The organism is Flavobacterium antarcticum DSM 19726 (genome assembly GCF_000419685.1).
Classification (GTDB): domain Bacteria; phylum Bacteroidota; class Bacteroidia; order Flavobacteriales; family Flavobacteriaceae; genus Flavobacterium; species Flavobacterium antarcticum.
The window spans coordinates 115344-173014 of sequence record NZ_ATTM01000004.1; the positions used below are offsets into that span (position 1 = coordinate 115344).

Here is a 57671-nt window from a genome sequence, read left to right on the forward strand (position 1 = left end):
TTTATTTGATGATTTTATGAAGAATGCTATTTTTGAGCGTCATTTCCATTTAGAAACGGGAAAAGAAATCAGTAAAATATGGGTCGAAAAAACCGGTATTAGTGTTTTTAATAAAAATACTTGGCCTGAAATCTTCGTCTTTTTCAACGAAAAGATGGATGCTTTTGAGCGGTTTTTTGAAGAATATAAAGACTACATCGAGGATTTAGAGCTAAATGTTTAGAAGAATATTATCTTTTACAATCGAAGTCGTTTTAAAATCACTTTGCAACTTTATCTTTTCCCAACCAATTTACCGTAATATCTCTCAAAACGCCGTCTTCTTTTAACTTTAGTAGTGAAATATTAAAACCAGAAACGCGGTCCGAGTGCAACGGAAATGCAAAACCATACCCTTGCTTTAAATAATCTGCTACGGAAATAGTCAACTCTTTATCTTCATTTTCCTTTAGAAAATATTCTAATTGTGGTCGGTCGTACACCACGCCTTGCACACTATTGCCTTTTAAAAGCTTATAAGCTTCGTCGATGTTGTCAACAGGAACTACTTTTCCATCGTATTCTTTAACAAAATCAACACTTGGAGAATTGTTCAAAACAGCAATTTTCTTATTTTTAAATTCCTCTGCAGAAGAAATTGTGTTTTTACCAAGTCCAGAAAGAGTCAAAGAACTCGCGATTCCAGCAACCATTGTAGTGGCGAATAAAATGGAAACCACCATCCAAGTTCCGGCAACGATTCTTCCCATTAATGTTACAGGAGCGATATCACCATAACCTGTGGTAGACATCGTGACAATGGCACACCACATTCCATTCGCAATCCCTTTTAAAGGTTCATGCGGAAATTGTTCTGGAGAAGCTTTACGTTCAGCTAACCATAATAAAGTTCCTACAATAGAAAGTATAAATAGGAAAATAAATAAAGCATACAGCAAATTAATGGTAAATAATGGTGCGATGCGGTCCAAAAATGACGGGTCATCAGCTCGCGATAAAATGGCAAGACTGGATTGAAAATACGGTTGACTAAACTCTACTAATTCCGCACGATCTGAGGTAATACTTGTTGGACCAACAACGGCATCTAATTTACCCTCGTTTAAATCCTTTAAAGCGTCTGCAACATTATTGTACGACTTTACTTTATAGTCAACTCCATTTTCTCGAGCTAGTAAATCCCAGATTTCTACAGAAATACCTTCCCACTTGCCATCATCATTCACGATAAAAGGCTGAGAACCTGCGTAACCAACGTTAAAATTTTCGGCTTCTTTACCTTTAATGGTGTCGTAAGGACTTTGAGCAGAAAGAACAGAAAAACTGAATAAAATGAGTAATGTAAGTATTGATTTTGAAAATAAAGACAAATTAATTAATTTTTGAATTAGTACTGAATATCCCAAATATACAAAAATCCAAAAAAATAAAAAAGTATTGATTCTAGAAAAGTGTTTTATTATCTCAATTTGGGTAAAAAATTTTTACTTTTATTGATCTATTTTGAATGCTAATATCACACTATTGAGTTACAGATTTGTTGCAGTTGTGGTCAGATATATTGTTTACTTTTCTTTTAAATTTGTAAGATAATAAACTCCGTAGTTTGATTTGAAACGCTTTTACATTTCAATATTTATTCATAGATTTCTAATTTAAACGCAAAGCAAATGTCAATTTCAAAAACAGTACTCCGAAGTTATAAATCTGAAGATAAGGAAGCCGTCCTAAATTTGATTGATTTGAATATTCCCAACTATTTTGCTCCAAGTGAAAAATTTGATTTTCAAAATTACTTAGAGAAAGAGATCGAGCTTTATTACGTTTTGCTTTACGAAGATAAAATTATCGGATGTGGCGGGATAAATTTCGAAGAAGGAAAAAAAGTTGGAATCATCAGTTGGGACATGATTCATCCTGAATTTCACGGAAAGTCATTTGGAACACAATTACTACAACACCGACTTTCTGAACTTATTTCAATGAAAACGATTAAAAAAGTTATTGTGAGAACTTCTCAAATCACCTATAAATTCTACGAAAAACAAGGATTTGTTTTAAAAAAAATGATTCCGAATTATTGGGCTGATGGATTTGATTTGTATTTTATGGAATACCAAAATTTAGAGCATTAGAGTCTAAAAATTACTATTTAAGCTACACTTGTAATCAATTTGTATAATCAAATGTTTACTTTTGAAAATTGTAAACGAAGTAAAAGTAAATCAATTACGATCTGACTTTACTGTAATTAAAATTAACAATGTTAAAGACTAAACTTCGCTCCATAATTGAAGACAACACTACTCGAAAAGGAAAGATTTTTGACTACTCCATTCAAGTTTTAATATTATTTTCTCTCGTCTCCTTTTCCTTTGAAACGTTACCAGACAATTCACCTAGTACAACTAAACTTCTTAGCATATTTGAATTTATTTGTGTAATTATCTTTAGCATTGAATATGTGCTGCGAATTTACGTTGCCGAAAAACCACTCAAATACATGTTCAGCTTTTATGGATTAATTGACTTATTGTCCATTCTACCGTTCTATTTAACTTCTACAATTGATTTACGAGCATTCCGAATATTTAGAATTTTTCGAATATTCAGGGCATTCAAGTTAATCAGATACAATAAAGCTTTACGAAGATTTAGCGTCGCATTTACAATCATCAAAGAAGAAGTAATCTTGTTCTTTATGGTCACTTTAATTTTAGTTTTTCTATCCGCATCTGGTATTTATTTTTTCGAAAATGAAGCACAACCGGAAGAATTTAGTTCGTTATTTGCGAGTTTATGGTGGGCAATCGTAACGTTAACAACTGTAGGTTATGGCGACGTTTTTCCAATTACTGTAGGCGGAAAAATATTCACCTTTTTTATCCTAATACTTGGAATTGGTATTGTTACTATTCCAGCTGGTTTAGTCGCAACGGCATTGACAAAAGCACGGACTTTAGAGGAAAAAGAAGATGAAAATGAACAACAAAAAGAAGTGTAAGTAAATTTTGACAAGTAAAAAAAATGAGCCCAATTGGACTCATTTTTATATATAATTGTAATAACTTTATTCTTTATTCTAAAGAAGCCAAATAACGTTCCGCATCTAAAGCAGCCATACAACCTGTTCCAGCAGCAGTAATTGCTTGACGGTACACGTGATCAGCAGCGTCTCCACCAACGAAAACTCCTTTTACATTTGTTTTAGAAGTTCCAGGAATACTAACGATATATCCTTTTTCATCTAATTCGATATAGTCTTTGAAAATATCTGTATTTGGTTTGTGGCCAATTGCAACGAAAAATCCAGTCGCAGGAATTATTAATTCTTCGTTTGTAGTTTTGTTTAAAACCTTAGCACCAGTAACACCTTGACCGTCTCCTAAAACTTCTAACGTTTCAGTATTCAACATGATTTCGATGTTTTCTGTTTTTCTTACGCGTTCTTCCATGATTTTAGAAGCTCTAAAATTTTCTGTACGCACTAACATTGTAATTTTCTTACATAATTTAGAAAGATAATGTGCTTCTTCACAAGCAGAATCTCCCGCTCCTACGATAACAACTTCTTGATTTCTGTAGAAAAATCCGTCGCAAATTGCACAAGCAGAAACACCACCACCCATTTGTAAATAATGTTGTTCTGATGGCAATCCCAAGTATTTCGCTGCAGCTCCTGTAGAAATAATCACCGTTTCACAGTGAATTTCTTTCTCATCATTCACCCAAACTTTATGAATTGGACCTGAAAAATCAACTTTAGAAACCCAACCATTACGAATATCAGCACCAAAACGTTCCGCTTGTGCTTGTAAGTTAACCATCATTTCTGGACCTGTAATTCCTTCTGGATTTCCTGGCCAGTTTTCTACTTCATTCGTAGTAGTCAATTGACCGCCTGGTTGTGAACCTTGGTATAAAACCGGAAACATATTTGCTCTAGAAGCATAAATTGCTGCAGTATATCCTGCAGGACCTGAACCAATGATCAGACACTTTACTTTTTCAATTGTAGTTGACATATTATTTTAGGATTCTGTTAATGAGTGCAAATGTAGCCTAATTTTAAAAATTTGTCTAGACATTGTAATAACTTTTAGCTATCGCGAAATAATATTTTAAAAAATTAATAATCGGTTGTGAAAGTAGAATATTTGTTTATCTTTGCACCCGCTATCGGGGTGTAGCGTAGCCCGGTTATCGCGCCTGCTTTGGGAGCAGGAGGTCGCAGGTTCGAATCCTGCCACCCCGACTAAAAAATCCTTTCTGACTTCAGAAGGGATTTTTTGTTTTATTTAAAATCAAAGTTAAGCAATTAACATTTTATCTAAGACAAAAAATAACGACTGAAAAAACGGTCAAAGATTTTTTTTTATAATTCAATTGTTATTCTTCATTGGTACAGTAAATTGTTTGCTTTTTTATTTAAGATTTTACAAAAGAAGGTAATCTCAGTATTCTAAGATTTGATTACCCTATTTTAAATCTTCATGCTTTCTAATTTTCCTAAAGTACATTCTTAAAATCATCTAAGATTCACCTTAAAAAAATTTTTATTAACAATTAGTGACGCACTATTAGTTGAGAAGTTAGCTGTTATTTAACTTTTTTATTTAGATATTTTTTTGTCTATTAGCTGACAAGGTAATCTAGAGGAATGATTTTTGCAAAACTAATTGTAAAAGCATTAAATTTATAGAACCAAACTAATAATTATGGATGACAATTTTTCACCAAGAGTAAAAGATGTAATCACTTACAGTAAAGAAGAAGCCTTACGTTTAGGTCACGACTTCATTGGAACGGAACATCTGATGTTAGGTATCTTACGAGACGGAAACGGTAAAGCCATTAATATATTGAATAACTTGTCGGTAGATTTGGAGCATCTTCGAAAGAGAGTGGAGATATTAAGTCCTGCTAACCCTAACACACAAGCGAATAACGACAAACGCAACTTGCAACTAACTATTCAAGCAGAACGTGCTTTAAAAACCACTTTTCTTGAAGCTAAAGTATTCAAAAGCGTATCAGTAAGTACTGCACATTTACTGTTGTGTATTTTAAGAAATGAAAACGACCCTACAACCAAGCTACTTAATAAACTTAAAATAGATTATGATATAGCTAAAGAACAGTATTTAAATATGACGCCAACTAATGATGATTTTTTAGAAAACTTGCCCAAAAATGAAGCTTTTAACGAAGATTCAGGACAAGATGACAGTTTTAAAGAGGGTTCGTTTAATAATCCCGCCAATAAGTCCAACAAAAAATCAAAGACTCCGGTCCTAGACAATTTTGGTAGAGATTTAACAGAAATGGCGGAAGACGGAAAGTTAGACCCTATTGTAGGTCGTGAAAAAGAAATTGAACGCGTTTCTCAAATTTTGAGTCGACGTAAAAAGAACAATCCTTTATTGATTGGTGAACCTGGAGTGGGTAAATCAGCCATTGCAGAAGGATTGGCTTTGCGAATTATTCAAAAGAAATGTTCTCGAATTCTTTTTGGAAAACGAGTAGTAACCCTTGATTTGGCTAGTTTAGTTGCAGGTACAAAATACCGTGGTCAATTTGAAGAGCGAATGAAAGCGGTAATGAACGAACTCGAGAAAAATGATGATATCATTTTGTTTATCGACGAAATTCATACCATAGTTGGAGCTGGTGGTGCGACTGGATCGCTTGACGCTGCAAATATGTTTAAACCCGCTTTAGCAAGAGGAGAAATTCAATGTATTGGTGCGACAACATTAGACGAATACCGTCAGTATATTGAGAAAGATGGCGCTTTAGAACGTCGTTTCCAAAAGGTAATTGTAGAACCAACATCAGTTGAAGAAACAATTACAATATTACACAACATTAAAAACAAATACGAAGACCACCACAACGTAACGTATTCAGACGATGCAATTGAAGCTTGCGTGAAATTAACGGACCGTTACATGGCTGATCGTTTTTTACCGGACAAAGCCATTGATGCATTAGATGAAGCGGGTTCAAGAGTGCATATCACAAATATTGAGGTTCCAAAACAGATTTTGGAATTAGAACGTCAATTAGAAGAAGTAAAAGAACTTAAAACAAGTGTTGTAAAAAGACAGAAATACGAAGAAGCAGCACGTCTTCGCGATGATGAGAAACGCATCGAAAAAGATTTGGCTATAGCTCAAGAACAATGGGAAGAAGATTCTAAAAATAACAGAATTGAGGTTTCAGAAGACAACGTTGCCGATGTAGTTTCTATGATGTCGGGAATTCCTGTTAATCGTATTGCGCAAACGGAAAGCAACAAATTAGCTAAACTTCCAGAGCTTATACAAGGCAAAGTAATTGGCCAAAACGAAGCTGTTTTAAAAATTGCTCGTTCGATCCAAAGAAATCGCGCTGGATTGAAAGATCCGAACCGACCAATTGGTTCGTTTATTTTCTTGGGTCAAACCGGTGTCGGTAAAACACAATTGGCGAAAGTGATTGCGAAAGAATTGTTTGATTCAGAGGATGCTTTGATTCGTATTGACATGAGTGAATACATGGAGAAATTTGCAATCTCTCGTTTAGTTGGAGCACCTCCAGGATACGTGGGTTACGAAGAAGGTGGACAATTGACCGAAAAAGTGCGACGCAAACCTTATTCTGTTGTACTTTTAGATGAAATTGAAAAAGCGCATCCAGACGTATTTAATATGATGCTTCAAGTCTTAGACGACGGTTACTTAACGGATAGTTTAGGACGAAAAGTAGATTTCAAAAACACGATTATCATTATGACTTCTAATATTGGTGCACGCCAATTGAAAGATTTCGGTCAAGGTGTTGGTTTTGGAACGGCTGCGAAAACTGCTCAAAGCGACGAACATTCGAAAAGTGTTATTGAAAATGCGTTGAAAAAAGCGTTTGCACCAGAATTTTTAAATAGAATTGACGACGTAATTGTCTTTAATCCGCTAGAAAAAGAGCATATTGATTTGATTATCGAAATCGAATTAGAGAAATTATACGCTCGAATTAAAGATTTAGGATATAAATTAAACTTATCTGCTGCAGCCAAAGCATACATTGCCGAAAAAGGTTTCGACAAGCAATTTGGAGCGCGTCCATTAAAAAGAGCGATTCAAAAATACGTCGAAGATACTTTGGCAGAAGAGATTATCACTACAAAAATTAGTGTAGGCGACGAGATTTTCATGGATTATAAAGAAGGTGAAACAGAATTGAGTGTTGAAGTACACAAAATGAAAGAGCCAACCAAGTAATTTCATTTCTAAATAGTTACTAGCCCGCCTGTTCTTCAGTGCGGGTTTTTTAATTTTTTCCCAATACCAACCTTGTTTTACAAAACAAATTTCTACATTTGATAAACTCAAATTTCAAAAAATAAACGCATGTTACAAGAAAAAGTTATCGTCGGAAGTGAAGAATGGTGTTCCTTTCCAGAACTCGGAATTCCTACAATTAAAGCAAGAGTAGATTCTGGCGCGAAAACCTCTGCGTTACATGCTATCAATATTGCTCCATTTATTAAAGATGGAGAAAATTGGGTAAAATTTGATATCAACCCGATCCAAAATAACGTGAAAACAGTTATTCATTGTGAGTCGAAGTTAGTAGACAAACGTGTGGTAAAAAGTTCAAGCGGTTTTCGCGAACAACGTTATGTTATTGGTGCTGAATTGGAAATTGGTGGCCAACATTGGTCGGTTGAAATAACATTAACCAACCGAGATTCAATGGGTTTCCGAATGCTTTTAGGTCGTGAAGCCATGAGTGGTCGTGTTTTAGTTGATCCATCTCAAAAATATTTGTTAGGCCAACCTTCTACTGACAAACTAAAAGAATTATACAAAACGTCTGAACAAGCAAAAACAGGTTTGAGAATTGGTGTCTTAGCCAGTAATCCCGAATTATATTCGAATAAAAGAATCATGGAAGCGGGCGAAATGCGGGGTCATGAAATGCATTTCTTGAACATCAAAGAATGTTACATGAAACTCGATGCGACAAATCCTGAAATCCATTACCGCGGTGGAAAAATCTTAGATAAATTCGACGCTGTAATTCCAAGAATTCGTCCAAGCATCACTTTTTACGGTTGTGCTTTGACAAGGCAGTTTGAGGCTTTGAAAGTATACACTTTAAACTCGGCTTCAGCAATTACTCAATCACGAGATAAATTATATTCATTACAACTTTTGCTAAATCATGGCGTTGATATTCCAACCACAGGATTTGCAAATTCTCCTTTGGACACGAATGATTTGATTAAAATGGTTGGTGGTTCGCCATTAATAGTAAAATTATTAGAAGGAACTCAAGGAAAAGGAGTTGTTTTAGCTGAAACTAAAAAAGCGGCGGAAAGTGTGATTAATGCGTTTAAAAGTTTAAATGCAAATATTTTAGTACAGGAATTCATTAAAGAAGCCAACGGTAAAGATATTCGTTGTTTCGTTATTGACGGCAAAGTTGTTGCTGCAATTCAGCGTGAAGCTTTGCCAGGAGAATTTAGAGCAAATATCCATTTAGGCGGAACCGCTTCTATCATTAAAGTGACTGCTGAAGAACGTAGAATTGCAATCAAAGCAGCAAAAGCTATGGACTTGAAAGTAGCTGGTGTTGATATTATTCGTTCGTCAAAAGGACCGCTTTTATTGGAAGTGAACTCATCTCCAGGTTTGGAAGGTATTGAAGGAGCAACAAATAAAGATATTGCTGGTGAAATGATTAAGGCAATTGAAAAGAATTTTAGACACAGACAATAAACATTAAATTTCAATTATAAAACTCACTATTATCCCAATTACTGTAAATCGAACTATCTAACTTTCAGTCTATATAAATCTAATAATGATTTCTCTCAATTTCAAATATATTTTTCAAAATGCTTTTGATACCTACAAAGTTTTTGATACTATTCCTTTTGAGATAAGTGGTACTTTGATTGAGGGGCAATCTAAAACTATTTGGCAAACGTTAAATCATTTAATAATTTGGAGGGAATTTCAATTCCGACAACTTAAAGACATTGAAACTGACTTTAACTTTGTTGAATCTGATTCTTGGATTGACTCCATAAAACCAGTTGACAAACTAGAGTGGTCGTTGAAAATAGATGAATTTAAAACTCAATCAGAAACAATTCAAAATTTAATTCAAAACCTTGATTCTACAGATTCCTTATTAGAAAAAAAACTTAAGATAATTCAGGATTCAAGTACACATTTAGCTTTTCATTTGGGGGAAATAATATTAATTGCAAGAGTCAAAAAAATGTATCCTACTCCGGAACAAATGAGTTTATTTCTCAAAAAATAAAACATCTACTATTTTTAGTAAACTATTAATCGGTTACGTAGATTAGTCTGAGAAGTGCAAAATCTATATCCTTATTAGACAATTTTCTCTATAAAACATAAAAAAAAGAGAGTTCTTTTACTAAAAAAAGAACTCTCAATTTAATTTTATTAATTTATTATCCTACAGTTAACGTTGACAGCACTTCGAGGTTAACAATTTAAATAATAGCAACGCTACCAAATTCTCATTTAAATAAATTAATATTCTAAGATAATAAAAATTTTAATTAAATGATTGATATAAGGCATTTTAATTAATATTTAACTGTTTTATTTGGGTAAAATTCTTCAATTTCCAAAAAAGCCTTTCCTAAATATTCAATAATTGTAGAAGCCGTAAAAGCGTGCGTACCTGTTTGCGGTCGAGCCAAATCTGCAGTTAACCCATGAATGTAAACGCCTAAAATAGCTGCTTCTTCTGCCGAATAATTTTGCGCAAGTAGACTTGTTATGATTCCCGTTAAAACATCACCGCTTCCTGCAGTTGCCAAAGCTGGGTTTCCTGATGAATTTTCAAAACACGTTCCTTTTGAAAAAATATAAGTTGGAGCTCCTTTCATAACAACAATACAGTCGACATTTTTAGAAAATGCTGCCGCTTTTTCAAATTTTTCTTCTTCAGAATTCCATGTTCCTATGAGTCGTTCCAATTCTTTTACATGAGGAGTCAGAATGGTTTGCGGTTTTAATTTATTCAACAAATCTGGATTTGCAGATAAGATATTTAAACCATCTGCGTCAATAACTAATGGAACTTCATTAATGTCTAAAAACGCCTTGAAAGCACTGCAAGTTTCTAGCTCCTGCCCCATTCCAATGCCAATCCCTATTCCTTGTGGTTGAATTGAAAATTCGATATGTGAAATGAAATTATCATTCGTATCAGTCAAAACCATCACTTCTGGAATTGCAGTTTGAATAATTGAATAACCAATTTTGGGAACAAAAGCTGTCACTAAACCACAACCGGAATGCAAGGCTGCTTTTGAAGACAAAAGTGGCGCACCAATCTTTCCATAGCTTCCGCCAATAATTAATGCGTGTCCTTGAATTCCTTTGTGGGTATCGTTTTGGACAGGTCGGTAGATTTCTGCAATTGTTGCTTTAGAGACTTTGTTGATTTTCATTTTATAATTAAGATAGCTCACTAATTTCTATTAATGTAATTTTTATAGAAGTCTCGCAAAGGCGCCAAGACGCAAAGCTAAATACTAAAACTTTGCGTCTTTGCGTCTTTGCGAGATTATTTTTTTTTTAATTATATAAAATCTAAAAAAATGTTGCGAGATAATTACTTAAAAAATATCAATATCCCCTTTTCCTTCTCTCACAACTACAGGTTCTGGTCCGGATAAATCGATAATAGTCGACGGTTGATTGTCTCCATAACCTCCATCAATCACTAAATCAACTAAATTCTGCCACTTCTCGAAAATCAATTCCGGGTCAGTCGTGTATTCAATCACATCATCTTCATCATAAATTGAAGTCGAGACAATTGGATTTCCAAGCATTTTTACAATTTCTAAGGCAATCGCATTATCAGGAACTCGAATACCAACAGTAGTTTTCTTCTTAAATTCTTTCGGAAGGTTATTATTTCCAGGCAAAATAAAAGTATAAGCCCCTGGAAGTGCTTTTTTTAAAAGTTTAAAAGTACTCGTATCAATCTGCCGAACGTAATCAGAAATATTACTCAAATCTGAACATACAAAGGAGAAGTTCGCTTTTTCCAACTTGATTCCTTTGATTTTCGCAATGCGTTCCAACGCTTTTGTATTCGTAATATCACAACCCAATCCGTAAACGGTGTCGGTTGGATAAATTACTAATCCGCCGTCTTTCAAAACTTTAACCACTTTTGCAATCGCTGCTTCGTTCGGTTTGTCTTCGTATATTTTTATAAACTGTGCCATTTTTTTGTTGTCGGTTATCAGTTTCTAGTTATCAGTCGCAGTAATTGCAATTGTTACTACCTAAAAACTTTAGAATTAAACAAATTTTGCTCAAGAATGTCTCATTTACAAAATTCATCCTTAAGTTAAGCAAAAATAGTTAAAATTCAGACTACAAAATAGTTATTTAAGATACATAAAAGGATTGACTAACTCATATTTTGGACTTCGTTTCATAAACTCATTAAAAAAAGCGGTGTGTGCTCCACCCATAATTATAAAAACACGATCAGTAGGTTTTAAATCAATTTGATTCAGATTCGAATACATTCTTAAATTTCTTTGGTAAAATTTAGCCGCTTCATCAGCGCCTTCAAATTTTCCTTCTGTTGAAACGTAAGTCAACATATCAGCGTTTACATTGATTAAAAAGTCTAAATATTGTTGGTTATTCTCCACTTTAAATTTCTTTAATAAACTCAAATTGTCGTAATTCAATTTTGTTTCTTCTGTATCTATTTGTGTTGCGTATTTTTCATACGTCTTATCGTTTACTTTGGTAGATGCCAATTGATAACCGATTCCATAATTATATCCCATTTTATGGTCAATACCAAAAATCTTCAGTGTTTTTGCCAAACGACCTAATTCAAAAGCCAATAATTCAATTTCATTTGGGTCTTTGATTTCCATTTTGGGATTATCTAGATACGCTTGATACGATTTTTGCAAAGTTGGATTATAAGATGGTGGTGTTTCTACGATTATTACTGTTGGTTTGAATTCTGATAAAAGTTTCGCAATCTTATGTGCATCGGCGACATTTTTCGCATCATTTTCGTCAAATTCAGTTGAATTTGCATCATTGGTGTAACCCATATGAAAGGTTGCAAAGTTGAGAACTTTAATAGTTTGGTCAAATTTGTCTTTGAAAATTGGAGCTTGAGCTGTAACTTTTTGCATTACAACTAACAAAATAAAAATAAGTAACTTGTTCATGATTCTAGATTTTTAAGGTTCGATACAAATGTGTGAAATAAATCTGCATTCAAAAGAAACTTTTCGGTGAACACCCTTTAAATTTCGGCGAACGCTTTTTGCCATTGAACATTGCCGTTGTATCTTCACCAAATCAAATAAAGTACTATGAAATTATTTTCAACGCAGAAAGAAATCGCACTCCATTTCCTCTTTTGGATCATTTATTTGTTGGGCTATTTCGTTACTTTAAATCCCGATAGCAAAATATTATATCAAGTTGAAACTGTTGATTTATTTTCGGTAACTTTTCTAATCGCAACAATTTCTACCTTTTATGTCAACTACTTTTTAGTGCTCAAAAAGAGTTTTAAAAGCCATAAACTGCTTCCAATTTTAGTTGGTTTTATTTTAATATTTTTCTACTTCATATTTTGTCGCTATTTACTTGAAGAAGTTGTTGCACTTCAATTTTTTGGAACAAGCAATTATTTTAAAGGAACGAGTTTGCCTTACTATATATTAGATAACATTCATTGGGCTTCAACGCCAATTTTAGCAAGTAGTATTTTATGGATTATAATTAATTTCATTCGAACTTTGCAGAACCAAGTGGTTATTACAGAAGAGAAAAAACAAGCTGAAATTCAGTTTTTAAAGTCGCAAATCAATCCGCATTTTATTTTTAATACGTTGAATAATATTTACTCATTGGTAGTTTCAAAATCGGAAAAATCTTTGAATGCGATTGAAAAATTGAGCGATATTATGCGATTCACCACGTATGAAACCCAAAAAGAACTAATTAATATTGAAGAAGAAATCAGCTACATCAAAAGCTTGATTGATTTGGAAGCCATTCGAATGTCAAAACCAATTCAGATTCAAGTTGAAATTTCAATTGATAACGAAAACCAAGAAATTCCACCTTATATAATTTTGCCTTTCGTCGAAAACTGCATTAAACACGGAGTTATTGATTCTGCTGAAAAGCCAGCTTTAATTTCGATTGATTGCAATAAAAATGTTTTGACTATTTTAGCGGAAAACAAAATCAATTCGAAGCTAAAAGATGCACATTCTGGAATTGGATTTGAAAATTTAAAGAAGCGTTTGGACTATTATTTTCCAAATAAATATCAGTGGAATATTGATAAAAATGCAACTCATTTCAAAAGCATATTAATCATTCAACTATGAAGAAAGTAAGCTGTATCATACTTGACGACGAGCCATTAGCAGTAGAGTTATTGAAAAACTATGCTTCGAAATTGCAACGTTTAGATGTTGTTTTAGCAACTACAGATGTTTATGAAGTCATCGCTTTTATGCAAAGCAATAAAGTAGATTTGTTTTTTATTGACATCCAAATGCCGGAATTATCGGGTATTCAAATGATGGAATTGTTCAATAAAGACAGTCATTTCATCATCACTTCTGCTTATGAAAATTACGCGTTGAAAAGTTATGAATTCAGAGTGGTCGATTATTTATTGAAACCCATTTCATTTGATAAATTTCACAAAGCAATTACCAAGTTTTTAGATTATTCAAAAGAACCAAACGAACCTTCAGAATCCGTACTTTTTGTAAAAGTTGATGGCAAACAAGTTCGCATTCAAACCGATGAAATCTATTATGTTGAGGGATTAAGCGATTATATTAAAATTCATCTTAAAGACGAACGACTTGTTGTTCACGACACTTTGAGAGATTTTATCACCAAATTACCGGAACATCATTTTATGCGAATTCATCGTTCGTATATCATCAATTTGCACAAAATTAAATCAGTTGATGGAAATGCAATTCACCATGAACTAGGCTTCATTCCCATTGGTGAAACCTACAAAAACGAAATCAAAATCTGGATTGAAAATCAGTCAATTAATCGATAATTTCTAATTTTGCAAATCGCAATAAAAGTTTCTTAATTCCGCCCACTTCAAAGTTGATTTCGGCTTTTTTATCGCCGCCAACACCTTCTAAATTGACCACTTCTCCTCTACCGAATCGCTCGTGCATAACTTTTGTTCCTTGTTGCAAAGGGCCGTCAAATAAATTAGGACCTGAAGAAACCGTTTTCGTTGGATTCGCTAACGGTTTCAATTTCCGAATTCCTGATGAAGCTGCTGAATCATTGTTGTTAAAATATTTTGGAGGAGTTGCCGCAGCTGGTTTAAACTGACGTAATTTTGACTTATCAACATCCCCAAATATATCCGAATCAATCATCGGTTTATACTTGTAATTGGTTTCTGGTGGCGAAATATATTCTAAATATTGTTCGTCAATTTCATTTATAAATCGCGACGGTTCGCTATCTGTTAATTTTCCCCAACGGTAACGCGATTGTGCATAAGTCAAATACGCTTGGTGTTCAGCTCTAGTTAAGGCTACGTAAAACAATCGGCGTTCCTCTTCTAGTTCGCTTCTTGTACTCATCGACATCGCGCTTGGAAACAAATCTTCTTCCATTCCGACTACAAAAACGTAAGGAAATTCAAGTCCTTTTGCCAAGTGAATTGTCATCAACGCGACTCGATCATCATCGCCGGTATCTTTATCTAAATCAGTCGCTAAAGCCACATCCTGCATAAATTCAGAAAGTGCACCTCTCGCTCCATCAATTTCTCTTTGACCTTCGATGAAATCTTTAATACCGTTTAATAACTCCTCTATATTTTCAATCTTGGCAATTCCTTCTGGCGTGGCATCTTTTTTTAATTCTTGTACTAAACCTGTTTTTTTGGCAACATGTTCCGCAAGGAAAAAAGCATCTTGATTTTCGTTTATGACTTGAAAACTCTGAATCATGGTTACAAAATCTTGCAATTTAGCTTTTGTTCCCGCATTCAGTTTCAAGTCGATTTTATCAATGTTTTGCATGATTTCAAAGATCGAACGCTTGTAGTGATTGGCGGCAATTGTTAGTTTTTCAACAGTTGTATCGCCAATTCCTCGCGTTGGATAATTAATCACACGAATCAATGCTTCTTCGTCTTTTGGATTGATCACCAATCTCAAATAACACAAGACATCTTTAATTTCTTTTCTTTGGTAAAAAGACAATCCGCCGTAAATTCTATACGGAATATCACGCTTTCGCAACGCATCTTCCATCGCTCTGGATTGTGCGTTGGTTCGGTATAAAATGGCAAATTGACCGTTTGTCAACTGGTTTTGCATCTTTTGTTCCCAAATGGTTGACGCTACAAAACGTCCTTCTTCTCCATCGGTAATACTTCGCTGCACTTTAATTTTGGCACCCAAATCATTTGCAGTCCAAACGATTTTGTCCAGCTTTGTCTTATTTTTTTCAATAATTGAATTTGCCGCTTCTACTATATTTTTTGTCGAACGGTAATTCTGTTCTAATCGGTACGTTTGCACATTTTCGTAATCTTTCTGGAAGTTCAAAATATTATTGATATTCGCGCCTCGAAAGGCATAAATACTTTGTGCATCATCTCCAACTACGCAAATATTCTGAAAACGATCGGACAAAGCACGAACAATTAAATACTGCGAATGATTGGTATCTTGGTACTCATCAACTAGAATATATCTAAAACGGTTTTGGTATTTTGCTAAAACTTCGGGGAAACGATTTAGTAATTCATTGGTTTTCAATAACAAATCATCAAAGTCCATCGCTCCTGCTTTGAAACAACGGTCGACATAATTTTGATAAATTTCACCCAAACGTGGTTTTTTAGACATTGCATCTGCTTCTTGCAATTCAGGATTGTTGAAATAGGCTTTTACCGTAATCAAACTATTTTTGTAAGAAGAAATCCGACCTAAAACTTGCTTCGGTTTATACACATCGCGGTCCAATTGCATTTCTTTGATAATTGATGAAATCAGTCGAACACTGTCTTGCGTATCGTAAATGGTAAAGTTTGAAGGATAACCCAATTTATCTGCTTCTGAACGCAAGATTCTAGCGAAAACCGAGTGAAAAGTTCCCATCCATAAATTTTTGGCTTCACCCGAACCTACAATCGCTGCAATACGGTTTTTCATTTCCTTTGCCGCTTTGTTGGTAAAAGTAAGCGCCAAAATATTGAAAGCATCTACGCCTAAACTCATCAAATAAGCAATTCGGATGGTTAAAACACGTGTTTTTCCTGAACCCGCACCCGCAATAATAATCATAGGTCCGTCTTTCTGTAGTACCGGTGCTTGTTGGGCGTCGTTGAGTTGGCTAATGTATTTTTGCATTGTATTTAAATACTGAAAAAATCAGATTGAAGATTAATGTGAAAGCACAAAAATACGCTTATAGGGTGACATTGCCAATATGCATTGCCTTAATTTACTCGTAATAAATTTGGTAGAAAATGAAAGGCTTCGATCTGTAAATCTTATTTTTCTTTCAAAAATTTTATAATAGCTTCGGTTCTGTTTTGCACGTGTAACTTCTTATAAATATTTTGCACATGTTTCTTTACAGTCTCGAGTGAAATTGTGCAATCGTCGGCAACTTCTTTATATAAATAACCTTGTGCTAAGAGTGATAAAATTTCTTTTTCCCTCGCCGTTAAGTTTTTCAAATCACCTGAACTGTTTTCTGCAGGTCTAAAAGAATGCAACACTTTTCGCGCAATAAATGGACTCATTGGAGAACCTCCTTTAAATAAATCGTACACTGCATCGGTCATTTTGTCCAATGCCGTATTTTTCAAAATATAACCATCAGCACCTTCTTTTAATGCCTCAAATATATTTTCGTCGTCGTCGTGCATCGTACAAAGCATCACTAAAGCGTTGGGATGCATCTGCTTTATTTCGGCAATGAAATCCGTACTTTTGCCATCAGGCAAACTTATGTCAAGCCAGAAAAAGTCGGATTCTAACGTTCCTAAATCGCTAATCAAATCTTTAATTTTATCGTAAGAAGCAACACATTGCATGTCGTTGCATTTGTCAAATTCCGACATAATTAATTCCCGAAATGATTTGTCGTCTTCTAATATTACAATATTCTTCATGGCGTTTTTATTTAAGGCAATGGAACAGCAATTACGATGTTAGTTCCTGTATCGCTCGATTTTATCGCAACAGTTCCTGATAAATTACTCAGTCGGTATTGTACATTTTTTAGTCCTTCTCCACTTGCCAATTTTAATTTATCTGGAACGTCAAAACCAATGCCGTCGTCGGAAATTTCAAAAAGCAACGTTCCATTTAACGTTACTTTGCAAACTACTTTTGATGCTTGAGCGTGTTTATACGAGTTGTTAAAACATTCTTTTACAGCGAGATAAATTTGTTTTCTATGGTAACTTGAGATAAATATATTTGGAATCTCAAGTGGGATAATCATTGAAAACGATATGTTTGATTCTTTAAAAATACTATTTCCTTGCTTTTGGATAAAGAGAAGTAGGTGCTCTAAATTATTGTGTTCGGCATTTAATTCCCAAATAACTTCAGTCAATTTGTTGCTAATCTTCTTTGCGTTTTTAGTGATGTTTTGTGCATCCAACTTCATGTCATCAAGTGAATTCTGCTTATGAATACGATTGCTCAAAAGAGTAATTGTTGAAATTCCAACACCCAGATCATCATGTAAATCAGCAGAAATTCTTCGACGTTCCGATTCTGCAATTTCAAGCGATAGTTCGGCTTCACGCAGTTTTTTATCGTTTTTTTGCTTCTTTTTGTAAAAATAAAAATAAATCAAAGCTACGACTGCTAACAAAAATAAAACAGCAATGATGAAGCAATAAATAAAATTTGTTTTTTGCCGTTCGGCCTTTATTTTTGCCTTTAATAAAACTTCCTTCTTGTCGTATTCATAATCAAAACCTTTCTCAAGAATTTCTTTTTTATTGTTTTCATTGACGAGCGAATCATTCAATTTAGTATACTGTTCTAGCATCAAAAAGGCATTTTTATAATCGCCTTTATTTTTGTAAGCTTTGTATAATAATTCTGAACCTGAACGGATGGCTTTAGGAAGTCCCGCTTTGTTGGCCAAAGCGATACTTTCACTTCCCAAGCGAATGGCTTCCTCTTCATTATTTTGATACAAGGCAGTCATTCCCATATTTTTGAGCGTAATTGATTTACTCACCCAATCTTCCTGTTTGTCCCAAATTTGCAAACTTTGTTTAAAATAATCATTTGTTTTTGCAAGAAGTTCTTTGGCTTCTGCCGAATTTTTGTACTCGTGTTTACTAAAACGCTGCATATAATTTTCGCCAATATTATTGAGAAGTAAACCAATACCACTTTCATTATTTAATTTTTTCAAGATAGCGTACGACTTATTATAATATGAAAGCGCCAGGTCCAAATCTCCTTTACTGTTGTAACATAATCCTACATTATTTAAAAGTAGCGCTACTAGTCGTTCATTTTGTTCTTCGCGGCCGTATTGTAATTCTAAACATTCTTCAAAATATTTAATAGCTTTATCATAATGGCGTTGCGATTGATACACGTAGGCCATATTGTTTAAAACAATGGTAGTTGAATTAACATTATTTAATTTTCTATATATTTTTAATGCTTTCTGATAGTAATCAATGGCTAAAGGTAAGTTTCCTAAATCCTCGTAAGCAAAACCCGTATTCGTAAAAGCGCGTCCTATTCCTTCTTCATCTCCAATGGATTTGCTTATTTTTATACTTGCTTCATAATATTTCAGAGCACGGTTAATGTCTCTAAACTTCGCATTTTGATACACATATCCATAATTACCTAAATAGGTTACTTTATTTTCTAAAAATAGCTGCTTTTCTTTTTGTGAGTACCGGTCCGATTTCAACGCTTTGTCAACAACTAGCTGCAGTTGCTTATTTAATGCTAACTTTTCATCGAAACTTTGCGTTTTATTAATTTCATCGCTCAAAATTCTACACCGAATAGAATCGTGAGGTGCAGCATTGAGTTGCTTTTGTAATGCAATATCTTGACTTATAGCACTTTTAAAAATTAAAATGCACAGTATAATGTAAAATTTATTCATGGGTAATTTGCTTAGAAGTTGTTACAGTGCAACGAATAAATACAGAAAAATAATAAAAAAAAATTATGTGTTTACCAAAAATAGTAATTTCATGCTTCATTTATTAAATAAATCACAAAAAAACTAGAATAATGAATAATGGTTTTGAAAATTTTAATTGAAAATTTTATAAATTTCACGGTCGTTGAAACAAATTAATGGATATTAAGAAAAGAATCAAATACCTACTTATAGGGATTTTTCATTGTAAAAAAAATTTTACTTACCTATTTGCAATAAGTTATAATTCTGCAGTTTCTTTTTGAAATTACTTTGTTTTCAAAGTAGTTCCGCTTTCAACCAAATGCCAAAATGTTTTTTGGAGTTCTGCTTTGTTATTTCTTTTTACCAACTTCTGAATTTCGATCACCTTAATAGATGCATTTTCATTTTTCAAATTACGAATAGCAAGTAAACAATTATAAACATCTTCGGCTGAAAAACGATCTTTAAATTCTGCCCGTAAATCTTTATTATTTGCAAAGCAGACGTTAGAATTTTCGTGGTTTTCATTTTCAAAAGTAAGTGCTAAAACTTTTTCTATTTTTTGGAATGTTTCATGTGTGAAAAGGAATTTAATATTTGATTCTAAATCGCTACTAAAAGTTTGATTTTTAGAATCAAATATATTTATAAACCACTTTACTTTTTCATCATTACTTTCAATCAAAGCGTTGATCTTATTAATAATAATCTCTAGATTCATCTTAATCTTTATTTGCACAATCGGTTTTTAAATTTACAAAAAAAATAAAAAAGTAGCTTCAGAAACTTGGGGATCTTATTAGTAATGAACGGTTTTATAATGCTCATATTTATTTTACATAGAATAAATATAAACAAATACTTATGTGACATTTATCACATTATATAAATCTATTCTTACTTACCTTTGAATATATCAAAATGAGATGCGTCAATTTATAGCCCTAGCTTTATTATCGCTTTACCTCTTTTCTTCAGCAGAATTTAGTGAACTGTTGAAGTTTCCTCTATTGGCACAACATTACAAAGAACACCAGCAGGAAAAAGAAGATATTACGTTTTGGGAATTTGTTTGCCAACACTACACTCACGGAGATGTTGACGACGATGACAGAGATCAAGATATGCGACTTCCGTATAAAAGCATTGATTTTGCACACGCGATAACTTTCACCGTTTTACCTACAATTGCATCTGTTGAAATTCTCAAAATAGTAGATTTTGAAGAATTGAAATCGCCTATAAATTTTTATCAATTTCCATTTTCTTCTGGAAACTACAGCTCCATTTGGCAACCGCCACAGATAGTCTAGTATTTACTTTAATCGCTTCACATTCCTTGTGAAACAGACGTTTAGTATTTTACAATAACGACTAACAACCTATAATCATGTTAAATAAAATCATTGAGTTTTCTATCAAGAATAAACTCATAATTGGCTTATTTACCTTTGCTTTAATTGGCTTTGGTATGTATGAAGCCACAAAATTACCTATTGATGCCGTTCCGGATATTACAGACAATCAAGTACAAGTCATCACTATCGCTCCTTCTTTTGGTGCTACAGACATTGAACGATTAGTTACATTTCCTGTTGAACAAGCGAACAGCAATATTTCGGGAATGAAAGCAATTAGAAGTTTTTCCCGCTTCGGATTGTCACTTGTAACTATTGTTTTTGATGACGATACTGATATTTATTGGGCCCGTCAGCAAGTAGCAGAACGCTTGCAACAATTGCAAGGAACAATTCCTGCAGATATTGGTGTTCCCGAACTTGGACCCGTTTCTACAGGATTGGGTGAAATTTACCAATATGTAGTGCGAACAAAACCCGGCTACGAAAAAAAATACGATGCCACTGACTTGCGAACTATTCAAGATTGGATTGTAAGACGCCAACTTCTAGGCGTAAAAGGTGTTGCGGAAGTCAGCAGTTTTGGGGGAAAATTAAAGCAATACGAGATTGCCATTGATGCAAATAAACTCCACTCCTACCAACTCACGATGCAAGATGTTTTTACCGCATTGGAAAAAAACAATCAAAATACCGGTGGCGCTTATATCGAAAAAGAAGCTACTGCATTATTTATTCGAAGTGAAGGACTCATCGGAAGCATTGAAGATATTGAAAATATTGCAATTCCTACCAAGAACAACAAATCGCTTTTTTTAAGAGATTTGGCACAAGTCAAAATTGGAAGTGCCACTCGATACGGAGCAATGACGTACAACGACGAAGGCGAAGTTGCCGGTGCTGTAGTCATGATGTTAAAAGGAGCAAACAGCAACGAAGTAATCGATAATGTAAAAGAACGCGTTGCGCAAATTCAGAAAACATTACCCGAAGGTGTTATTTTAGAACCGTTTTTAGACCGATCCAAAATGGTAAATCACGCCATCGGAACGGTTGAAACCAATTTAATGGAAGGTGCATTAATTGTAGTTTTTGTGTTGGTTTTCTTTCTGGGAAATTTTCGCGCAGGATTTTTAGTCGCATCGGTGATTCCGCTAGCTATGTTATTTGCTATCATTCTGATGAATATTTTTGGCGTAAGCGGAAACTTAATGAGTTTAGGTGCATTAGATTTTGGACTAATTGTAGATGGCGCCGTCATAATTGTCGAAGCCGTGATGCATGGATTGACGCATGGAAAGAAATGGAAGGCACAAGCTTCATTATCTCAAGCTACAATGGACGAAGAGGTAAAAACTTCGGCAAGTAAAATGATGAATTCTGCGGTTTTTGGTCAAATTATTATCTTGATTGTTTATCTACCCATTTTCACATTAGAAGGAATTGAAGGCAAGATGTTTAAACCAATGGCACAAACTGTTGCGTTTGCATTGCTAGGCGCGTTTATTCTCTCGCTGACTTATATCCCAATGATGAGTGCTTTGTTTTTGAGTAAAAAAACCAATCATAAACCCAATCTTTCTGATAGAATGATGGCGACGATTGAAAGAAAATACCAACACCTTTTAGAAAAAGCACTAAACATTCCAAAAGTAATTATTGGAACTGTGATCGCGATGTTTGTTTTAGCAGCGTTTATTATGACAACGCTCGGAGGCGAATTTATTCCGGCTTTAGAAGAAGGCGATTTTGCCGTTGACACTAGAGTTTTGACCGGAAGTAATTTGAATACTACAATTGAAAGTACAACCAAAGCAGCTCATATTCTGAAATCCCGTTTTCCAGAAGTCGAAAAAGTGGTAACCAAAATAGGAAGCGGTGAAGTGCCAACAGACCCAATGCCGATGGAAGCGAGTGATATGATGGTTATTTTAAAGGATAAAAAAGAATGGACTTCTGCAAAAACCTTTGACGAATTAGCGGCTAAAATGGGTAAAGCGTTGGAAGAAGTTCCTGGTATTACCGCTGGCTTTCAATATCCCGTGCAAATGCGATTTAACGAATTAATGACAGGTGCCCGACAAGATGTAGTTGTAAAAATCTTTGGTGAAAACCTAGATACACTTGCACTTTATGCTGCAAAATTGGGCAAAATTGTTCCGACTGTTGAAGGTACAGAAAACCTATATATCGAACCCGTTTCTGGAATGCCACAAATCATTATTAAATACAATCGACCGATGATTGCGCAATATGGTTTGAATATAGCAGATATTAACCGAGTAATTAATACGGCTTTTGCGGGACAAAGTACGGGCCAAGTTTTTGAAGGTGAAAAACGTTTTGAACTTGTTGTTCGTTTGGATGAAGCCAAAAGAGCTTCCATAAATGACGTTGAAAACTTGTTAATTCCAACTGCGGAAGGCATCCAGATTCCGTTATCGCAAGTGGCAAAAGTAAGTTTAGAATCGGGACCAAATCAAATTCAACGCGAAGATGCTAAACGCCGAATCGTTGTTGGATTTAACGTAAACGGTCGCGATGTTGAAAGCATTGTTGAAGAATTAAAAACCAAAATAGCTGAAAAAGTAAATTTACAAACCGGTTATTATGTGACGTATGGCGGAGCTTTTGAGAATTTGAACAAAGCAAAAGCGCGTTTGATGATAGCCGTTCCCATTTCATTAATACTAATTTTCGTGCTGCTGTTCTTTGCTTTTAAATCTGTTAAACAGGGACTGTTGATTTATACCGCGATTCCGCTTTCGGCAATTGGAGGAATATTTTTCTTGGCACTTCGTGGAATGCCATTTAGCATTAGTGCTGGAATTGGATTTATCGCATTATTTGGCGTTGCCGTTTTAAATGGAATTGTACTGATTTCTGAATTCAACCGACTCCGAAAAGAAGAAAGCATGACTGATTTGAGACGCATCGTTTTGATGGGAACTAAAGTAAGGTTACGTCCTGTTTTTATGACTGCATTTGTAGCTTCATTAGGATTTCTACCAATGGCTTTGAGTAATGGCGCTGGTGCGGAAGTGCAACGACCATTGGCAACCGTAGTAATTGGCGGACTTATGATTGCCACTTTTTTAACCTTATTTGTCTTACCTATTTTATACATCGTTTTTGAAAAAGGATTTAAAATGACTAAAAAAACACCAATCACAACTTTACTTTTATTACTGCTAATTGGAAGTAGTTTTACTATGGTTGCACAAGAAAAAGTTACTATTCAACAAGCAATGAAAATCGCTGTGGATTCCAACCAAACTGGTAAGATTGAACGTTTGAAAACGCAATATCACAAAAAATTGATTGCTTCAAATGCTAATTTACCTAAAACAGTTTTGGCCACAGAATACGGACAATTCAACAGCAGTTATAAGGATACACGTTTTGGAATTTCGCAATCTTTTGAATTGCCAACTGTTTATAGTCGGCAGAAAAAAGTGCTGACAAGTGAATGGAAATCGGCGGAAGCAGTAGCGTCTTTGCAAGAACTGACGCTTAAAAAAGAACTCGCACATACGTTTTATGCTTTATTAACTATTCAAGAAAAAGAACAATTACTACAAAAAAGCGATAGTTTACTTTCTGAATTTTTGAAGAAAGCCACGCTTCGATTGAAAAAAGGAGAAAGCAATTTGTTAGAAAAAGCAACAGCAACTTTACAAGTAGGTCAGTTGCAACAGCAATTGATTCAGCTTCGGCAAGAGAAATTAATGTTGCAAAGTAGCTTTCAGTTGTTGCTGAATACAGAGAAAATTCTGGAACCAACGGCAAGTACTATTCAAGTTCCTTTAAGTACAATTGAGGCATTTTCGATTCAAAAAAATCATCCGCAATTGACTATTATTGAATCTCAACAAAATAATGCTTTGGCACAAACTCAATTGGAAAAAGCAAGAAAATTACCGATGCTTTCTGTTGGGTATTACAACACTTCCATCATCGGAACTGGCGGCGATAACGTTTTGTATGACTCGAGTACGCGATTTCATTCGGCTCAATTGGGAATTGAAATTCCGCTTTTTGGAGGTTCGCAAAACGCACGAATAAAAGCAGGAAAAATTCAACAAGAAGTATTAAAAGAAACGTTTTCAAAAACTGAAAAATCTTTGCAACAGCAACTCAAAGTAGCAGAACAAAATGTGACTCAAGCTAAAACTCAAGTTACTTATTTTGAAACGGATGGTTTGCCAAATGCGTTGTTAATAGAAAAAACGGCTAATCAACAATTCTATTCAGGCGACATCAATTATTTAGATTGGGTAATGTTGACCAACCAAGTGATTACCGCAAAAAACAATTATATCGATAGTGTTTACTATTATAACGAAAGCGTTATTGAGTTGCTTTATCTAACTACAAAACTTTAAATCATGAGAACTAAAATAATTATATACGGACTGCTACTTTCAATAGGAATGGGCTGTTCTTCAAAAACAAAAGAAACTGAAGTCACAACGACAACGGTGATGGAAAAAGTAGTAACACTTACAAATGAACAACTCAAAAACGTAGCATTAGAAGTAGCTCAGCCTGAAAGCAGAACGTTATCTGCAACTTTAAAAGTGAATGGAAAAATCGATGTTCCGCCACAAAATTTAGTTTCTATTAGCATGCAAATGGGCGGTTATTTAAAAAGCACTTCTTTACTTCCTGGAATGTTTGTGAAAAAGAATTCTGTTATTGCGACGATGGAAGACCAACAATACATTCAGCTACAACAAGAGTATTTGAGTACTGTCGCAAAACTAAATTATGCACAGAAAGAATATCAAAGACAGAAAGATTTGAATGAAAGTCAAGCCAGTAGTGACAAAGTGTTCCAACAAGCTGAAGCGGAATACAAAAATTTGAAAATTAATAAAAATGCTTTGAGTGAAAGACTTCGCTTAATAAACGTGAATCCCAATGCACTTACTGAAAATAGCATTTCAAAAAGTATCAACATCTATACTCCTATTGACGGGTATGTTTCAAAAGTAAATGTGAATATCGGGAAATATGTGAGTCCCACAGACGTACTTTTTGAATTGATTAATCCAACTGATATCCATTTGAATTTAAAAGTGTTTGAAAAGGACATCAATAGTTTATTCGTGGGCCAAAGAGTTTACGCTTACACAAATAGCAATCCTACAGAAAGACACGAAGCTAAAATATTATTGATTAGCAAAGATATTTCGGATAACGAACACAGTGCGGAAGTACATTGTCATTTTGACAAATACGATAAAAAGTTGTTGCCGGGAATGTACATGAATGCAGAAATTGAACTTAAAAATGAAGCGCAACTTTCAATTCAAATAGAAGCTGTCGTTTCTTATGAAGACAAAAATTATGTATTTGTAAAGAAAAGCAATCAACAATTTGAACTGACAGAAGTGATTTTAGGAATTGCCGAAAACGATTTTATCGCGTTAACGAATGCAGAAGATTTAAAAGGAAAAGAAATCGTGATTAAAGGAGCTTATACTTTGCTAATGCAATTGAAGAACAAAGAAGAAGAGTAAGGTTTTTGAGATTGAGACTAAAAAATGCGGAAGAATTTACTTTCGCATTTTTTTTGTTTTGAAATTGCTGTAAAGATTTAGAAGTACTTATTTCATCTCCGAAATACTTTTCATTTCAGATAATCACAATTAATTCTATATTTTTGCTCTGCTTCCCAAAAAACCTATTATTTTTGAAAGCACATAAAAAATTCAACTTTAAAAAACCCTATGGAAACTACTAAAATCATCGAATTATTGAGTTATACTTTGCCCTCTGTCATTACAGGCGGCGTGGCTTATTTTTTATTTAATTCGTATTTTAAAGACCAACAACATACCCGAAGATGGTTGAACCAAAAAGAAACACAAAAGCAAGCTTTGCCGCTAAGATTGCAAGCTTACGAACGTCTTTCACTATTTTTGGAACGGATTAATCCTACCAAATTACTGATTCGTGTAGCTCCAATTTCAGAAGACAAAAATGATTACGCAGATTACTTAATTGCTTCAATTGATCAAGAATTTGAACACAACTTAACACAGCAAATTTATGTTTCAAGCAGTTGTTGGGGTTATGTAGTAACGGCAAAAAACGCAACAAACCAGATGATTCGGAAAGCAGCAGCTTCTTCTGAAATTACTTCAGCAAATGAATTACGGGAATTAATTTTGAAAGAATTATTTGACCGAGACACACCAAGTAATGCAGCTTTAGCTTTTATCAAAGCAGAAGTGAGTGATATGTGGTAATACTTAAAAATCATAACTGAATAAGGTAATGATGCCTTATTCAGTTATTTAAAATTAAAAAAAGGGAAACAGAACTTTACGTTTTGTTTCCCTTTTCACTTCTATATTTTTTTTTAGTAAGCTATTAATTCTTTCAAAGCTTCTTCAAAACGACCTTTACTTAAATATTGATCTTCCAATGCTTTCGTAAAAGGAATCGGGGAATCTAAACTGGCAACTCTTTTTACAGGTCCGTCTAAATATTCAAAACAATGCTCCATAATCATTGCAGAAATATCACTAGCAACTCCACCGAACATGGTATCTTCTTGTAGAATAATCGCTTTACCAGTTTTCTTTACTGAAGCGTAAATTGCATCAGTATCTAAAGGTTGTAATGTTCTCAAATCTAGCAAATCAGCACTGATTTCAGGATTATTTTTCAACGTATCCAAAGCCCAATGTACTGCTGCTCCAAAAGCAATAATTGTTACGTCTGTACCTTCTTTCAACAAAGCGGCTTTCCCAAAAGGAATCGTATAATAATTTTTAGGAACATCTTGGTGAATGCTTCGATACAATTGTTTGTGTTCAAAAAACATAACCGGATTTGGGTCGTTAATTGCGGTATTCAACAAACCTTTCGCATCAATAGGAAAAGCCGGATAAACTACTTTCAAACCTGGTGTTTTTGTAAACCAAGCTTCATTGGTTTGTGAGTGAAATGGTCCTGCTTGAGTTCCTCCACCACAAGGCATTCTTACTACAACGTCGGCATTTTCTAACCAACGGTAATGCGATTTTGCCAATAAATTTACGATTGGATTGAAACCTGTTGACACGAAATCAGCAAACTGCATTTCAACAATTGCTTTATGTCCGTTAATCGAAAGTCCCATTCCTGCAGAAACCACCGCACTTTCGCAAATTGGCGTATTTTTTACTCTTTCTTTACCAAATTGTGCCACAAAACCATCCGTGATTTTAAACGCTCCACCATATTCGGCAACGTCTTGACCCATGATGACAAGATTGTCGTATTTCACCATTGATTCTCTTAAACTATTTGAAATCGCATCAATAAAACGAATGTTTTCTACTTCTTCCGAAGGTTTAAATTCTTCAAAATCGTACGGTTTGTAAACGTCGTTCATTTCACCATCAAATGTCGCTTCGATATCCGCTTCGGTTTGAACCATAGCCCAATTTTGGTCAATTTCCAATTTGATTTCAGCGTGAAGTTCTTCGTCTAATTCTTCCGAAAGCACTTTTTCATCTTTCAAAAAGGCACGGTAATTTTCAACTGGATCTTTAATCGCCCACATGTCCATCAATTCTTGCGGAACATATTTCGTACCACTCGCCTCTTCGTGACCACGCATTCTGAAGGTTTTAAATTCCAATAAAACAGGTCTTGGCGTTTCAATCATCGACTTCTTCAATTCAGACAATTTATTGAAAACTTCTAAGATGTTATTTCCATCGATAATATGCGATTCCATTCCGTAACCAACTCCTCGATCGGCTAAGTTTTCGCAACGGTATTGTTCGTTTGTAGGTGTAGAAAGTCCGTAACCGTTGTTTTCAATTACAAACATTACTGGTAATTCCCACACCGAAGCAATATTTAATGCTTCGTGGAAATCGCCTTCGCTTGTTGCTCCTTCACCCGTGAAAACCGCTGTAATTTTACCGTTTTTCTTTAATTTGTTTGCCAAAGCAATTCCGTCGGCCACTCCCATTTGAGGTCCTAAATGCGAAATCATTCCGATAATTTTATATTCTTGTGTTCCAAAGTGAAACGAGCGATCGCGTCCTTTTGTAAAACCTTCTCCTTTTCCTTGCCATTGCGAAAATAAACGGTGCAAAGGAATATTTCTTCCTGTAAAAACACCTAAATTCCGGTGCATTGGTAAGATGTATTCATCTGTATCCAAAACTGCAGTCACTCCACAAGCAATGGCTTCTTGTCCGATTCCTGAGAACCATTTAGAAACTTTTCCTTGACGGATTAAAATCAGCATTTTCTCCTCAATTAATCGAGGCTTTAAAATGCGTTTATATAAATCAATTAACTGATCGTTGCTCAACTCTTTTTTATCGAAAATCATAATAATCTAGCTTATGTTGGGTTGTTTTTTTAACGTCCCAAAAATAGCAAAAAATAACAGTATAAGTCTGAAATGTTAGCGAATTTTTCGCAACACAACATTGTTTAAATAAAATCTTATACCATTTTTAAAAAAATTATTTTAGATCATTAATAGAAATTTATTTCAATTAAATCCGCTGCATTACAGCGCGATATTGTCCCGCTAATTACTTTTAATAAAAAAGAATGCTGTTGAAAATAATCTACTGACTTTCGGCCTAATCTTTGTAACTTTGAAGACTTGAAAATTCGCTACAAAACATGATTTCGATTACCGAAAAAACCCTTGATGATTTACAATTTCCTACCATTTTAGAAACGATCGCTTCGCATTGTGTAACTGAAATTGGCAAAGAAAAAGCCTTACAAATACTGCCTTTCAAAGAGAAAGAACTGCTGATGAATGCCTTGTTGCAAACGTCCGAATATGTGGCTTCGTACACGAATAATAACGTAATTCCAAATCATGGTTTTGACAACATTCACCACGAGATTAAATTTTTAGGAATTCAAAATAGTTCATTAGAAGTGGGAAGCTTTCGAAAAATTTCGGCGCTTTCTGAAACTTCAAATGTTTTACTCTTATTTTTTAAAAAATTCGAAGACTATTATCCTCATTTATACAAAATGTCATTTGAAGTGGCGTACACAAAAGACATTGTAAAGTTTATTGAGGAAATCGTAGACAAGCACGGTGAAGTAAAAAATAATGCTTCAGCGGAATTATTAGATATTCGAAAACAAATAAATGTAGTTCGCGGAAAAGTAAATCAAAGTTTTGGTGCGGCATTATCGCAATATAATGGCTTAGGCTATTTAGATGATATTAAAGAAAGTTTTGTCGAAAATCGTAGGGTTCTTGCAGTTCTTTCCATGTACAGACGAAAAGTGAAAGGTTCCATTTTAGGAAGTTCAAAAACGGGAAGCATCGCTTATATCGAACCAGAAGCGACTTTACATTACTCGCGCGAATTGAGTAATTTAGAGTACGAAGAGAAAGAGGAAATTAAACGAATTCTGCGGTATTTAACTGAAAATATTCGTCCGTTTCTGCCTTTGCTCATTCAATACCAGGAATTTTTGAGTACAATAGATGTGATTTCGGCAAAAGCCAAATATGCCAATAGAATCAATGGAATTTTGCCACAAATTACAAATAACCGAAGGGTTTATTTTAGAGATGCCTTCCATCCTATTTTATACCTAACCAATAAACAGAAAAATGAAATAACGCTTCCGCAAACTTTTGAATTCACACAAGAAAGCAGAATTATTGTTATTTCAGGTCCAAATGCGGGAGGGAAAACCATATCGTTGAAAACCGTTGGCTTGCTGCAATTGATGTTGCAAAGTGGAATGCTAATTCCCGTTCACGAACGAAGTGAAACCTTTTTGTTTGAACGAATTTTGACTGATATTGGCGACAATCAATCTATTGAAAATCATTTAAGTACTTACAGTTATCGACTGAAAAACATGAATTACTTTTTGAAAAAGTGCAATAAAAACACGCTTTTTCTGATTGACGAATTTGGGACAGGATCAGATCCTGAATTAGGTGGTGCTTTAGCAGAAATATTTCTAGAAGAATTTTACCATCGAGAAGCATTTGGAATTATTACAACGCATTATTCAAATCTGAAAATATTAGCAAATGAACTGCCTTTTGCTCAGAATGCCAACATGCTTTTTGACGAAAAAACGTTAGAACCTTTATATAAATTGGTATTAGGTCAAGCCGGAAGTTCCTTCACGTTTGAAGTGGCACAGAAAAATGGAATCCCTTTCGGACTCATCAATCGTGCAAAGAAAAAGATTGAAGTTGGGAAAGTACGCTTTGATAAAACCATTGCTACTTTGCAAAAAGAGCGATCCAAACTGGAAAAAACTTCTACCAGTTTAAAAGAAGAGGAAATAAAAGCACGCGAGGAAAGCAAGAAATTAGAATCGACGAACGCCAAAGTAAAACAGAAATTGGAAAGCTACCAAGAATTGTACGATAGTAATCAAAAGTCGATTTATTTAGGTCAAAAAGTCAATGATTTAGCAAACAAATATTTCAACAATAAGAATAAAAAAGAGTTGGTTGGCGAATTGATGAAAATGGTAGAAATAGAAAATTCAAAAAGAATTAAAACCACAGCCAAAGAAATTAAAGTCATTGAACAGAAGAAAAAAGAAGTAGTGCAAGAAGTTGCTGTTCAAGTAGAAGAGATTCGTCAAGAGAAAAAGGAAAAAAAAATTAAAGCGGCATTAGTTCCTGAAAAACCTAAAGTAACTCTAAAGGTTGGCGACCGTGTCCGAATGTTTGACGGAAAATCCATTGGAACTATTGATAAAATTGAACGTAAAAAAGCCGTAGTTAATTATGGGATTTTTACGTCGAACGTAGCGTTAGAATTGTTAGAATTTGTAGAAGCCAAAAAATAAATTACGATGAATTTACCCGAAAATAAAAAGATTATTCTGTTTGATGGCGTTTGCAATTTGTGCGACAATGCGGTTCAATACGTAATTAAACACGATAAGAAAGATGTATTTAGATTCGTTCCTTTGCAATCAGATTTGGGTAAAGAAATTTTAAGTTATCTAAAAGTGGATACCTCTAAAATGGACAGTATTATTTTGTACGAACCCGGAATCGCTTATTTTTATAAATCCGATGCCGCATTGGAAATTGTAAAGGATTTGAATGGTTTTTTGAAATGGTCCATTATTTTTAAAATAATCCCTTCAAGTTTACGAAATCCAATTTATGATTATGTGGCGAGAAACCGCTATAAATGGTATGGAAAAAAAGATGCATGTCTGATTCCTACACCGGAATTAAAAGAAAAGTTTTTAGCATAAAAAAAAGCCGTTTCAGTTGAAACGGCTTTTCTGTTATTATGAACTTGGAATTACAAACTTTCTTCAGCCCAAGCTCTCATCATCCAAACGGTTTTTTCCTGTTCGGCAATAAAATCACTCATTAAAGCGTTTGTTCCTTCATCATGAATATCGTCTGATTTATTCAATATCGAACGTTCAATTTTCAGTAAATCAGATAAAGAATCAATAATTAATTGAACTGCTTTTTCATCATTCGAAATGTCTTTACCCACTTTCAATTTATTGTGTTTGATATAATCTTCAAACGTATGCAATGGTTTTCCGCCAATTGTCAAAATCCGTTCGGCAACCATATCTACTTTTAATTGTGCATCGTTGTATAATTCTTCAAATTTAACATGTAATTCAAAAAATCGTTTTCCGCGAATGTTCCAGTGAATTCCTCTTAAGTTTTGGTAATATACTTGGAAGTTCGATAATAGAACGTTTAGTTCTGTTACCATTTCTGCTGATTCTTTCACGGGTAATCCTAAAATATTCGTTTTCATATTTGTATTTTAATGGTTAAAAATTTTCTACCTTAAAATTACAAAATATTTACCATTTTAAGTATAACCAAAACTTATAGTTTTCTTAAATTTGCTAAAAATATGATATAATGACAATTACTCAATTGCACTATGTTCTTGCTGTCGCGGAACACCGAAATTTCACTTTAGCAGCCGAAAAATGTTTTGTAACCCAACCTACATTGAGTATGCAAATTCAGAAAATTGAAGAGGAATTAAAAATTCAAATCTTTGACCGTACGAAGAAACCAATTCAGTTGACAGAAGTGGGCGAGAAAATTGTCGCACAAGCAAAAAATATTATCATTGAAGCGGATCGGATCAAAGACATTGTAGAACATCAAAAAGGTTTTATTGGTGGTGAATTTAGATTGGGAATTATTCCTACGATTATGCCCACTTTACTTCCAATGTTTTTGAACAATTTCATTAAGAAGTATCCAAAAGTGAAGTTGATTATTGAGGAACTCAATACCGATGAAATTATCAACAGACTCAAGAATGGACATCTAGATGCTGCAATTGCTTCTACTCCTTTACAAGAAGAGAAGTTAAAGGAAATTGTATTGTATTACGAACCTTTTATGGCTTATATTCCTGATAGTCATAAAATTGCAGATAAGAAAGAAATTGAAATTAGCGATTTAAATATCGACGAGATTTTACTCTTGCAAGATGGACACTGTTTTAGAGATGGAATTTTAAACTTATGTAAAAATTCAGGAACAAGTACGGGAAGTTCTTTTCAATTGGAAAGCGGTAGTTTTGAAACTTTGATAAAACTAGCTAATGAAGGATTGGGCACTACTTTACTCCCATTCTTACATACTTTGGACTTGAACGAAAGAGACAAGAAACACTTGCATCATTTTGTAGAACCAAAACCGGCTCGAGAAGTGAGTCTGATATTTCCAAAAACAGAATTAAAAATTCACATTATTGATGCTTTACGCAATACAATTGCTGGAGTTGTTAAAGGAGCAATCGCTTTTCATAATGTGCAAATTATTAGCCCATTAGCTAAAAAATAAAAAAGGAGCTAAAAAGCTCCTTTAACTTAATTTAATAGTAATTGACAATGTTGTAATTCTGGTTTTTCTTCCGTGTATTGCATCAACCAATCTTTCAATTGTTCGATTTCGTACGGCAATAAATTGACAAGTGCTTTTCTAACTTCCTTGCAAAATAGTAATGGATCAAAGCTGACTCTTTCCAAAACATTCTTAGTGTAACTGAACATGGTTTTCTTCATAATTTCCGACTTCCTGTTTTTTACAATTGATGAACTCAAATTTAATCAATTTTGCAATAGCTTAAACATGTGAAACGTTAATAAAAACAAACAGTAGTGTTAAAGAAATTATTTAGAAGCGCGAAACATTTCTCTTTTTCCCGGAGGTCCTGCTAACTTTTCAACAGAGAAACCAACTTCAATCATGCTTCTTTTCACAACACCTCTTGCGGCATAAGTCACAAGAACTCCACCTAGTTTTAAAGCGTTATACATCTTTTGAAAGATTTCAGTACTCCAAAGTTCTGGTTGCACTCGGTAACCAAACGCATCAAAATAAATCAGATCAAAAGCTTCCGCGTCATTAATTTCATTAAAAAATTGCTTCCGCTTGTTAAGGTAGAAAGTCTCTGAAATTTTAACATTTGAATTCCATTCACAGGTATGCATTTTTTCAAATTCCTGCTCAAAATCAGTTGCTTGAAGTTCAACAACGTAATTCATTTGTTCAATTTCGTTAAATTCGACAGGATAGGCTTCTACTCCAGTGTAATGTATCTTTACAGCATTTATCTTCGCTTCAAGAAAAGTAATAAAGGCGTTTAATCCTGTTCCGAAACCAATTTCTAAAATAGACAGCTCTTCTACCTTAAATTGTGAAAAACCATTTTTTATAAAAACGTGTTTAGCTTCTTGAATGGCTCCATGTTTCGAATGGTAATTTTCTTCCCATTCAGGGAGATATATTGTAGTAGAACCATCAGATGTTTGAACAATTTCTCTTTTCATTTATTTAATATACAGTTTTTTGATTCTTGGAATTGGTCCGCCACATTTTACTTCGTGGCATTGAATACAGGCGTCAATTCCCGAATTAAAATGTTCTTTTGCATTTTTAGGATCTTCGTAAATCAATTCTTGTGAACGAATAAAGTGATTTGCTTGTGCTTTAAAAAATGCGTCATTCTCTTGTTCATCAGTCATAACTGACGAGTGAATTTTTAAGAAATGATTTGGAAATTTACCAATGGTATCGCCTTTTTTAATCCGCTCTTTTAAAATTTCATTGTCTTTGTACATTTGCTCCATTAACGAGGCCATCTCTGACATTTCGTACATGTCGAAATTTTTAGTAGATTGCTTAGCTTCCTCTTTATCACAAGATTCTATATCCTCATTTTTACAAGAAAATAAAACCAACGCAACCAGTACAACTAATATAAAATTTTTCATTATTTCTGAATCAAAACTCCATTTGCTTCGAAACCATATTTTACTTCTGGAGCGGTAATTTGTGCAATTTCTGTCTCAGATTTTCCGCCATCTTTAGCGTAATGCCTCAATTGGTTTACGGAAACGCTGTCAATAAAGGCTTTTCCACTTAAAATCGTAATGCTTTTATCAGCGTTTTTGGGAACAAAAAATTCATAATCTTTGAATTTTACAAACGTTTCTTCGTCTCCTGGAAGCGCAATTGACATCCAACATCCTTTCTTTTTACATACTTCTTTGATTTCCGATTTGAACTTCACATCAATCGTATCTCCAGGTTTTAAATCTTGGTATTTCCTCAACATTTCTTCAGAAGTTAATGCGTCGTCAGCTGCAATTTTTTCACCAAAACTTTCATACGTAGCTTGTTTTTCAGCCACTATTTGCTTTTGTTCGTCTTTACAACTGATTAGCACTAATAAAGCGCACGATAGTATTAAGATATTTTTCATAATTTTCAAATTGATATATTTAAAACAAAAATAGACAGATTATTTAAATATGTACTATTTGTGTAATTAATTTATGTAAAAAGCAAATTTAACCTTTAGAATCAAATTGTTATATAATTTAGTTAACGTATATTTCCTTGCAACCTAAATACAGTACTAAAAAAGTAAGGTGAAAGCAAATCATTTAGATTAAGCAGTAAATAACAGTATTAAATTTTATCCTGTTCACGTATATTTGTAATATGGTAGAAAATCCAAAACTTTTCATGGTGTTACTTGGTTGTATACCGAAAGGACGTGTGACGGAACAACATGATGTCTTCTTTGGAATTGCAGAAAATATGCGTGAATTAATTCCGCAGATGAATCGATTTTGGCCTGAAGCCAAAGGGAAACTGCATATCGACGTTTGGCGTGAAATTACGACCGCAGACGGTTTCTCCATCGAAGTTATTCCAAAAAAAGAAGAAGTACATTCTGAAAATAATTTATATTTTCTAAATTTAGGCGGTTACAAGGAAGGCGAGTTTGAAGAATATCATTATAAAGTAGTGACGGTCGCGCTAGATTTGTCGAAAGCTATAAAGAAATCAAAAAAAACAACTTTTTACAAACATTGTGGATTCAAAGGAGCCGTTTCACATATCGACGATACGTACGGAATTGATATCGATGACTTTCACAAAGTTGCCGATTTACTTCCTATTGAAATAAAATCAACGTATCAATTGAAAATCTTACCTTTAGTACAACCGCAACACGAGGACGAACTGCATATTGGCTATTTAAAATTAAAAAAATTATGAGTAGAAATACGGAGAAGAATATAAAAAAGCACAATGATAAGTTGCATAAAGAACAAGCAAAAGTCAAGCAAGCAGCCGTTTCTCGCAAAGAAAAGCTGAAGGAAATTACAAGAAAGTTTAACGAGAAAAAATAGTTGTAGGTTCTAGGTTGTAAGTTATATGTTTGAAAGAGTTTTGGATTAAAAACAGCTATCTCTTTCAAAAAGCTGAATTTTAAAATTATAAAATATAAAATGAAAAACTGTTATTGCGGATCAGAATTCGTTTTTGAAAAATGCTGCAAACCAATTATAGAAGGCGCTCATAAAGCAACGACAGCCGAGAAATTGATGCGTTCGCGGTATACTGCTTATTGCATCCATGATGCTGATTATTTAGTGGCAACCACGGACATTTCTACTCGAAAACTGCATCAGAAAGAAGATATCCTGCAGTGGTCACAAGCAAACCACTGGCTGAAGTTAGAAATTATTTCCTCTGAAATATATACCATCGAATTCAAAGCATATTATTTAGATGGAAACCTGAAAGCGACCATTCACCACGAAAAATCTACGTTTAGTTTTGAAAATGGGAGTTGGTTTTATGTAGATGGGATTTTCTTTTAAATGAGAAAACCTTTCATTGCTGAAAGGTTTTTACTCTAATTTTTATATTATTTTTTTTGAAAAAAGATCCGGATAAAAATCGGGATCAGCGATTCACACATTTTCTTATGCAAATAAAATGGTTTTCTGCTTACATATTTCTTCTATACTGACCACCAACTTCAAATAACGAAGCCGTAATTTCCCCTAAAGAGCAAATCTTCGTCGCTTCCATTAATTCAGCAAACATATTTTGATTGTTGATTGCGGCGTCTTGAATAATCGTCAATTGTGCTGCCGTTTCGTCTTTGTAGAATTTATGTAAATTATCAAGTGTTGTAATCTGAAATTGTTTTTCTTCTTCGCTTGCACGAATCACTTCAGCAGGAATAACTGTTGGTGATCCTTTTGAACTCAAGAACGTATTTACACCAATAATTGGGAATTCGCCGGTATGTTTTAACATTTCGTAGTACATACTTTCTTCTTGAATTTTAGAACGTTGGTACATCGTTTCCATCGCACCTAAAACGCCACCTCTTTCAGTAAGACGGTCAAATTCCATCAAAACTGCATTTTCAACTAAATCTGTTAATTCTTCAATGATGAATGATCCTTGAATAGGATTTTCGTTTTTTGCCAAACCTAATTCTTTATTGATAATCAACTGGATTGCCATCGCACGACGAACCGATTCTTCTGTTGGAGTCGTAATTGCTTCGTCATATGCATTGGTATGCAATGAGTTACAATTGTCGTAAATTGCATACAACGCTTGCAATGTCGTACGTATATCATTAAAGTCAATTTCTTGAGCATGTAAAGAGCGACCTGAAGTTTGAATGTGGTATTTCAACATTTGTGCTCTTTCGTTCGCTCCGTATTTCGTTTTCAAGGCTTTTGCCCAAATCTTACGCGCCACACGACCGATTACAGCATATTCTGGATCAATTCCGTTCGAGAAGAAAAACGAAAGGTTGGGTCCGAAATCGTTGATGTTCATTCCTCGGCTCAAGTAATATTCCACATACGTAAATCCGTTTGCTAGCGTGAATGCCAACTGTGTAATTGGATTGGCACCCGCTTCTGCGATGTGGTATCCTGAAATTGAAACCGAGTAGAAATTACGAATGTTGTTTTTAATGAAATATTCCTGAACGTCACCCATTAAACGCAAGGCAAATTCTGTGGAGAAAATACACGTGTTTTGAGCTTGATCTTCTTTTAAAATATCCGCTTGAACGGTTCCACGAACTTGTGACAGCGTGCGTACTTTAATTTCTTGATACACCTCATTTGGCAACACTAAATCACCGGTAACTCCTAAAAGCATTAGTCCCAAACCGTTATTTCCTTCTGGAAGTGCTCCATTGTACTGCGGTCTTGGCAATCCTTTTTTCTTGTAAATCGCTTTAATCTTAGACTCTACTTCTGCTTCTAAACCATTTTCTTTAATGTATAATTCACATTGTTGATCGATGGCGGCATTCATAAAAAAGCCCAACAGCATTGGTGCTGGACCATTAATTGTCATACTTACCGAAGTCAATGGGTGTGCCAAATTAAATCCAGAATACAACTTTTTAGCGTCGTCTAAACAACAAATTGAAACTCCTGCATTTCCAATTTTCCCATAAATATCAGGTCGTAAATGCGGATCGTTTCCGTATAAAGTCACACTGTCAAAAGCGGTTGACAATCGTTTTGCAGGTAATCCCGCACTAACATAATGAAAACGACGGTTTGTTCGTTCTGGTCCGCCTTCTCCAGCAAACATTCGTGAAGGATCTTCGCCTTCTCTTTTGAACGGATACAATCCTGATGTAAAAGGGAATTCTCCTGGTACATTTTCTTGTAAATTCCATTTTAAAATATCACCCCAAGCTTCGTACTTTGGCAAAGCGATTTTTGGAATTTGAGAATGTGAAAGCGATTCGGTATGGGTTGCGATTTTAATTTCTTTATCACGCACTTTAAACGAATATACTGGATTCTTGTATTTGTTGACTTTTTCGTCCCAAGTCAAAATCATTTCCCAATTGTACGCATCTAGATCCATTTTGACTTTGTCAAATTGATTCAGTAGTAAATTTAAGAAAATGCGGTCCTGATTGTCTTCTTCTTTTGCACTCGAATACACAGAATCATCATCAATTCCAATTTTATTGATCTCAGGAGCTTTGCCTGTAACACTTTCAATCGTTTTATAAATACCGTATAGTTTCTGAGCTACTTTTTGTTGGCCCAAAGCCGTTTCGTCATATTTTCTGTTGCTTTCTGCAATTTCCGAAAGGTAACGGGTACGGTGTGGTGGAATAACGAAAATCTTTTCGCTCATTTCTCGCGTGATTTCAAAGGTAGAAACCAAAGTAGATTCGGTTTTCTCTACGATTTTATCCATTATCGCTTTGTACAACGTATTCATTCCTGGATCGTTGAACTGCGAAGCGATTGTTCCGAAAACTGGTAAATCATTTGGATTGGCATCCCACAGATTATGGTTTCGTTGGAATTGTTTTTTCACATCACGCAAGGCATCAAGTGAACCGCGTTTGTCGAATTTATTTATGGCTACTAAATCAGCAAAATCAAGCATGTCGATTTTCTCTAATTGGGTTGCCGCACCAAATTCAGGGGTCATTACATATAAGGAAACATCAGAATGATCCATGATCTCCGTATCACTCTGTCCGATTCCTGAAGTTTCAATAACGATCAAATCGTATTTTGCAGCTTTCAAAACTTGAATCGCTTCCGCTACGTATTTTGATAAAGCTAAATTCGATTGACGTGTAGCCAACGAACGCATATAAACTCTTGGGTTATTGATGGCGTTCATTCGGATTCGATCTCCTAATAAAGCTCCACCGGTTTTTCTTTTAGAAGGGTCAACAGAAATTAATCCAATTGTTTTTTCTGGAAAATCAATTAGGAATCGACGTACTAATTCGTCTACTAAAGATGATTTTCCTGAACCACCTGTTCCCGTAATTCCCAATACCGGAATTTTAGAAGATTCATTCAGCGTATGGATTTTGTCCATAGTTTCTTTCGCAATTTCAGGGAAATTTTCTGCGGCAGAAATTACGCGAGCGATGGCTCTTGGGTTTTTCGATTCTAAATGTTTGGCTTCGTCTTTCAAAACGTCACCTATTGGATAATCTGCTTTTTGAACTAAATCATTAATCATTCCTTGCAGTCCCAATTCACGTCCATCATCTGGAGCGTAAATTCGGGTGATTCCGTAGTCTTGCAAATCTTTGATTTCGACCGGAAGAATTACACCACCTCCACCACCAAAAATTTTAATATGTCCCGCTCCTTTTTCTTTCAAAAGATCGTACATGTATTTAAAATATTCGTTGTGGCCTCCTTGGTACGAAGTGATTGCTATTGCATTTGCATCTTCTTGGATCGCAGTATTTACTACTTCTTCCACACTTCGGTCGTGCCCTAAGTGGATTACTTCCACTCCTGTTGACTGGATAATACGACGCATGATATTGATTGCGGCATCGTGTCCGTCAAAAAGTGCTGCTGCAGTAACAATTCGGACTTTATTTATAGGTATATAAGGTGTTGCTTGTTCCATATCGAATTTCAAAGTAAAATTTAAGTTCGCAATTTACGAATTATAAAATTTTTAAGCGAATAATTTAAGCGCAGTTTACAGCGGTTGTTTTCCAGGCCAACTTCTACCACATTTGATAAAATTTCAACATAAATCAGAATCTGAAATTCCTTAAAAACAGATATGGTTTGCTTTAAATTAAAGACAAGTTTTCAACCATTTTTATAATAAATCGCAAAATAATGAGAAAAAAAAAGCGCCCCGAGGGACGCTTTACATTTCATTCACTAAAATTTATAATCTTGAATCGGTAAAAGCATCCACCTCATCCATTCTCATTCCCAAGGCATTTGCAACACCAGTTCCGTAAGCAGGATCGGCTTTGAAGCAATTTCGAATGTGTCGGACTTGGATGAATTTCTGAGCACCTCCTACTTGAGCTGCTGTATTCTTAAATAACAATGCTTTTTTGTCCTCTTTTAGCAAACGGAATAAGTTTCCGGGTTGTGAAAAGTAATCCGCGTCGTCTTCTCTAAACTCGTAAGCATAAGCCATACCTTCTAATTCTAACGGCGGTTCTTTATGTTCCGGTTGTTCTTTCCATTGTCCAAAACTGTTGGGTTCGTAACTTACTGCTGATCCGTAATTTCCATCGACACGCATGGCGCCATCACGGTGAAAACTGTGGTACGGACATTTTGGAGTGTTTACTGGAATTTGGTAATGATTGACGCCTAATCGGTACCGTTGTGCATCTCCGTAAGAAAACAGTCGACCTTGCAACATTTTATCCGGTGAAAATCCAATACCTGGAACAATGTTCGCTGGATTGAACGCCAATTGCTCGATTTGTGCAAAATAATTTTCCGGATTGCGGTTCAGTTCAAATTCACCCACAGGAATCAGTGGATAATCGCCATGTGGCCAGACTTTTGTCAAATCAAACGGATGAATGTGGTATGTTTTCGCATCTTGTTCGGGCATTACTTGAACGTACATTTTCCATTTTGGAAAATTTTTCTCGTCAATTGCATTCATTAAATCGCGTTGGTGGCTTTCACGGTCGGAACCAACAAGTGCTGCCGCTTCTTCATCTGATAAATTTTCAATTCCTTGTTGGGATTTCATGTGAATTTTAATCCAGAACCGCTCGTTATTCGCATTGATAAAACTAAAAGTATGACTTCCAAAACCGTGCATGGTTCGGTATGATTTTGGTAAACCGCGGTCGCTCATCAATATAGTAACTTGGTGCAAAGCTTCCGGAAGCAATGTCCAGAAATCCCAATTGTTATCGGCACTTCGCATGTTGGTTCGTGGATCTCTTTTTACGGCGTGGTTTAAATCGGGAAACTTCATTGGATCCCGCATAAAGAATACCGGTGTATTGTTACCCACCAAATCCCAATTTCCTTCTTCAGTATAAAATTTCAAGGCAAAACCACGAATATCGCGTTCTGCATCAGCTGCTCCTCGTTCTCCTGCAACAGTAGAAAATCGAGCAATCATGTCCGTTTTCTTCCCAATTTCTGAGAATATTTTCGCTTTTGTATATTGCGTAATATCGTGGGTAACTGTAAAGGTTCCAAAAGCACCTGAACCTTTGGCATGCATTCTTCGTTCTGGAATAACTTCACGATCAAAGTGCGCCATTTTTTCTAAAAACCAAAAGTCTTGTAGTAAAACTGGACCTCTTTTTCCGGCCGTCATTGTGTTCTGATTATCAGGAACAGGCGTTCCTCCTACTGTTGTTAATTTGTTATCATTATTCATGGTATACTTTATTTTAAATGTTTTTATTTGTTTTAAAATTCAATCTCAATTTTTATATAATCAAAGGTACGTCATAAATTATTTTTATAATTATAGATAAAATCGATTGATTTTATTTATTCATAGCGACAGGCTATTATTATATATCTAAGATACTTCATTTAGAAGCAATATGGTGTTAATAAATTCCTATTCACAATTCAAATTAAGGCACATTCCCTTATATTTGTTAAAAAACATTATGAAAAAAGTATTATTTGGTATCGTCGCATTTGGACTATTTGGTTGTGCAGAATTACAGCAAATCGCCTCGCAATATCCAGGAATAGGTGGATTAGGAAATGCCGAAATTGCTTCCGGACTTAAAGAGGCCTTGAATAACGGTATTGACAAAGAAGTAAAAAAACTGACATCAACAGACGGTTTCTACAAAAATCAAGCGGTAAAAATTTTACTTCCTGCTGAATTGCAAAAAGTAGACAAAGGTTTGCGTGACATTGGCCTCGGGAGTCTCGCGGATGAAGGAATCAAGCTTTTAAATCGTGCAGCCGAAGATGCGGTGAAAGAAGCCACACCTATTTTTGTAGATGCGGTAAGAAATATGACCTTTATGGATGCAAAAAATATTTTGTTAGGTAGTAACAATTCAGCAACTTTATATTTGCAAAGCACAACCAATAAAGCTTTGTATGGTAAATTTAATCCTGTAATTAAAAATTCGCTTTCAAAAGTGGGTGCTGATAAAGCGTGGAAAAATATTATTACAAAGTACAATGCGATTCCACTTACCGCAGATGTGAACCCTGATTTGAATGATTACGTGACTGAAAAAGCTTTAGAAGGTGTTTTTAAAATGATAGCTGTGGAAGAAAAAGACATCCGTACCAATTTAAATGCACGAACTTCTGATTTATTGAAACGCGTTTTTGCAATGCAAGACAATCGCTAAAACAGTAGGCGTGCATAGTATCTAAATTTTTAGTTATCAATAAGATAGACTTAACATTGCGTTAACAAGATGTATTGAATAATTACCGACCTTTGCCTCAAGATTACATAAGATTTGGTTTGGTTAGTTAGATTTTATTAGAAGCTGGAACATTTTGTTTCAGCTTTTTTTATTGGTTGGCGTTGATAAAGTCTAGACTTTCTTTATTGAATTTTACCGCATTATCTACGTTTACCACGTGTCCACATTTGGCAATTTCAACTAATTTCGAACTTGAATGGTGTTTAGCGACTATTAATTTTATGGAAGGTAAGAACATATAATCTTCGGTGCCCATTACATATAAGGTAGGAATGTCTAACTCTTCAGCCCTAAATTTTCGCAAAATTGGATTGATGTCCATTGTCAACCGGAACCATTTAATAAATTCCTTCTGATTCATTTTTTTAGCTTCATTGACAAATAATTCCCTGGCTGTTTTATGATTTTCCCGCGGCATAATCACATAAGCAAAGAAACGATAAAGCCATAAGTAAGGCACTACATATTGGAACACCATTCCCAATCGCATTAAAACTTGCGATCTGAAATTCATTTTGAAAATTGCACCTCCTAAAATCATACTTTGAATTCGGTCGGGATGCTGTTCTGCCAACTGTCGGATTAAAATCGTGCCGAGCGAAATGCCGACGAAATGCGAACTTTTAATTTTAAGATGTTCTAAAACTTCGTAAATATCGTTGGCAAGAAGTGTAAAGGTATAAGGTTGTTTGTAACTGTAATTTTTAGATTCGCCGTGTCCCCGAAGGTCTAAAAGTAATAGATTCGCTTGTTTTTGAAAATCTCTAATTTGCTTAAACCAAATAGAAGAACTCCCACCTGCTCCATGAACAAATGTAATCCACTGATCGCTATTGGGGTTGCTGAAAATAGTATAGTTTAACACAAATCAAATTTTGGCGAATGTAGCATTTAAAAAGCAATCCAACTGCTCTTTACTGAAATTTTAAGTTTCGTTTACTGCTTGAAAATAACTTTCAATTTCCAAAAAAGATAGTTGCTGATTTTATACTAATTTACTGTGGATTTTTTTAAAGTAGTCGAATGATTTATGCAAACGCGTGCCGTACCAAGAAAACATCTCGCCGTCCACGAAAATGGTTTTCGCATGGTGTGTATTTCGGCCAATTTCAAAAGCATCAGCGTCCGAAAAAGGATACGGTTCGGACGATAGCAAAATCACTTCTGGATCGTGTTCTTTTTCTAAAGATTCTAGATCAATTTCAGGATAACGGTCTAAGTTTTTGTAGCAATTGTCAAATTTATTGAGTTGCAAAAGTGCATCAATAAAGGTTCCTGTTCCGGCCACCATATATGGATTTTTCCAAATAAAATAAGCCGATTTTCGCACCTCCAAAGTTTCGCTAAACAATTTGAAATCGGCAAAATTATGGGCTATTTTGTCGTTCCATTTTCGTGCTTCCATTCGGCAGTTGAAGAGTTTTCCAAAATCAGTGATCGTCTGCATTACGTCTTCTACGGTAGCAATGTCCGTTACCCAAACCGGACAAATTTTGCGTAACTCGACAACCATTTCTTCCGTGTTCTCTTCTTTATTGGCAATGATGAAATCGGGGTTCAATAAACGGATTTTCTCATAATGTACTTTCTTTGTACCGCCAATAATTTTTTTAGTCGATTTTAAGTGAAATGGATGCACACAAAATTTAGTGATTCCGATCAGTTTGTCTTCCAATCCTAGGTCACATAACGTTTCTGTTAACGAAGGAACGAGCGATATAATTCGTTGTGGTGTAGATTCTAATTCAAAATCGGTACCGATTGGATCTTTTAAGTGGAGCATTTTCTCTGGATTTATGGATCAAAATTAAACAATATTACCCACAAGTCCGTTCAAAATAGAAATCGGCTTTTCATTTTAATAAAAAACACCGCACCTTTGTACTTTAAAAAAGTTTTTCATGAACATCAAACTCATCGCCATAGGCAAAACCGACAATAAGCAACTGCAAACTTTGATGGATGATTATCAAAAACGTTTGTCGTTTTATGTGAAATTTGATTTGGAGGTCATCGCTGACATCAAAAATGTAAAAAACTTATCTGAGTTGCAGCAAAAAGAAAAAGAAGGCGAATTGATTCTGTCAAAAATCACTCCAACCGACCAAATGATTTTATTAGATGAAAACGGCAAAAACTTCAGTAGTGTCGAGTTTTCTAATGAATTGCAGAAGAAGATGAATTCCGGTATTAAAACTTTGGTTTTTGTGATTGGCGGTCCTTATGGGTTTTCGGAAACAGTTTATAACAAAGCACAAGGGAAAATTTCATTGTCAAAAATGACTTTTTCACATCAGATGGTTCGCTTGTTTTTTATTGAGCAGTTGTATCGAGGATTTACTATTTTGAAAAATGAACCTTACCACCATCAATAGGTTTTTAGACGGATTTAAAAATTACTAGCAACTGCAACTTCGCAAATTATTTTATTTGTAATTGATTAAAAAATTCATGTATTTGTGGCTAAATAAAATCTATGCGTTTCTCAAAAATGCATTTCATGCTTCCGTAAGAATATCTAAATAATTTGATTGTATAGTCGGTCTTTTACACAGATTGCACAAATTTTCACAGATTTAAAGATACTTGTGTTTGTTGGCGAAAGGATATACATGAAGGGCAAATTCGCGGTAGAAATAGCGCTATAAGCTTTTTAAAAATGTGCTGCATTCTTCCTTAAAAACTTCTAAGGTAATTTGATGTGCTAATTCTGGTCGGATTTTAATATTCATTTGGACGGTTGGGCGAAAGTGTTCTGAAAAGAATTTCAAATTTGAAACCGCGGGAACTACTTCGTCTTTTCCACCTAAAACAATTGAAAGGCGTTGCTTCTCTTTTGGCGTATCTATTTCAGGGATTTCTTGGTGAGCGGAACGCTTTGTTAAAGCGGGATTAAATAATAAGACGGGACAACCCCATTTCATTGCCACGTAATATCCCATAAAACCACCCATACTACTTCCAATTATGCAATCAATTGCTTGATCTCTATACGTTTTCAACAAGTCGTCGTACACTTTTGAATTGTTGTGGTAATCCATATCAGGAGCGATTACGGTTCCAAATTCTTCTAAAACAGCTCTTTTTTCAGGGTTCAATTTACTTTCTAAGCCGTGGAGGTATAGTATGGTCATGGGATTTTTAAATTATGAGTTATGAGTTATGAGTTATGAAATACGATTTATGATTTATGAATTACGGTTTATGATTTATGATTGATACTAAGGATTTACACGAATTTAGATCGTTACAACTAAACATTTATTGCTCAATATGGGCCTCGGTTTTAACTTATGATTTTTGAATTATAATTTATGTTTTATGCAAAGGGTTTACACGGATTGCACGAATTTACACGAATTTAGATCGTTACGACTAAACATTTGTTGCTCAATATGGGCCATGGTTTTAACCATGGTTAACTGCAAACATTATAAAAATCTACGGTTAAAACAGCGGGCTATGTTAATCGTATTAATTCCAGATTGTATTTTGAAAAGCTTCAAACAACGCAATCGTTTCCATTGCTTCTTTCACATCGTGTACTCGCAAAATATTCGCTCCATTTGTCAACGCTAACGTATTTAAAACGGTGGTGCCGTTTAATGCTTCTTTTGGCGTCGCATTTAATGTTTTGTAGATCATTGACTTTCGGGACAATCCTGCTAAAATAGGGACATCCAGCATTTTAAACAACGCGCTTTTCTGCAATACTTCAAAATTTTGTGCAGTGGTTTTTGCAAAACCAAACCCAGGATCGACGATTACATCATTAATCCCGAATCGTCGTGCTTCGCTGATTTTTTGCGCAAAATACAGCATTATTTCTTTGATAATATCGTCGTACTGCGTCAAACTTTGCATTGTTTTTGGCGTTCCTTTCATGTGCATCATGATGTACGGCACTTTCAATTTCGCCACCGTTTGCATCATCGTATCATCTAAACTTCCCGCCGAAATATCATTGATTATTGCTGCTCCAGCTTCAATTGCATTTTGAGCGACCGCACTTCTGAACGTATCAATTGATAGTATAATTTCCGGAAATTCACGTACAAGCAATTTCACAATTGGAATCAAGCGTTCCATTTCTTCTTCTTCAGAAACGTACTCGGCATTAGGTTTACTTGAATAAGCGCCAATATCTATGAAAGTGGCTCCTTCAAAAAGCATCTTTTCTGCCTGTTGCAAAATGGCGTTTTCATCCGAATATCTTCCACCGTCAAAAAAGGAATTTGGCGTTACATTTAGAATGCCCATTACTTTGGGCTGGGTCAAATCAATCAATCTACCGTTGCAGTTTATGGTCATCAGAAGTTTTTTTTATGCTTTGGGATTTCCTTTTGGCTTAATCGTTTTTAATTCCTTATTTTTGAAAAAATTTATACAAATATAAATCAATAATGAGCAATACTTCTCAAGAATACGATAAAATAGTCGACCATTGCCGAAGCCTTTTTATCAATAAAATGAGTGATTACGGAAGTGCTTGGCGGATTTTACGCTTGCCTTCTTTAACTGATCAAATTTTCATTAAAGCACAACGCATTCGTAGTTTACAGCAAAACCAAATTCGAAAAGTGGACGAAGATGAAGCAGGCGAATTCATCGGAATCATCAATTATTCGGTGATGGCGTTGATCCAGTTGGAATTAGGTGTTGTAGAACAACCCGACTTAAAAGTAGAAGAAGCCACTCGTTTCTACGACGAAAAAATCCAATTGACCAAAACGTTGATGGAAAACAAAAACCACGATTACGGTGAAGCTTGGCGCGAAATGCGAGTGAGTTCACTAACCGATTTGATTTTACAAAAACTACTTCGCGTAAAGCAAATAGAAGACAATCAAGGCAGAACAATTGTTTCTGAAGGCATTGATGCTAATTACCAAGACATGATTAACTATTCCATATTCGCATTAATTTTGATGCAAAAACATTTATAATACCTTCCTTTTTTAGCCAAAAACAACAAACATGAAAAACATCATCACCCAATTCTCTCGTATTTTTGTCGGCATTCTTTTCATCATCTCCGGATTGATAAAATTGAATGACCCAATTGGATTTGCTTTCAAATTAGAAGAATATTTCTCTGATCCCGTTTTAAACTTACCGTTCCTTGAACCACTTGCTTTAGCAATTGCTGTTTTTATGGTAATTTTAGAAGTCGTTTTAGGGGTGATGTTATTGGTTGGATTCAAACGTAAGCTTACGATTTGGAGTTTACTATTGATGATTATCTTCTTTACGTTCCTAACGTTTTATTCGGCATATTTCAACAAAGTAACGGATTGTGGGTGCTTCGGTGATGCATTGAAATTGACACCATGGGAATCCTTTACTAAAGACGTCGTATTATTGTTCTTCATCTTGATTTTGTTTTTCAATCAAAAATTCATTCATCCTTTATTTAAGGGTAAAATTAACGCCACTATCGTAATTGCCGCACTTGTATTGTGTTCGTTCATGGGCTATTGGGTACTGAATCACTTGCCTTTAAAAGATTTTAGAGCATATAAAGTGGGTACTAATATCGAAGAAGACATGTCATTTCCGGCTGATGCAGAGCCGGCTGTTATTGAGATGGTGTTTATTTATAACGTGAATGGAGTTAACAAGGAATTTAGCGCGAACGACTTGACGGCTCTTCCTGAAGGCGCTACGTTTGTAGACCGAAAAGACAACATTATTTCTGCCGGTTATTTACCTCCGATCCATGATTTTACAATGGAAAAAGACGACGTCGATCATACGGCTGAATTCTTGGCTGAGCCAAAATTAATGCTGTTTATAACCTATGATTTAGAATTAGCAAATGATGCTGGTTTGAAACATTTGGAAGCGTTAAAACAAAAAGCGGTTCAAAAAGGATATAAAGTTATTGGGATGACGGCTTCAAATCAAGACGTAATTGCTAAAGTAATGGCCAAATACAACTTTACTTTCGATTATTATTTTGCAGACGCAATTACCTTAAAAACCATCGAACGGGCGAATCCAAGTATCGTGATTTTGGAAAAAGGTGTTGTGAAACAAAAAGTACATTACAACGACATTGACCAATTAGAATTATAAAGTAAATGGAGTCGTTTCATTTAATTTGAACGGCTCCTTTTCTATTTCCCTAAAAATACTACAAACACATTACCACCAATAACTGACAACGGATGACTTCCTAAATGCTTCGCTACTTCATAAATAAAATCGGATATGCACTCCTTACATTAGTAGGTGTGGTTACTGTTATCTTTTTTTTATTTACGGTTTTGCCTGGCGATCCTGCTCGAATGATGTTGGATCAAAACGAAAATTCAGAACAGTTAGCGATCATCAAAAAGAAATACGGTTTTGACCAACCTTTATCAATTCAGTACCTGAATTACTTGAACGACCTCTCCCCGATTTCGTTTCACAGTACCAACCCTGAAAATTATTCCTACCTCAACAAAGAGAAATACAACGCTGTTTCTTTGTTTGCCATTGCCAACCAAACTGTAGCTTTGAAAACGCCTTATTTGCGGGAAAGTTTTCAAAAAAGCGGCAAGAAAGTCACAGATATTATAGGAAATACGTTACCTAATACATTTTTATTAGCGTTTTTTGCGATTCTGATTGCAATTGGAATTGGCGTACTTCTAGGGATTATTTCCGCTTTATACCACAACACTTGGATCGATCGATTAATTGCTTTAATCAGTACGTTAGGCATGAGTGTCCCATCCTTTTTCAGCGCGATATTATTTGCTTGGTTGTTTGGATTTGTATTGCACAAATACACGAACCTCAACATGACTGGGAGTTTATATGAAGTAGATGATTTTGGCAACGGACGTTACATACAGTGGAAAAACATCATTTTACCTGCCCTTGTTTTAGGCATTCGCCCCTTAGGAGTCGTTACACAATTGATGCGGAATTCGCTCCTGGAAACCTTCAGTATGGATTATATTCGTACGGCTCGTGCCAAAGGGTTGAGCGAATTTCAGATCATCAAAAAACACGCACTTAAAAACTCTTTAAATCCAGTGGTTACTGCAATCTCAGGTTGGTTTGCTTCCATGTTAGCCGGTGCGGTTTTCGTAGAATATATTTTTGGTTGGAACGGTTTAGGAAAAGAAATTGTAGAAGCCCTTAACACACTAGACTTACCCGTAATTATGGGAGCCGTTATTGTGATTGCCACGACCTTTGTAGTAATTAATATTTTGGTAGATTTGGTTTATGCTTGGTTGGATCCGAAAATTAGATTGGAGTAAATTATTTTTTTTATTTCATGTTAAATCGATTGTCTTGCATTTTAAGTAGTTTGTATATATTTACAAACAAAAAGCACACGCTGATCATTCGTTATTCGAGACCTTGTTATCAAACTATTTTAAATTATAAAATGAAAAAGCTATATGTTCTCGTATTACTCCTATGTGGTTGCCTACATCTTTCTGCTCAAGATAAAAAAACTATCTCCGAAGGCACAATTACCATTAGTACAAACCAAAGAATGAAATTTACAAATCTTCGGTTTGTAAATGACCAAGTGGTATTTAACGATAACAACACAAAATCCGATTTTACCTACTTTATGAATAGCATTAAAAGTATTGTAGATGATAAAGGAACTACCATTTATCTCAAGACTGGAGAAAAGCTTCCAGTGGAAAGAGTGCTGACCGAAGACCAAATGCTACGCAAGATAAATCCTCCACTAAGAGACGTCAAACAAGTTTATGCAAAAATTGTATTTAAAAATGGTACTATTTTACGAACCTATATAAAAACAAGAACAAGCATTTTAGATTCCGAAAGATTGGATGAGTTGAGCATTGATCGAAGAGTTGTCGTTATTGATAATAATGAAAAAGTCCGGTATAAAACCGAAGATATTGATAGTATAAAATTTGTTGATTATAAGTACAATAATAGAGTCTTTGTGGGCGTTGGAGAAGGATTTCGAGAAGTTTTATATGATGGAAAAATTAAATGGTACAGGATGTATAGTTACGGTACCAACTATAAAATTAACAGTTCCGATTTTATGTACAACACAGAAATTAATCAATGGTTTTATTTAGGTGCTTTTACTAACCGACGTAAAAAATTCAGGGAGATGACTATATTACGTCCTGATTTATTGCCTTTCATAGAAGAAATGAGTATTGAAGATAAATATATAGTCAAATTATTATACAAATACGAAAAAGATTCATCTAATAACTGAAACATGCCATCTCGGAGGTTTGCAACCAGATCATTGTCACAAATAACTGCCTCACGACTGCCTTCTCTTTTTTACTACTTTCACCGTCTAAACTAATAATAAAATCAAAAGGTAGTAGCTTATTTGGTATTTTAGCTCATCACTATAAATTTTACAATCTGAAACAGTTTTAAATTTGAAAAACATACTCTTCATCTGCAGTCGAAATAAATGGCGGAGTTTAACCGCTGAAACCATTTATAAAAATAATTCATCCTTCAACGTTAAATCTGCCGGAACAGAAAATGCAGCACGAATAAAAGTAAACGCAAAACTGATTGTTTGGGCTGATCTGATTTTTGTGATGGAAAAGCATCACAAAGAAAAATTAGCTTTGAAGTTTCCCGAAGAAATTAAAAGCAAGCAGATTATTATCTTGGAAATTCCTGATGTTTATAAATTCATGGATAAGGAACTGGTTGAAGAGCTTCAATTATCGCTATCGGAATATCTATGAATTTAAACGCGATACCACCTATTTTTGCGATCTATTTCGAAATTTAAAATAATTTAGATCAACATCTTTTACTAAATTTTAATCAAATGATTGAATCTCATTTTAGAGCTGCAGCACAAAAATACGAGGGATCGTATAACGTCAGTCACTTCAATGTTGCAGGAAATCGAGGAAGCATAAATCCCATAAGTATCTATACATTTTCAACAACCTACAAAGGCATTTTAATCAATATAAAATATGAAATGGGAAATCATAATTTAGCAGAAGTAGTATTTGAAATACAAAATCCGACTTTAAACGTTGATTTCAAAATAAAAACACGCGATAACTTCAGCAGGTTATTTTCTTCAAAAAAAAATCCGTGGAAAGTAACTTCAAAAAAAAATGTGTTTACAAACAAAATAGAAGAAGCGCTTCGAACCAGCGGCTTAACAAAAATGGCCGATGAAACTACTTTTGAACCCACTATAACTGGCCAAACTAATGATCAAATGTATCTGTTCAGCACAACATTTTATTTAGGTTTCGAAAATAAGGAGCACTCTTTAGATGCAATCATTCACTTTCATCAGAAGGTGATTGATATTATCCTCTAACAAAAACTTCCAAAACCGCTTCGCACTATCAAGCCTACTCTATATGAAACTTGCGTTTAAATTACTCAAATTCACTACATATAGAGTTACCAAATTAACCGACATTTTTGTGTCAATAAAATGCCTCTAGCTATTAAATAGAGAAACCTCCTGTACTGATTTAGAAACCCAGCCTACTTGGTTAGAAAACTGCCGTACTGACTTAGAAACCTAGCGTACTTGGTTAGAAAACTGCCGTACTGACTTAGAAACCTAGCGTACTTGATTAGAAAACTCCCATACTGACTTAGAAACCCAGCGTACTTGGTTAGAAAACTCCCGTACTGACTTAGAAACCCAGCGTACTTGGTTAGAAAACTCCCATACTGACTTAGAAACCCAGCGTACTTGGTTAGAAAACTCCCGTACAAGAAAAGGCAGCCGACACCGCAAATCGGTAATCAGTATCCTACAAATCACAACGATTTGCAATCCCTACTCTTCCTCTTTTATAAAGCATGTTAGGACTCAACTACTAAAAAACATTTCAAACTTATCCACCATTTCACCCCACACTTTATTAAATTTGTTTTCAAAAATTTACCGCTGCTATGTACCTTATCCTTATTTTCATCATCGTTCTTGCCATCGGGCTGTTCAGCTACAATTGGAAACTTAAAAAGAAAAAGACATGGGTGAAACCAAAAGTGAATTTTCCGGCCAAATGGCGTACGATCTTACACCAAGAAATTCCTTTTTACCGCGCTTTATCAACTTCTGAAAAAGAAAAGTTCGAGTTTAAAATTCAAGAATTCCTATTAAACTGTACCATTATTGGCGTTGGTACTGAAATCACCATTGTTGACAAAATCCTAGTGGCAACCAGTGCCGTCATTCCCATCTTCGGATTTGAAGACTGGCAATACGTCAACTTGAAGGAGGTTTTAATTTACCCCGGTATTTTCAACACAGAATTTGAAACAGAAGGCCCTAATCGGAATGTTTTAGGAATGGTGGGAACCGGATACATGGACGGCAAAATGATTTTATCGCAAGAAGCTTTGGCACACGGATTTGACAATACTTCTGATAAAAAAAACACCGCAATACACGAATTTGCTCACTTAATTGACAAACGAGACGGTGTGATTGATGGCATTCCTACTTCATTATTACACGAAAAACACTTACTTCCCTGGATTAATTACATGGATAAAAAGTTGGACGAAGTATTTGAAGGCGATTCAGACATCAATCCCTACGGCGGAACAAACAGAGCTGAGTTTTTCTCCGTAACGAGCGAATATTTCTTTGAACGCCCAAAATTATTAAAGAAAAAACATCCCGAACTCTACCGCTTACTTGCTAAAATATACCAGCAAGATGTGTCCAAACGCGACCTGTCAATTGATGCCGAAGAGGTTTCTCGCAACACGCCTTGTCCCTGTGGAAGTGGTGAAAAATATAAAAATTGCTGCGGTAGTGTCACCGCTAATTAGTGTTTTTTAATTTGATGCAATCTCCTTATTCCTTGTAAAATAAAATTTTTATCTCTTTAAATCTATAGTTCAAATTCTAAAAAAAATAATTAATTTTAAAAGTACAATTTCAACTACACTGCTGTAATGACAATTTCCGCGTTATTTAAAAAAATAAAACCGTTCGTAAAACCGTACCACAAAATGGTAGTTGCCACATTAGCCCTTGCTTTTGTAGGCTCCTTCGCGGCACAAGTAAATGCGTTAATTCTGAAATATACGGTAGATTCAATTAGTGACCTGATGGTTGCTGGCGAACCGCTTTCTAAAGGTTTTCACTTACTTGGATTCATTAGTATCGTACTCTTAGTAAAGGAATTGGTGTATGCTGTGGTTCAATTTGGACAAAAGTTTTACGGCGAAAAACTCCGCATTTTTATTTCTCGTGATATTTCGCAGGCCATCACTGAAAAAATTCTGACGTACAGATTAGAGTTTTACAGCGCTACCGAAAATGACAGTGGAAAATTACAAACCAGAATTGACTTAGGAATCAGCAGCTTGACGCGACTTGTTCAGAATTTTTTTATTGATATTTTGCCCCTGTTTGCCAATGCAATTGTGGCACTTGCTTTGATGTTTTATGCTAATTTCTACGTTGGTTTAGTCAGTTTATGCATCATTCCAATCTATTTTTACATCAGTGTAAGGCAAGCCAGTAAACTTGGTGGATTTAGACGACGCATGCGAATGTACCGCGAAACAAAAAACAACGGAATCATCAGTTTAATTGATTCAATTACGGTCATTAAATCCTTCGTAAGAGAATCATTGGAAGCAAAACGGCACCAAGACATTCAATTTGAAATGACCGAAAACCAGTTAGTCACTAGAAAAACAAGTTTTATTTTCGAAAGTGTCAAAGGTTTTGTAGAACAAATTGGAATAGTGATTATCATTATTTTAACCGCTTATTTTGTATTAAATGGCTCTATGACCATTGGCGCGATCATGTTCCACATCATGCTTTTTAATAATGTTTCGGCACCTATTCGCCAGCTGCATCGTATTTACGACGAGGTGAATGATGCCTTAATATATTCCGAAGGTTTTTTTGACATTCTAGAATCCGATCATCAAATTGAGAAGTCCGGAACGTATCAACCTGAAAAAATCATTGGACTATTAGAAGTTCGGAACGTTGATTTTATTTATCCTAACGGGACTCAGGCGTTACACAATGTAAGTTTTACTATAAAACCAAATCAAAATACCGCACTTGTGGGTTTGAGTGGTGCAGGAAAAAGTACCGTGATCAATCTTCTAGATAAATTTTACGAACCGTCAAGCGGTTCAATTCTTTTGGACGGTGTCGACTTAAAAGAATACAATACTGATTTCTTGCGAAAAAATATTGGACTCGTTTTACAGAAAAATCATATTTTTAAAGGAACGATCTCAGAAAATATTTTATACGGAAATCCCAATGCCTCTGAATCAGAAGTAATAGAATCGGCAAAGAAAGCTTATATTCATGAGCAAATTATTGCACTACATGAAGGTTACAATTCACAAGCGCATTTACTGTCAGGAGGCCAACAACAACGGATTGCTATTGCCCGTTTATTTTTAAAAAATCCACCAATTATCTTCTTGGATGAACCTACGGCAAGTCTGGACGCAATTGCCACCGAACAAATTAAAAAATCGTTAGACGCCATTAAAAAAGACCGAACTGTCATCATTATTTCACACAGTATTTCACAAATTATCGATGCAACACACATTGTGGTGCTTGATCATGGAAGAGCACTTGAAACCGGAACGCATGAAAGTATTTATGCATTAAAAGGCACTTATTTTGAAATTTTTACGGCAATGGCCAACAGTTTGAATATTGATAAAATCACACAGACGATTGAAGAATGATTAAAACACTTTTTTAATCAAACCTTTCCTTGTAGCGCAATAAAAAGATAAGTTTAAATCAATTGTATTTATTCACGGAAATTAATCGTATTAAAAATGAAAAATTTCATAATAATGAGAGGAATATCTTATAACTGCATTGGCACCAATAACAGTATCTTGCTTTTGGAAAAATCCCTTTTTAGAGAAGCAGTAAACAAAATATCTTTTACTCTTCTTTACCTAGAAAACCATTGAAGTGTTGCATCACAAAAAAAGCCATAAACTATGAAAACAATATTTATCCTACTATTTCTTTTCTCAATTCCTGTTGTTGCGCAAGATGGCGAACCCAGTTATAAGTTTAAGTTAGAAAATAAAGAGTACGCTATTTACATCACTCAGAGTGAAGAAAATGCGACCTACGACACTTTATATTATAACTTATACCGCGTGGGTAAAGCAAAACGAATTGCGAAAGAAATTAAGGAAGTCGTTGATAAAACCACTACCCAAATAGTTGCCGAAAGCTACTATAATGTGGGTAACAATAAGATTGTTTTTTATTTTTCTGAAAATGGAAAAGAAGTAATGGAAAATGCTTACACCCAAAACAAGAAAGGTTTACTTGGGTTTAAATCTGCTGTAAATAAAATTCCTCCTCCAGAACAAATTCGCGTTGATTTCTATAACGAATACAGCAATCAAGATTCCATGGTTCCTGTGGTAGCCGTTTATGAAGCTATAGAACAGGTGGATGAAGTTGCCGCATATCCCGGAGGCATTGACAAATTACGACAGTTTCTTAGCGATAATATTAACTATCCCACTTTAGCCATAGAAAACAACGTGAATGGGAAAGTCGTTGCCACTTTTATTGTTGAAAAAGACGGTACAATTTCCACAATAAAGATTCTTAAAAGCTTGGGCTTTGGATGTGATGAAGAAGTAATTCGTATTTTAAACCTTTCGTCAAAATGGACACCTGCTCAATTAAAAGGCAGTCCTGTTCGCTGGATCTACACCTTGCCTGTTGCATTTGTTACTGCAGAGTAATCAACTATAGAAACAATATAACTTCAAAGAAATCTACCTGTTTTTCAATAAATCAGTGATGAGAAACTTCGCATAAATAAAAAAATGACAGATATGAAAAACGCTCTTATATACTTATCTTTTTTAGCAGTGACCCATTTTGCAACAGCCCAGAAAAACTATTATACCTTCTCGATTAATAAGAAAATAGGGATCACAGATGCTGCCGGAATTGAAGTACTCAAACCCACTTTTAAATATGCAGATTTGATTCCTAAAAAGAATGAAATTTATTTAAAAAACTACAGCGTTGACACAGCAGATGTCATTTTTAACACACTTACTGGTGAGCAAAAAGAATATGAAAGCATCTACGACAACGCCATCAAGATCAAAGGCATTCCCTACGCTAAAATCAGGACGAAAACTAAAAATTATTTAGTAAGTCAAGAAAGCAACTTACAAATTCCGATCACAAGAAAATACAGTAAATTTTCGAACTGTGGTCGATACATTTTAGAACGATATTCAGAAACAAAATATGCTAAAGAAAAACCAGCACCACCGGTAAAAAAAACAACTTCAGGAGTGCCGCCACCACCTCCACCGCCTCGAATGGTACCTCCGCCAACGGAAGTTTCTTACTTTGGAATTATAAACAATGATGAAAGTTTCAAGACCATAAAGCGAGTTGCGGCAAGTTCCTACCTACCACTTTACAAAGCCGTGGAAGAGGATAGCGACGCGGATGGAAACCGGATTGTTCACCTGCAAGTAATTGATTTGAATACTGATACGGATGCTGATTTTGATTACATCATTTTTAGCGAGAAAAATACGCATCATTTATA

General features: G+C 34.8%; 51 protein-coding genes and 1 tRNA gene (2 of these 52 cut by a window edge). 31 read left to right on the forward strand and 21 right to left on the reverse strand.

The annotated features are described in order from the left end of the window. A protein-coding gene (locus tag YWA_RS0107870) for a DUF4268 domain-containing protein (RefSeq protein WP_022827965.1) crosses the window boundary here: on the forward strand, positions 1-223 show its 3' portion. It extends 221 nt beyond the left edge of the window; the window shows 223 of its 444 coding nt (coding positions 222-444); its start codon lies off the left edge, out of view; its stop codon occupies positions 221-223. Between the two features lie 37 nt (positions 224-260). Here the strand turns inward: YWA_RS0107870 and YWA_RS0107875 are convergent, their stop codons facing one another. Continuing rightward, positions 261-1370, reverse strand: coding sequence for a transporter substrate-binding domain-containing protein (locus YWA_RS0107875; RefSeq protein ID WP_026718668.1), 1110 nt, complete (start codon positions 1368-1370; stop codon positions 261-263). A gap of 300 nt (positions 1371-1670) precedes the next feature. Between YWA_RS0107875 and YWA_RS0107880 the strand changes: the two genes are divergently transcribed. Then, positions 1671-2135: a GNAT family N-acetyltransferase gene (locus tag YWA_RS0107880; RefSeq protein ID WP_022827967.1), complete on the forward strand. Its 465-nt coding sequence runs from the start codon at positions 1671-1673 to the stop codon at positions 2133-2135. Between the two features lie 128 nt (positions 2136-2263). After that, complete coding sequence (locus YWA_RS0107885; RefSeq protein ID WP_022827968.1) at positions 2264-3004, forward strand: ion transporter; 741 nt, start codon at positions 2264-2266, stop codon at positions 3002-3004. A 73-nt stretch (positions 3005-3077) separates the two neighbouring features. On the opposite strand, the gene trxB is transcribed toward YWA_RS0107885, so the two are convergent. Then, a complete protein-coding gene (trxB, locus tag YWA_RS0107890; protein WP_022827969.1) occupies positions 3078-4025 on the reverse strand; it encodes a thioredoxin-disulfide reductase in 948 nt (315 codons plus the stop codon). Between the two features lie 155 nt (positions 4026-4180). Between trxB and YWA_RS0107895 the strand changes: the two genes are divergently transcribed. From YWA_RS0107895 to YWA_RS0107910, 4 genes are all read left to right on the forward strand, one after another. Next, a tRNA-Pro gene (locus tag YWA_RS0107895) sits at positions 4181-4255 on the forward strand. Positions 4256-4718: 463 nt separating this feature from the next. Then, positions 4719-7262 (forward strand): ATP-dependent Clp protease ATP-binding subunit, encoded by a 2544-nt coding sequence (locus tag YWA_RS0107900; RefSeq protein ID WP_022827970.1) that lies wholly within the window; start codon positions 4719-4721, stop codon positions 7260-7262. Between the two features lie 129 nt (positions 7263-7391). After that, a complete protein-coding gene (rimK, locus tag YWA_RS0107905; RefSeq protein WP_022827971.1) occupies positions 7392-8765 on the forward strand; it encodes a 30S ribosomal protein S6--L-glutamate ligase in 1374 nt (457 codons plus the stop codon). 85 nt (positions 8766-8850) lie between these two features. Then, complete coding sequence (locus YWA_RS0107910) at positions 8851-9318, forward strand: hypothetical protein (protein WP_022827972.1); 468 nt, start codon at positions 8851-8853, stop codon at positions 9316-9318. 295 nt (positions 9319-9613) lie between these two features. Here the strand turns inward: YWA_RS0107910 and YWA_RS0107915 are convergent, their stop codons facing one another. The 3 genes from YWA_RS0107915 to YWA_RS0107925 all read right to left on the reverse strand — a co-directional run bounded on the left by YWA_RS0107915 (position 9614) and on the right by YWA_RS0107925 (position 12253). After that, positions 9614-10486, reverse strand: coding sequence for an NAD(P)H-hydrate dehydratase (locus YWA_RS0107915; RefSeq protein WP_022827973.1), 873 nt, complete (start codon positions 10484-10486; stop codon positions 9614-9616). 168 nt (positions 10487-10654) lie between these two features. Beyond that, a complete protein-coding gene (locus tag YWA_RS0107920; protein WP_022827974.1) occupies positions 10655-11275 on the reverse strand; it encodes an L-threonylcarbamoyladenylate synthase in 621 nt (206 codons plus the stop codon). A 162-nt stretch (positions 11276-11437) separates the two neighbouring features. After that, positions 11438-12253, reverse strand: a complete 816-nt coding sequence (locus YWA_RS0107925; RefSeq protein ID WP_022827975.1) for a DUF5694 domain-containing protein — start codon at positions 12251-12253, stop codon at positions 11438-11440. 147 nt (positions 12254-12400) lie between these two features. On the opposite strand from YWA_RS0107925, the gene YWA_RS14805 reads away from it, so the two are divergent. Beyond that, positions 12401-13432 (forward strand): sensor histidine kinase, encoded by a 1032-nt coding sequence (locus tag YWA_RS14805; protein WP_022827976.1) that lies wholly within the window; start codon positions 12401-12403, stop codon positions 13430-13432. After that, entirely contained in the window at positions 13429-14130 is a 702-nt protein-coding gene (locus YWA_RS0107935) for a LytR/AlgR family response regulator transcription factor (protein ID WP_022827977.1), read from the forward strand. Before YWA_RS14805 ends, YWA_RS0107935 begins: the two co-directional genes overlap by 4 nt. Here the strand turns inward: YWA_RS0107935 and YWA_RS0107940 are convergent. From YWA_RS0107940 to YWA_RS0107960, 4 genes are all read right to left on the reverse strand, one after another. After that, the gene (locus YWA_RS0107940) at positions 14120-16459 is read right to left on the reverse strand and encodes an ATP-dependent helicase (RefSeq protein WP_022827978.1); all 2340 of its coding nucleotides are present in this window, start codon (positions 16457-16459) and stop codon (positions 14120-14122) included. The genes YWA_RS0107935 and YWA_RS0107940 overlap by 11 nt on opposite strands. 143 nt (positions 16460-16602) lie before the next feature. Further along, positions 16603-17229, reverse strand: a complete 627-nt coding sequence (locus tag YWA_RS0107945; RefSeq protein ID WP_022827979.1) for a LuxR C-terminal-related transcriptional regulator — start codon at positions 17227-17229, stop codon at positions 16603-16605. 11 nt (positions 17230-17240) lie between these two features. After that, positions 17241-19214: a tetratricopeptide repeat-containing sensor histidine kinase gene (locus YWA_RS0107950; protein WP_022827980.1), complete on the reverse strand. Its 1974-nt coding sequence runs from the start codon at positions 19212-19214 to the stop codon at positions 17241-17243. A gap of 307 nt (positions 19215-19521) precedes the next feature. After that, on the reverse strand, positions 19522-19959 hold the full coding sequence (locus tag YWA_RS0107960; protein WP_022827982.1) for a hypothetical protein: 438 nt from the start codon (positions 19957-19959) through the stop codon (positions 19522-19524). A gap of 205 nt (positions 19960-20164) precedes the next feature. Here YWA_RS0107960 and YWA_RS0107965 point away from each other — a divergent pair, with 205 nt between their 5' ends. From YWA_RS0107965 to YWA_RS0107980, 4 genes are all read left to right on the forward strand, one after another. Continuing rightward, positions 20165-20551: a hypothetical protein gene (locus tag YWA_RS0107965; protein WP_022827983.1), complete on the forward strand. Its 387-nt coding sequence runs from the start codon at positions 20165-20167 to the stop codon at positions 20549-20551. A 77-nt stretch (positions 20552-20628) separates the two neighbouring features. After that, a complete protein-coding gene (locus YWA_RS0107970) occupies positions 20629-24981 on the forward strand; it encodes a CusA/CzcA family heavy metal efflux RND transporter (protein WP_022827984.1) in 4353 nt (1450 codons plus the stop codon). A 3-nt stretch (positions 24982-24984) separates the two neighbouring features. Then, positions 24985-26121 (forward strand): efflux RND transporter periplasmic adaptor subunit, encoded by a 1137-nt coding sequence (locus tag YWA_RS0107975; protein ID WP_022827985.1) that lies wholly within the window; start codon positions 24985-24987, stop codon positions 26119-26121. A gap of 210 nt (positions 26122-26331) precedes the next feature. Beyond that, positions 26332-26853, forward strand: a complete 522-nt coding sequence (locus YWA_RS0107980; protein WP_022827986.1) for a DUF7935 family protein — start codon at positions 26332-26334, stop codon at positions 26851-26853. A gap of 113 nt (positions 26854-26966) precedes the next feature. On the opposite strand, the gene YWA_RS0107985 is transcribed toward YWA_RS0107980, so the two are convergent. Then, entirely contained in the window at positions 26967-28943 is a 1977-nt protein-coding gene (locus YWA_RS0107985) for an alpha-ketoacid dehydrogenase subunit alpha/beta (RefSeq protein ID WP_022827987.1), read from the reverse strand. A gap of 302 nt (positions 28944-29245) precedes the next feature. Here YWA_RS0107985 and YWA_RS0107990 point away from each other — a divergent pair, with 302 nt between their 5' ends. Next, positions 29246-31414: an endonuclease MutS2 gene (locus tag YWA_RS0107990; RefSeq protein WP_022827988.1), complete on the forward strand. Its 2169-nt coding sequence runs from the start codon at positions 29246-29248 to the stop codon at positions 31412-31414. A gap of 6 nt (positions 31415-31420) precedes the next feature. After that, positions 31421-31834 (forward strand): thiol-disulfide oxidoreductase DCC family protein, encoded by a 414-nt coding sequence (locus YWA_RS0107995; RefSeq protein WP_022827989.1) that lies wholly within the window; start codon positions 31421-31423, stop codon positions 31832-31834. Between the two features lie 50 nt (positions 31835-31884). On the opposite strand, the gene YWA_RS0108000 is transcribed toward YWA_RS0107995, so the two are convergent. Continuing rightward, positions 31885-32364, reverse strand: a complete 480-nt coding sequence (locus YWA_RS0108000) for a Dps family protein (protein WP_022827990.1) — start codon at positions 32362-32364, stop codon at positions 31885-31887. Between the two features lie 110 nt (positions 32365-32474). On the opposite strand from YWA_RS0108000, the gene YWA_RS0108005 reads away from it, so the two are divergent. Then, positions 32475-33416, forward strand: a complete 942-nt coding sequence (locus tag YWA_RS0108005; protein ID WP_022827991.1) for a LysR substrate-binding domain-containing protein — start codon at positions 32475-32477, stop codon at positions 33414-33416. Positions 33417-33442: 26 nt separating this feature from the next. Here YWA_RS0108005 and YWA_RS0108010 read toward each other — a convergent pair whose 3' ends face one another. From YWA_RS0108010 to YWA_RS0108025, 4 genes are all read right to left on the reverse strand, one after another. After that, positions 33443-33637, reverse strand: coding sequence for a hypothetical protein (locus YWA_RS0108010; protein ID WP_022827992.1), 195 nt, complete (start codon positions 33635-33637; stop codon positions 33443-33445). Between the two features lie 108 nt (positions 33638-33745). After that, a complete protein-coding gene (gene mnmD, locus YWA_RS0108015) occupies positions 33746-34405 on the reverse strand; it encodes a tRNA (5-methylaminomethyl-2-thiouridine)(34)-methyltransferase MnmD (protein ID WP_022827993.1) in 660 nt (219 codons plus the stop codon). Continuing rightward, the gene (locus YWA_RS0108020; RefSeq protein WP_022827994.1) at positions 34406-34849 is read right to left on the reverse strand and encodes a hypothetical protein; all 444 of its coding nucleotides are present in this window, start codon (positions 34847-34849) and stop codon (positions 34406-34408) included. It lies immediately after the preceding gene. Then, positions 34849-35340, reverse strand: coding sequence for a DUF4920 domain-containing protein (locus YWA_RS0108025; protein WP_022827995.1), 492 nt, complete (start codon positions 35338-35340; stop codon positions 34849-34851). Before YWA_RS0108025 ends, YWA_RS0108020 begins: the two co-directional genes overlap by 1 nt. Positions 35341-35606: 266 nt before the next feature. On the opposite strand from YWA_RS0108025, the gene YWA_RS0108030 reads away from it, so the two are divergent. From YWA_RS0108030 to YWA_RS0108040, 3 genes are all read left to right on the forward strand, one after another. After that, positions 35607-36146 carry a DUF1543 domain-containing protein gene (locus YWA_RS0108030; protein ID WP_245557706.1) on the forward strand — a complete coding sequence of 180 codons (540 nt, stop codon included), beginning with the start codon at positions 35607-35609 and terminating at the stop codon, positions 36144-36146. After that, complete coding sequence (locus tag YWA_RS15765) at positions 36143-36280, forward strand: hypothetical protein (RefSeq protein WP_022827997.1); 138 nt, start codon at positions 36143-36145, stop codon at positions 36278-36280. Before YWA_RS0108030 ends, YWA_RS15765 begins: the two co-directional genes overlap by 4 nt. A 99-nt stretch (positions 36281-36379) precedes the next feature. Then, the gene (locus tag YWA_RS0108040) at positions 36380-36754 is read left to right on the forward strand and encodes a YchJ family protein (RefSeq protein WP_022827998.1); all 375 of its coding nucleotides are present in this window, start codon (positions 36380-36382) and stop codon (positions 36752-36754) included. A 130-nt stretch (positions 36755-36884) separates the two neighbouring features. On the opposite strand, the gene YWA_RS0108045 is transcribed toward YWA_RS0108040, so the two are convergent. Together YWA_RS0108045 and YWA_RS0108050 are read right to left on the reverse strand one after the other, a co-directional pair. Next, a complete protein-coding gene (locus YWA_RS0108045; protein WP_022827999.1) occupies positions 36885-40325 on the reverse strand; it encodes a methylmalonyl-CoA mutase family protein in 3441 nt (1146 codons plus the stop codon). Between the two features lie 273 nt (positions 40326-40598). Then, complete coding sequence (locus YWA_RS0108050) at positions 40599-42077, reverse strand: catalase (protein ID WP_022828000.1); 1479 nt, start codon at positions 42075-42077, stop codon at positions 40599-40601. A 241-nt stretch (positions 42078-42318) separates the two neighbouring features. Here YWA_RS0108050 and YWA_RS0108055 point away from each other — a divergent pair, with 241 nt between their 5' ends. Next, a complete protein-coding gene (locus YWA_RS0108055) occupies positions 42319-43026 on the forward strand; it encodes a DUF4197 domain-containing protein (protein WP_022828001.1) in 708 nt (235 codons plus the stop codon). Between the two features lie 169 nt (positions 43027-43195). On the opposite strand, the gene YWA_RS0108060 is transcribed toward YWA_RS0108055, so the two are convergent. Together YWA_RS0108060 and YWA_RS0108065 are read right to left on the reverse strand one after the other, a co-directional pair. After that, positions 43196-43972 (reverse strand): alpha/beta fold hydrolase, encoded by a 777-nt coding sequence (locus YWA_RS0108060; protein WP_022828002.1) that lies wholly within the window; start codon positions 43970-43972, stop codon positions 43196-43198. 120 nt (positions 43973-44092) lie between these two features. Continuing rightward, a complete protein-coding gene (locus tag YWA_RS0108065) occupies positions 44093-44890 on the reverse strand; it encodes an ABC transporter substrate-binding protein (RefSeq protein WP_022828003.1) in 798 nt (265 codons plus the stop codon). A 118-nt stretch (positions 44891-45008) separates the two neighbouring features. Between YWA_RS0108065 and rlmH the strand changes: the two genes are divergently transcribed. Further along, on the forward strand, positions 45009-45482 hold the full coding sequence (gene rlmH / locus YWA_RS0108070) for a 23S rRNA (pseudouridine(1915)-N(3))-methyltransferase RlmH (RefSeq protein ID WP_022828004.1): 474 nt from the start codon (positions 45009-45011) through the stop codon (positions 45480-45482). Positions 45483-45749: 267 nt separating this feature from the next. On the opposite strand, the gene YWA_RS0108075 is transcribed toward rlmH, so the two are convergent. Continuing rightward, positions 45750-46241, reverse strand: a complete 492-nt coding sequence (locus tag YWA_RS0108075) for a YqiA/YcfP family alpha/beta fold hydrolase (protein WP_022828005.1) — start codon at positions 46239-46241, stop codon at positions 45750-45752. A gap of 340 nt (positions 46242-46581) precedes the next feature. Further along, positions 46582-47418: a dihydropteroate synthase gene (gene folP / locus YWA_RS0108080; RefSeq protein WP_026718673.1), complete on the reverse strand. Its 837-nt coding sequence runs from the start codon at positions 47416-47418 to the stop codon at positions 46582-46584. Positions 47419-47510: 92 nt separating this feature from the next. Here folP and YWA_RS0108085 point away from each other — a divergent pair, with 92 nt between their 5' ends. The 10 genes from YWA_RS0108085 to YWA_RS0108135 form a co-directional block, all read left to right on the forward strand. Then, positions 47511-48053 (forward strand): DUF1599 domain-containing protein, encoded by a 543-nt coding sequence (locus YWA_RS0108085; protein WP_022828007.1) that lies wholly within the window; start codon positions 47511-47513, stop codon positions 48051-48053. A 31-nt stretch (positions 48054-48084) separates the two neighbouring features. After that, positions 48085-49185 (forward strand): BT_3928 family protein, encoded by a 1101-nt coding sequence (locus tag YWA_RS0108090; protein ID WP_022828008.1) that lies wholly within the window; start codon positions 48085-48087, stop codon positions 49183-49185. A 104-nt stretch (positions 49186-49289) separates the two neighbouring features. Continuing rightward, positions 49290-50366, forward strand: coding sequence for an ABC transporter permease (locus YWA_RS0108095; protein WP_026718674.1), 1077 nt, complete (start codon positions 49290-49292; stop codon positions 50364-50366). A 131-nt stretch (positions 50367-50497) separates the two neighbouring features. Further along, complete coding sequence (locus tag YWA_RS0108100) at positions 50498-51325, forward strand: hypothetical protein (RefSeq protein WP_022828010.1); 828 nt, start codon at positions 50498-50500, stop codon at positions 51323-51325. A gap of 175 nt (positions 51326-51500) precedes the next feature. Further along, positions 51501-51821 (forward strand): low molecular weight protein tyrosine phosphatase family protein, encoded by a 321-nt coding sequence (locus tag YWA_RS0108105; protein WP_022828011.1) that lies wholly within the window; start codon positions 51501-51503, stop codon positions 51819-51821. Between the two features lie 86 nt (positions 51822-51907). Continuing rightward, complete coding sequence (locus YWA_RS0108110) at positions 51908-52420, forward strand: hypothetical protein (protein WP_022828012.1); 513 nt, start codon at positions 51908-51910, stop codon at positions 52418-52420. A gap of 590 nt (positions 52421-53010) precedes the next feature. Then, entirely contained in the window at positions 53011-53898 is an 888-nt protein-coding gene (locus YWA_RS0108120) for a zinc-dependent peptidase (protein WP_022828013.1), read from the forward strand. A gap of 126 nt (positions 53899-54024) precedes the next feature. Further along, complete coding sequence (locus YWA_RS0108125; RefSeq protein ID WP_022828014.1) at positions 54025-55806, forward strand: ABC transporter ATP-binding protein; 1782 nt, start codon at positions 54025-54027, stop codon at positions 55804-55806. Positions 55807-56073: 267 nt separating this feature from the next. Next, entirely contained in the window at positions 56074-56841 is a 768-nt protein-coding gene (locus YWA_RS15345; protein WP_022828015.1) for an energy transducer TonB, read from the forward strand. A 93-nt stretch (positions 56842-56934) separates the two neighbouring features. After that, a protein-coding gene (locus YWA_RS0108135; protein ID WP_157505318.1) for a hypothetical protein crosses the window boundary here: on the forward strand, positions 56935-57671 show its 5' portion. It continues 433 nt past the right edge of the window; 737 of the gene's 1170 nt are visible here — the first part of the coding sequence; the start codon lies at positions 56935-56937; its stop codon lies beyond the right edge, outside the window.

Excerpts from the sequence above, each read along its gene's own strand:
- mnmD (WP_022827993.1), bottom strand. The coding sequence starts at position 34,405 with ATGAAAAGAGAAATTGTTCAAACATCTGATGGTTCTACTACAATATAT.
- YWA_RS0108090 (WP_022828008.1), top strand. The coding sequence starts at position 48,085 with ATGAAAAACATCATCACCCAATTCTCTCGTATTTTTGTCGGCATTCTT.
- rlmH (WP_022828004.1), top strand. The coding sequence starts at position 45,009 with ATGAACATCAAACTCATCGCCATAGGCAAAACCGACAATAAGCAACTG.
- YWA_RS0107975 (WP_022827985.1), top strand. The coding sequence starts at position 24,985 with ATGAGAACTAAAATAATTATATACGGACTGCTACTTTCAATAGGAATG.
- YWA_RS0108025 (WP_022827995.1), bottom strand. The coding sequence starts at position 35,340 with ATGAAAAATATCTTAATACTATCGTGCGCTTTATTAGTGCTAATCAGT.
- YWA_RS0107945 (WP_022827979.1), bottom strand. The coding sequence starts at position 17,229 with ATGAAGAATATTGTAATATTAGAAGACGACAAATCATTTCGGGAATTA.
- YWA_RS0107950 (WP_022827980.1), bottom strand. The coding sequence starts at position 19,214 with ATGAATAAATTTTACATTATACTGTGCATTTTAATTTTTAAAAGTGCT.
- YWA_RS0108010 (WP_022827992.1), bottom strand. The coding sequence starts at position 33,637 with ATGAAGAAAACCATGTTCAGTTACACTAAGAATGTTTTGGAAAGAGTC.
- YWA_RS0108085 (WP_022828007.1), top strand. The coding sequence starts at position 47,511 with ATGAGCAATACTTCTCAAGAATACGATAAAATAGTCGACCATTGCCGA.
- YWA_RS0107985 (WP_022827987.1), bottom strand. The coding sequence starts at position 28,943 with ATGATTTTCGATAAAAAAGAGTTGAGCAACGATCAGTTAATTGATTTA.
- YWA_RS0108100 (WP_022828010.1), top strand. The coding sequence starts at position 50,498 with ATGAAAAAGCTATATGTTCTCGTATTACTCCTATGTGGTTGCCTACAT.
- YWA_RS0107995 (WP_022827989.1), top strand. The coding sequence starts at position 31,421 with ATGAATTTACCCGAAAATAAAAAGATTATTCTGTTTGATGGCGTTTGC.
- YWA_RS0108045 (WP_022827999.1), bottom strand. The coding sequence starts at position 40,325 with ATGGAACAAGCAACACCTTATATACCTATAAATAAAGTCCGAATTGTT.
- YWA_RS0108040 (WP_022827998.1), top strand. The coding sequence starts at position 36,380 with ATGAAAAACTGTTATTGCGGATCAGAATTCGTTTTTGAAAAATGCTGC.
- YWA_RS15765 (WP_022827997.1), top strand. The coding sequence starts at position 36,143 with ATGAGTAGAAATACGGAGAAGAATATAAAAAAGCACAATGATAAGTTG.
- YWA_RS0107935 (WP_022827977.1), top strand. The coding sequence starts at position 13,429 with ATGAAGAAAGTAAGCTGTATCATACTTGACGACGAGCCATTAGCAGTA.
- YWA_RS0107940 (WP_022827978.1), bottom strand. The coding sequence starts at position 16,459 with ATGCAAAAATACATTAGCCAACTCAACGACGCCCAACAAGCACCGGTA.
- YWA_RS0108075 (WP_022828005.1), bottom strand. The coding sequence starts at position 46,241 with ATGACCATACTATACCTCCACGGCTTAGAAAGTAAATTGAACCCTGAA.
- YWA_RS0108005 (WP_022827991.1), top strand. The coding sequence starts at position 32,475 with ATGACAATTACTCAATTGCACTATGTTCTTGCTGTCGCGGAACACCGA.
- YWA_RS0107960 (WP_022827982.1), bottom strand. The coding sequence starts at position 19,959 with ATGAATCTAGAGATTATTATTAATAAGATCAACGCTTTGATTGAAAGT.
- rimK (WP_022827971.1), top strand. The coding sequence starts at position 7,392 with ATGTTACAAGAAAAAGTTATCGTCGGAAGTGAAGAATGGTGTTCCTTT.
- YWA_RS0107920 (WP_022827974.1), bottom strand. The coding sequence starts at position 11,275 with ATGGCACAGTTTATAAAAATATACGAAGACAAACCGAACGAAGCAGCG.
- YWA_RS0108000 (WP_022827990.1), bottom strand. The coding sequence starts at position 32,364 with ATGAAAACGAATATTTTAGGATTACCCGTGAAAGAATCAGCAGAAATG.
- YWA_RS14805 (WP_022827976.1), top strand. The coding sequence starts at position 12,401 with ATGAAATTATTTTCAACGCAGAAAGAAATCGCACTCCATTTCCTCTTT.
- folP (WP_026718673.1), bottom strand. The coding sequence starts at position 47,418 with ATGACCATAAACTGCAACGGTAGATTGATTGATTTGACCCAGCCCAAA.
- YWA_RS0108065 (WP_022828003.1), bottom strand. The coding sequence starts at position 44,890 with ATGCTCCACTTAAAAGATCCAATCGGTACCGATTTTGAATTAGAATCT.
- YWA_RS0108120 (WP_022828013.1), top strand. The coding sequence starts at position 53,011 with ATGTACCTTATCCTTATTTTCATCATCGTTCTTGCCATCGGGCTGTTC.
- YWA_RS0108055 (WP_022828001.1), top strand. The coding sequence starts at position 42,319 with ATGAAAAAAGTATTATTTGGTATCGTCGCATTTGGACTATTTGGTTGT.
- YWA_RS0107885 (WP_022827968.1), top strand. The coding sequence starts at position 2,264 with ATGTTAAAGACTAAACTTCGCTCCATAATTGAAGACAACACTACTCGA.
- YWA_RS0108125 (WP_022828014.1), top strand. The coding sequence starts at position 54,025 with ATGACAATTTCCGCGTTATTTAAAAAAATAAAACCGTTCGTAAAACCG.
- YWA_RS0107900 (WP_022827970.1), top strand. The coding sequence starts at position 4,719 with ATGGATGACAATTTTTCACCAAGAGTAAAAGATGTAATCACTTACAGT.
- YWA_RS0108030 (WP_245557706.1), top strand. The coding sequence starts at position 35,607 with ATGGTGTTACTTGGTTGTATACCGAAAGGACGTGTGACGGAACAACAT.
- YWA_RS0107965 (WP_022827983.1), top strand. The coding sequence starts at position 20,165 with ATGCGTCAATTTATAGCCCTAGCTTTATTATCGCTTTACCTCTTTTCT.
- YWA_RS0107990 (WP_022827988.1), top strand. The coding sequence starts at position 29,246 with ATGATTTCGATTACCGAAAAAACCCTTGATGATTTACAATTTCCTACC.
- YWA_RS0107910 (WP_022827972.1), top strand. The coding sequence starts at position 8,851 with ATGATTTCTCTCAATTTCAAATATATTTTTCAAAATGCTTTTGATACC.
- YWA_RS0108050 (WP_022828000.1), bottom strand. The coding sequence starts at position 42,077 with ATGAATAATGATAACAAATTAACAACAGTAGGAGGAACGCCTGTTCCT.
- YWA_RS0107980 (WP_022827986.1), top strand. The coding sequence starts at position 26,332 with ATGGAAACTACTAAAATCATCGAATTATTGAGTTATACTTTGCCCTCT.
- trxB (WP_022827969.1), bottom strand. The coding sequence starts at position 4,025 with ATGTCAACTACAATTGAAAAAGTAAAGTGTCTGATCATTGGTTCAGGT.
- YWA_RS0107880 (WP_022827967.1), top strand. The coding sequence starts at position 1,671 with ATGTCAATTTCAAAAACAGTACTCCGAAGTTATAAATCTGAAGATAAG.
- YWA_RS0108020 (WP_022827994.1), bottom strand. The coding sequence starts at position 34,849 with ATGAAAAATTTTATATTAGTTGTACTGGTTGCGTTGGTTTTATTTTCT.
- YWA_RS0108110 (WP_022828012.1), top strand. The coding sequence starts at position 51,908 with ATGATTGAATCTCATTTTAGAGCTGCAGCACAAAAATACGAGGGATCG.
- YWA_RS0107915 (WP_022827973.1), bottom strand. The coding sequence starts at position 10,486 with ATGAAAATCAACAAAGTCTCTAAAGCAACAATTGCAGAAATCTACCGA.
- YWA_RS15345 (WP_022828015.1), top strand. The coding sequence starts at position 56,074 with ATGAAAACAATATTTATCCTACTATTTCTTTTCTCAATTCCTGTTGTT.
- YWA_RS0108095 (WP_026718674.1), top strand. The coding sequence starts at position 49,290 with ATGCTTCGCTACTTCATAAATAAAATCGGATATGCACTCCTTACATTA.
- YWA_RS0107925 (WP_022827975.1), bottom strand. The coding sequence starts at position 12,253 with ATGAACAAGTTACTTATTTTTATTTTGTTAGTTGTAATGCAAAAAGTT.
- YWA_RS0107970 (WP_022827984.1), top strand. The coding sequence starts at position 20,629 with ATGTTAAATAAAATCATTGAGTTTTCTATCAAGAATAAACTCATAATT.